The sequence below is a fragment of the Rhodococcus sp. PSi06 genome (assembly GCF_054960675.1).
In genome coordinates this window covers 1-53,783 of record NZ_JBHNYO010000007.1, presented here as the reverse complement: position 1 = coordinate 53,783, position 53,783 = coordinate 1, and the positions used below count along the sequence as shown (strand labels likewise).

At 64.8% G+C, this 53,783-nt stretch carries 64 protein-coding genes (1 of these 64 running past the window's edge); 31 read left to right on the top strand and 33 right to left on the bottom strand.

The genetic code is table 11. The features are described 5' to 3' along the window. On the top strand, positions 1–182 hold the 3' portion of the coding sequence (locus ACFI9K_RS10950; protein WP_462663516.1) for a pyridoxal phosphate-dependent aminotransferase. 1,039 nt of this gene lie to the left of the window's left edge; only the last 182 of its 1,221 coding nucleotides appear in the window; its start codon lies beyond the left edge, outside the window; it ends in the stop codon at positions 180–182. Positions 183–185: 3 nt separating this feature from the next. On the opposite strand, the gene ACFI9K_RS10945 is transcribed toward ACFI9K_RS10950, so the two are convergent. Next, positions 186–383, bottom strand: a complete 198-nt coding sequence (locus ACFI9K_RS10945) for a helix-turn-helix transcriptional regulator (RefSeq protein WP_462663515.1) — start codon at positions 381–383, stop codon at positions 186–188. Then, complete coding sequence (locus ACFI9K_RS10940; protein ID WP_462663514.1) at positions 380–787, bottom strand: hypothetical protein; 408 nt, start codon at positions 785–787, stop codon at positions 380–382. Before ACFI9K_RS10940 ends, ACFI9K_RS10945 begins: the two co-directional genes overlap by 4 nt. A gap of 177 nt (positions 788–964) precedes the next feature. On the opposite strand from ACFI9K_RS10940, the gene ACFI9K_RS10935 reads away from it, so the two are divergent. Both ACFI9K_RS10935 and ACFI9K_RS10930 read left to right on the top strand, forming a co-directional pair. After that, positions 965–1,906 (top strand): DUF808 domain-containing protein, encoded by a 942-nt coding sequence (locus ACFI9K_RS10935; protein ID WP_462663513.1) that lies wholly within the window; start codon positions 965–967, stop codon positions 1,904–1,906. Next, the gene (locus tag ACFI9K_RS10930; RefSeq protein ID WP_462663512.1) at positions 1,906–2,391 is read left to right on the top strand and encodes a GNAT family N-acetyltransferase; all 486 of its coding nucleotides are present in this window, start codon (positions 1,906–1,908) and stop codon (positions 2,389–2,391) included. Before ACFI9K_RS10935 ends, ACFI9K_RS10930 begins: the two co-directional genes overlap by 1 nt. A 10-nt stretch (positions 2,392–2,401) precedes the next feature. Here the strand turns inward: ACFI9K_RS10930 and ACFI9K_RS10925 are convergent, their stop codons facing one another. From ACFI9K_RS10925 to ACFI9K_RS10915, 3 genes are read right to left on the bottom strand one after another with little or no spacing between them, the layout of a single operon-like run. Further along, positions 2,402–2,581, bottom strand: coding sequence for a hypothetical protein (locus tag ACFI9K_RS10925; RefSeq protein ID WP_462663511.1), 180 nt, complete (start codon positions 2,579–2,581; stop codon positions 2,402–2,404). Between the two features lie 41 nt (positions 2,582–2,622). Beyond that, complete coding sequence (locus tag ACFI9K_RS10920) at positions 2,623–3,210, bottom strand: ArsR/SmtB family transcription factor (RefSeq protein WP_462663510.1); 588 nt, start codon at positions 3,208–3,210, stop codon at positions 2,623–2,625. A gap of 48 nt (positions 3,211–3,258) precedes the next feature. Next, positions 3,259–3,621, bottom strand: a complete 363-nt coding sequence (locus tag ACFI9K_RS10915; RefSeq protein WP_462663509.1) for a VOC family protein — start codon at positions 3,619–3,621, stop codon at positions 3,259–3,261. Between the two features lie 62 nt (positions 3,622–3,683). On the opposite strand from ACFI9K_RS10915, the gene ACFI9K_RS10910 reads away from it, so the two are divergent. After that, entirely contained in the window at positions 3,684–4,118 is a 435-nt protein-coding gene (locus ACFI9K_RS10910; RefSeq protein ID WP_462663508.1) for a MarR family winged helix-turn-helix transcriptional regulator, read from the top strand. 1 nt (position 4,119) lies between these two features. Here ACFI9K_RS10910 and ACFI9K_RS10905 read toward each other — a convergent pair whose 3' ends face one another. The 3 genes from ACFI9K_RS10905 to ACFI9K_RS10895 are packed head-to-tail and all read right to left on the bottom strand — an operon-like array spanning position 4,120 to position 6,115. Further along, positions 4,120–4,929 (bottom strand): alpha/beta fold hydrolase, encoded by an 810-nt coding sequence (locus tag ACFI9K_RS10905; RefSeq protein WP_462663507.1) that lies wholly within the window; start codon positions 4,927–4,929, stop codon positions 4,120–4,122. Positions 4,930–4,943: 14 nt separating this feature from the next. Then, positions 4,944–5,666: a pirin family protein gene (locus ACFI9K_RS10900; RefSeq protein ID WP_462663506.1), complete on the bottom strand. Its 723-nt coding sequence runs from the start codon at positions 5,664–5,666 to the stop codon at positions 4,944–4,946. Further along, a complete protein-coding gene (locus ACFI9K_RS10895; protein ID WP_462663505.1) occupies positions 5,663–6,115 on the bottom strand; it encodes a MarR family winged helix-turn-helix transcriptional regulator in 453 nt (150 codons plus the stop codon). The genes ACFI9K_RS10900 and ACFI9K_RS10895 overlap by 4 nt, the downstream gene beginning before the upstream one ends. 85 nt (positions 6,116–6,200) lie before the next feature. Here ACFI9K_RS10895 and ACFI9K_RS10890 point away from each other — a divergent pair, with 85 nt between their 5' ends. Further along, complete coding sequence (locus ACFI9K_RS10890; RefSeq protein WP_462663504.1) at positions 6,201–6,692, top strand: VOC family protein; 492 nt, start codon at positions 6,201–6,203, stop codon at positions 6,690–6,692. Between the two features lie 34 nt (positions 6,693–6,726). After that, on the top strand, positions 6,727–7,509 hold the full coding sequence (locus ACFI9K_RS10885) for a pirin family protein (protein ID WP_462663503.1): 783 nt from the start codon (positions 6,727–6,729) through the stop codon (positions 7,507–7,509). Here ACFI9K_RS10885 and ACFI9K_RS10880 read toward each other — a convergent pair. After that, entirely contained in the window at positions 7,506–9,086 is a 1,581-nt protein-coding gene (locus tag ACFI9K_RS10880) for a Na+/H+ antiporter (RefSeq protein ID WP_462663502.1), read from the bottom strand. The genes ACFI9K_RS10885 and ACFI9K_RS10880 overlap by 4 nt on opposite strands. A 17-nt stretch (positions 9,087–9,103) precedes the next feature. Continuing rightward, positions 9,104–9,907 (bottom strand): SDR family oxidoreductase, encoded by an 804-nt coding sequence (locus tag ACFI9K_RS10875; protein ID WP_462663501.1) that lies wholly within the window; start codon positions 9,905–9,907, stop codon positions 9,104–9,106. Between the two features lie 35 nt (positions 9,908–9,942). Here ACFI9K_RS10875 and ACFI9K_RS10870 point away from each other — a divergent pair, with 35 nt between their 5' ends. After that, positions 9,943–10,743 carry an ABC transporter ATP-binding protein gene (locus ACFI9K_RS10870; protein ID WP_462663500.1) on the top strand — a complete coding sequence of 267 codons (801 nt, stop codon included), beginning with the start codon at positions 9,943–9,945 and terminating at the stop codon, positions 10,741–10,743. A gap of 26 nt (positions 10,744–10,769) precedes the next feature. After that, positions 10,770–12,323 (top strand): ABC transporter permease, encoded by a 1,554-nt coding sequence (locus ACFI9K_RS10865; RefSeq protein WP_462663499.1) that lies wholly within the window; start codon positions 10,770–10,772, stop codon positions 12,321–12,323. Here the strand turns inward: ACFI9K_RS10865 and ACFI9K_RS10860 are convergent. Next, positions 12,315–12,833, bottom strand: coding sequence for a GNAT family N-acetyltransferase (locus tag ACFI9K_RS10860; protein WP_462663498.1), 519 nt, complete (start codon positions 12,831–12,833; stop codon positions 12,315–12,317). The two genes, ACFI9K_RS10865 and ACFI9K_RS10860, sit on opposite strands and share 9 nt — an antisense overlap. 27 nt (positions 12,834–12,860) lie before the next feature. Between ACFI9K_RS10860 and ACFI9K_RS10855 the strand changes: the two genes are divergently transcribed. From ACFI9K_RS10855 to ACFI9K_RS10840, 4 genes are read left to right on the top strand one after another with little or no spacing between them, the layout of a single operon-like run. After that, positions 12,861–13,814 (top strand): D-2-hydroxyacid dehydrogenase, encoded by a 954-nt coding sequence (locus ACFI9K_RS10855; protein ID WP_462663497.1) that lies wholly within the window; start codon positions 12,861–12,863, stop codon positions 13,812–13,814. Between the two features lie 53 nt (positions 13,815–13,867). Beyond that, positions 13,868–14,314: an SRPBCC family protein gene (locus ACFI9K_RS10850; protein ID WP_462663496.1), complete on the top strand. Its 447-nt coding sequence runs from the start codon at positions 13,868–13,870 to the stop codon at positions 14,312–14,314. Between the two features lie 49 nt (positions 14,315–14,363). Continuing rightward, positions 14,364–15,125 (top strand): class I SAM-dependent methyltransferase, encoded by a 762-nt coding sequence (locus ACFI9K_RS10845; RefSeq protein WP_462663495.1) that lies wholly within the window; start codon positions 14,364–14,366, stop codon positions 15,123–15,125. 2 nt (positions 15,126–15,127) lie between these two features. Further along, a complete protein-coding gene (locus ACFI9K_RS10840; RefSeq protein ID WP_462663494.1) occupies positions 15,128–16,006 on the top strand; it encodes a phosphotransferase family protein in 879 nt (292 codons plus the stop codon). 4 nt (positions 16,007–16,010) lie between these two features. On the opposite strand, the gene ACFI9K_RS10835 is transcribed toward ACFI9K_RS10840, so the two are convergent. The 3 genes from ACFI9K_RS10835 to ACFI9K_RS10825 all read right to left on the bottom strand — a co-directional run bounded on the left by ACFI9K_RS10835 (position 16,011) and on the right by ACFI9K_RS10825 (position 19,290). Further along, positions 16,011–17,243 (bottom strand): molybdopterin-dependent oxidoreductase, encoded by a 1,233-nt coding sequence (locus tag ACFI9K_RS10835; RefSeq protein ID WP_462663662.1) that lies wholly within the window; start codon positions 17,241–17,243, stop codon positions 16,011–16,013. 311 nt (positions 17,244–17,554) lie between these two features. After that, the gene (locus tag ACFI9K_RS10830; RefSeq protein ID WP_462663493.1) at positions 17,555–18,394 is read right to left on the bottom strand and encodes an MbnB/TglH/ChrH family RiPP precursor modification enzyme; all 840 of its coding nucleotides are present in this window, start codon (positions 18,392–18,394) and stop codon (positions 17,555–17,557) included. Continuing rightward, the gene (locus ACFI9K_RS10825) at positions 18,391–19,290 is read right to left on the bottom strand and encodes a TIGR04222 domain-containing membrane protein (protein ID WP_462663492.1); all 900 of its coding nucleotides are present in this window, start codon (positions 19,288–19,290) and stop codon (positions 18,391–18,393) included. The genes ACFI9K_RS10830 and ACFI9K_RS10825 overlap by 4 nt, the downstream gene beginning before the upstream one ends. Before the next feature lie 170 nt (positions 19,291–19,460). Here ACFI9K_RS10825 and ACFI9K_RS10820 point away from each other — a divergent pair, with 170 nt between their 5' ends. Genes ACFI9K_RS10820 through ACFI9K_RS10810 form a run of 3 tightly spaced genes read left to right on the top strand, consistent with a single transcriptional unit; the run spans position 19,461 to position 23,074 of the window. After that, a complete protein-coding gene (locus ACFI9K_RS10820) occupies positions 19,461–20,744 on the top strand; it encodes an HNH endonuclease signature motif containing protein (RefSeq protein ID WP_462663491.1) in 1,284 nt (427 codons plus the stop codon). A gap of 60 nt (positions 20,745–20,804) precedes the next feature. Then, positions 20,805–22,103 (top strand): lipase family protein, encoded by a 1,299-nt coding sequence (locus ACFI9K_RS10815; RefSeq protein ID WP_462663490.1) that lies wholly within the window; start codon positions 20,805–20,807, stop codon positions 22,101–22,103. A 14-nt stretch (positions 22,104–22,117) separates the two neighbouring features. Next, positions 22,118–23,074 carry an endonuclease/exonuclease/phosphatase family protein gene (locus ACFI9K_RS10810; RefSeq protein ID WP_462663489.1) on the top strand — a complete coding sequence of 319 codons (957 nt, stop codon included), beginning with the start codon at positions 22,118–22,120 and terminating at the stop codon, positions 23,072–23,074. Here the strand turns inward: ACFI9K_RS10810 and ACFI9K_RS10805 are convergent. The 7 genes from ACFI9K_RS10805 to ACFI9K_RS10775 are packed head-to-tail and all read right to left on the bottom strand — an operon-like array spanning position 23,071 to position 25,820. Further along, on the bottom strand, positions 23,071–23,649 hold the full coding sequence (locus ACFI9K_RS10805) for a hypothetical protein (protein WP_222091558.1): 579 nt from the start codon (positions 23,647–23,649) through the stop codon (positions 23,071–23,073). The genes ACFI9K_RS10810 and ACFI9K_RS10805 overlap by 4 nt on opposite strands. Next, complete coding sequence (locus ACFI9K_RS10800) at positions 23,646–24,188, bottom strand: DUF6286 domain-containing protein (RefSeq protein ID WP_462663488.1); 543 nt, start codon at positions 24,186–24,188, stop codon at positions 23,646–23,648. Before ACFI9K_RS10800 ends, ACFI9K_RS10805 begins: the two co-directional genes overlap by 4 nt. Next, a complete protein-coding gene (locus tag ACFI9K_RS10795) occupies positions 24,185–24,565 on the bottom strand; it encodes an Asp23/Gls24 family envelope stress response protein (RefSeq protein ID WP_222091560.1) in 381 nt (126 codons plus the stop codon). Before ACFI9K_RS10795 ends, ACFI9K_RS10800 begins: the two co-directional genes overlap by 4 nt. Then, positions 24,558–24,737, bottom strand: a complete 180-nt coding sequence (locus ACFI9K_RS10790) for a hypothetical protein (RefSeq protein WP_027495126.1) — start codon at positions 24,735–24,737, stop codon at positions 24,558–24,560. Before ACFI9K_RS10790 ends, ACFI9K_RS10795 begins: the two co-directional genes overlap by 8 nt. A gap of 15 nt (positions 24,738–24,752) precedes the next feature. Beyond that, on the bottom strand, positions 24,753–25,037 hold the full coding sequence (locus tag ACFI9K_RS10785) for a hypothetical protein (RefSeq protein WP_462663487.1): 285 nt from the start codon (positions 25,035–25,037) through the stop codon (positions 24,753–24,755). Positions 25,038–25,041: 4 nt separating this feature from the next. Next, positions 25,042–25,317, bottom strand: coding sequence for an Asp23/Gls24 family envelope stress response protein (locus tag ACFI9K_RS10780; RefSeq protein WP_222091561.1), 276 nt, complete (start codon positions 25,315–25,317; stop codon positions 25,042–25,044). 11 nt (positions 25,318–25,328) lie between these two features. Further along, on the bottom strand, positions 25,329–25,820 hold the full coding sequence (locus ACFI9K_RS10775; RefSeq protein WP_462663486.1) for an Asp23/Gls24 family envelope stress response protein: 492 nt from the start codon (positions 25,818–25,820) through the stop codon (positions 25,329–25,331). Positions 25,821–25,993: 173 nt separating this feature from the next. On the opposite strand from ACFI9K_RS10775, the gene ACFI9K_RS10770 reads away from it, so the two are divergent. From ACFI9K_RS10770 to ACFI9K_RS10735, 8 genes are all read left to right on the top strand, one after another. Next, positions 25,994–26,551: an RNA polymerase sigma factor gene (locus ACFI9K_RS10770; protein ID WP_269602036.1), complete on the top strand. Its 558-nt coding sequence runs from the start codon at positions 25,994–25,996 to the stop codon at positions 26,549–26,551. Beyond that, complete coding sequence (locus ACFI9K_RS10765; RefSeq protein ID WP_462663485.1) at positions 26,536–26,994, top strand: hypothetical protein; 459 nt, start codon at positions 26,536–26,538, stop codon at positions 26,992–26,994. The genes ACFI9K_RS10770 and ACFI9K_RS10765 overlap by 16 nt, the downstream gene beginning before the upstream one ends. Positions 26,995–27,096: 102 nt before the next feature. After that, positions 27,097–27,180, top strand: coding sequence for a potassium-transporting ATPase subunit F (locus ACFI9K_RS10760; protein WP_222093319.1), 84 nt, complete (start codon positions 27,097–27,099; stop codon positions 27,178–27,180). Between the two features lies 1 nt (position 27,181). After that, on the top strand, positions 27,182–28,834 hold the full coding sequence (gene kdpA / locus ACFI9K_RS10755; protein WP_462663484.1) for a potassium-transporting ATPase subunit KdpA: 1,653 nt from the start codon (positions 27,182–27,184) through the stop codon (positions 28,832–28,834). Further along, positions 28,831–30,831, top strand: a complete 2,001-nt coding sequence (gene kdpB / locus ACFI9K_RS10750) for a potassium-transporting ATPase subunit KdpB (protein WP_462663483.1) — start codon at positions 28,831–28,833, stop codon at positions 30,829–30,831. The genes kdpA and kdpB overlap by 4 nt, the downstream gene beginning before the upstream one ends. 2 nt (positions 30,832–30,833) lie before the next feature. After that, positions 30,834–31,490 (top strand): potassium-transporting ATPase subunit C, encoded by a 657-nt coding sequence (locus ACFI9K_RS10745; RefSeq protein WP_462663482.1) that lies wholly within the window; start codon positions 30,834–30,836, stop codon positions 31,488–31,490. Next, positions 31,474–33,942, top strand: coding sequence for a sensor histidine kinase (locus tag ACFI9K_RS10740; RefSeq protein ID WP_462663481.1), 2,469 nt, complete (start codon positions 31,474–31,476; stop codon positions 33,940–33,942). Before ACFI9K_RS10745 ends, ACFI9K_RS10740 begins: the two co-directional genes overlap by 17 nt. Further along, a complete protein-coding gene (locus ACFI9K_RS10735) occupies positions 33,939–34,616 on the top strand; it encodes a response regulator (RefSeq protein ID WP_222091569.1) in 678 nt (225 codons plus the stop codon). Before ACFI9K_RS10740 ends, ACFI9K_RS10735 begins: the two co-directional genes overlap by 4 nt. Before the next feature lie 19 nt (positions 34,617–34,635). Here the strand turns inward: ACFI9K_RS10735 and ggt are convergent, their stop codons facing one another. The 3 genes from ggt to ACFI9K_RS10720 all read right to left on the bottom strand — a co-directional run bounded on the left by ggt (position 34,636) and on the right by ACFI9K_RS10720 (position 39,971). Then, positions 34,636–36,558: a gamma-glutamyltransferase gene (gene ggt / locus ACFI9K_RS10730; protein ID WP_462663661.1), complete on the bottom strand. Its 1,923-nt coding sequence runs from the start codon at positions 36,556–36,558 to the stop codon at positions 34,636–34,638. Between the two features lie 36 nt (positions 36,559–36,594). Beyond that, on the bottom strand, positions 36,595–38,817 hold the full coding sequence (locus ACFI9K_RS10725; protein WP_462663480.1) for a putative bifunctional diguanylate cyclase/phosphodiesterase: 2,223 nt from the start codon (positions 38,815–38,817) through the stop codon (positions 36,595–36,597). Between the two features lie 179 nt (positions 38,818–38,996). Continuing rightward, positions 38,997–39,971 carry an NAD(P)/FAD-dependent oxidoreductase gene (locus ACFI9K_RS10720; protein WP_462663479.1) on the bottom strand — a complete coding sequence of 325 codons (975 nt, stop codon included), beginning with the start codon at positions 39,969–39,971 and terminating at the stop codon, positions 38,997–38,999. 239 nt (positions 39,972–40,210) lie between these two features. Here ACFI9K_RS10720 and ACFI9K_RS10715 point away from each other — a divergent pair, with 239 nt between their 5' ends. Continuing rightward, the gene (locus ACFI9K_RS10715; RefSeq protein ID WP_462663478.1) at positions 40,211–40,453 is read left to right on the top strand and encodes a hypothetical protein; all 243 of its coding nucleotides are present in this window, start codon (positions 40,211–40,213) and stop codon (positions 40,451–40,453) included. Here ACFI9K_RS10715 and ACFI9K_RS10710 read toward each other — a convergent pair. Then, positions 40,450–40,608, bottom strand: a complete 159-nt coding sequence (locus tag ACFI9K_RS10710) for a hypothetical protein (protein WP_462663477.1) — start codon at positions 40,606–40,608, stop codon at positions 40,450–40,452. The genes ACFI9K_RS10715 and ACFI9K_RS10710 overlap by 4 nt on opposite strands. Positions 40,609–40,861: 253 nt before the next feature. On the opposite strand from ACFI9K_RS10710, the gene ACFI9K_RS10705 reads away from it, so the two are divergent. Together ACFI9K_RS10705 and ACFI9K_RS10700 are read left to right on the top strand one after the other, a co-directional pair. Further along, positions 40,862–41,734, top strand: a complete 873-nt coding sequence (locus ACFI9K_RS10705) for an SGNH/GDSL hydrolase family protein (RefSeq protein ID WP_462663476.1) — start codon at positions 40,862–40,864, stop codon at positions 41,732–41,734. Between the two features lie 61 nt (positions 41,735–41,795). Continuing rightward, the gene (locus ACFI9K_RS10700; protein WP_462663475.1) at positions 41,796–42,437 is read left to right on the top strand and encodes a LysE family translocator; all 642 of its coding nucleotides are present in this window, start codon (positions 41,796–41,798) and stop codon (positions 42,435–42,437) included. Here the strand turns inward: ACFI9K_RS10700 and ACFI9K_RS10695 are convergent. From ACFI9K_RS10695 to ACFI9K_RS10665, 7 genes are read right to left on the bottom strand one after another with little or no spacing between them, the layout of a single operon-like run. After that, entirely contained in the window at positions 42,387–42,929 is a 543-nt protein-coding gene (locus ACFI9K_RS10695; RefSeq protein ID WP_462663474.1) for a winged helix-turn-helix transcriptional regulator, read from the bottom strand. The two genes, ACFI9K_RS10700 and ACFI9K_RS10695, sit on opposite strands and share 51 nt — an antisense overlap. A gap of 2 nt (positions 42,930–42,931) precedes the next feature. After that, positions 42,932–43,435 (bottom strand): PaaI family thioesterase, encoded by a 504-nt coding sequence (locus ACFI9K_RS10690; RefSeq protein WP_462663473.1) that lies wholly within the window; start codon positions 43,433–43,435, stop codon positions 42,932–42,934. A 46-nt stretch (positions 43,436–43,481) separates the two neighbouring features. Then, a complete protein-coding gene (atzF, locus tag ACFI9K_RS10685) occupies positions 43,482–45,185 on the bottom strand; it encodes an allophanate hydrolase (protein WP_462663472.1) in 1,704 nt (567 codons plus the stop codon). Next, entirely contained in the window at positions 45,175–47,184 is a 2,010-nt protein-coding gene (locus tag ACFI9K_RS10680; protein ID WP_462663471.1) for a 5-oxoprolinase/urea amidolyase family protein, read from the bottom strand. Before ACFI9K_RS10680 ends, atzF begins: the two co-directional genes overlap by 11 nt. After that, positions 47,181–47,822 (bottom strand): urea amidolyase associated protein UAAP2, encoded by a 642-nt coding sequence (locus ACFI9K_RS10675; protein WP_462663470.1) that lies wholly within the window; start codon positions 47,820–47,822, stop codon positions 47,181–47,183. Before ACFI9K_RS10675 ends, ACFI9K_RS10680 begins: the two co-directional genes overlap by 4 nt. After that, complete coding sequence (locus ACFI9K_RS10670) at positions 47,804–48,586, bottom strand: urea amidolyase associated protein UAAP1 (protein WP_462663469.1); 783 nt, start codon at positions 48,584–48,586, stop codon at positions 47,804–47,806. Before ACFI9K_RS10670 ends, ACFI9K_RS10675 begins: the two co-directional genes overlap by 19 nt. 6 nt (positions 48,587–48,592) lie before the next feature. Beyond that, a complete protein-coding gene (locus tag ACFI9K_RS10665; protein WP_462663468.1) occupies positions 48,593–50,140 on the bottom strand; it encodes an amino acid permease in 1,548 nt (515 codons plus the stop codon). A gap of 187 nt (positions 50,141–50,327) precedes the next feature. Between ACFI9K_RS10665 and ACFI9K_RS10660 the strand changes: the two genes are divergently transcribed. From ACFI9K_RS10660 to ACFI9K_RS10645, 4 genes are read left to right on the top strand one after another with little or no spacing between them, the layout of a single operon-like run. Continuing rightward, on the top strand, positions 50,328–51,029 hold the full coding sequence (locus ACFI9K_RS10660) for a TetR/AcrR family transcriptional regulator (protein WP_462663467.1): 702 nt from the start codon (positions 50,328–50,330) through the stop codon (positions 51,027–51,029). Then, a complete protein-coding gene (locus ACFI9K_RS10655; protein ID WP_462663466.1) occupies positions 51,026–51,691 on the top strand; it encodes an SDR family NAD(P)-dependent oxidoreductase in 666 nt (221 codons plus the stop codon). The genes ACFI9K_RS10660 and ACFI9K_RS10655 overlap by 4 nt, the downstream gene beginning before the upstream one ends. 14 nt (positions 51,692–51,705) lie before the next feature. After that, a complete protein-coding gene (locus tag ACFI9K_RS10650; protein ID WP_462663465.1) occupies positions 51,706–52,149 on the top strand; it encodes a cupin domain-containing protein in 444 nt (147 codons plus the stop codon). Next, positions 52,142–52,966, top strand: coding sequence for a spermidine synthase (locus ACFI9K_RS10645; RefSeq protein ID WP_462663464.1), 825 nt, complete (start codon positions 52,142–52,144; stop codon positions 52,964–52,966). Before ACFI9K_RS10650 ends, ACFI9K_RS10645 begins: the two co-directional genes overlap by 8 nt. On the opposite strand, the gene ACFI9K_RS10640 is transcribed toward ACFI9K_RS10645, so the two are convergent. Continuing rightward, positions 52,963–53,328, bottom strand: coding sequence for an IclR family transcriptional regulator domain-containing protein (locus tag ACFI9K_RS10640; RefSeq protein ID WP_462663463.1), 366 nt, complete (start codon positions 53,326–53,328; stop codon positions 52,963–52,965). The two genes, ACFI9K_RS10645 and ACFI9K_RS10640, sit on opposite strands and share 4 nt — an antisense overlap. Between ACFI9K_RS10640 and ACFI9K_RS10635 the strand changes: the two genes are divergently transcribed. Next, on the top strand, positions 53,243–53,783 hold a 541-nt coding region (locus ACFI9K_RS10635; RefSeq protein ID WP_462663462.1), incomplete at its 3' end, for a PucR family transcriptional regulator ligand-binding domain-containing protein. The two genes, ACFI9K_RS10640 and ACFI9K_RS10635, sit on opposite strands and share 86 nt — an antisense overlap.

The following is a 53,783-nucleotide window of genomic DNA, read 5'->3' as shown; positions in this document are numbered from 1 at the left end:
TCGTCGACGACGAGAAGTTCGTACTCGACCTACTCGAGTCGGAGAAGATTCTCGTCAGTCACGGCCGAGCCTTCAATTGGGATGTGCCCGATCACTTCCGACTCGTCACGTTGCCCAACGTCGACGACCTCGCAACGGCGCTCGAGCGTCTCGGCAACTTCATGAGCTCGTACTCGCAGTGAGGTTCAGGTCGGGTCCGGCTCGAACAGATCCTCGATGGTGCAGCCGAAAACCGAGGCCAGCCGAAAAGCGACGGGCAGGCTCGGGTCGAATCGCTCCTTCTCGATCGAGATGATGGTCAGGCGGGTGACGTCGATGCGTTCGGCCAGTTCGTTCTGAGACCAGCCCATCTCGTTGCGACGCCGTCGAACATCGTTCTTCACTCGGACAGGGCCCGGTAGCGCGCGAAAGCGTACCGCGCAGTGAACGATGCGAAGGCAGCGAGCAACAGCCCGGTCAACAGCAGCGTGGCCGGCGGATCGACGCGGGCAATGGACACCACCGCGAGAGTGAGCCCCAGTACGGTCACCAGATCGGTGGCCGTACCGCTCGACGCAGCTGTTGTCCAATGGCTTTCGATGCTGTCGCCCGAGGTGTAGGTCTGGTCGGCGGTGGCCGGCGCGACGAACAGTATCCAGCCCAGCATCGCGCCGAAGGGCAGCGCTGCCACCCCGAACACCAGCGCGGAGATCCCGGGAGCGACGGGTGAGACCAGCCAGGCGAGCAGTGCTGTTGCCGTGGCCGTGGCCAGGCCGATACCGACCACCGACATCCATCTGAGTGTCATCGAACGCCCCTTCGTGGATAGTTCACTATACGTATAGGAAACCATACATCGACGTCCGATGTGTGGTCCAGGGCGAGGTTCTGGCGGTATGGTTCGAGCACGTGGATTGCCGGATTTCGGCGTCGTACTCAGCCCTAGGAGCCTGACCGTGCATTCGTCTTCACTCGGAGGTCACTGATGGCCGGCGGACTGGTAGCCCTGCTCGACGACGTGGCCGCGCTGGCACGGTTGGCCGCAGCGTCGATCGACGACGTGGGAGCCGCTACCGGCAAAGCGACGGCCAAGGCCGCCGGTGTCGTGATCGACGACGCGGCGGTGACCCCGCAGTATGTCCGCGGCCTCGCGGCCGAGCGAGAACTGCCGATCATCAAGCGCATCGCCGTCGGCTCGCTTCGCAACAAGCTGCTGATCATTCTGCCGATCGCCCTGCTGCTCAGTCAGTTCCTGCCGTGGCTGCTGACGCCGATCCTGATGTTGGGTGGCTGCTACCTCAGCTACGAGGCGGCGCACAAGATCTGGGGAGCACTGTTCGGCCACGGCGATCATCACGCCGACGCGGAGGACGAGCCGCGGGACGAGGACAGCGTGGTGTCCGGTGCCGTTCGCACCGACCTGATCCTCTCGGCCGAGATCATGGTCATCGCCCTCGACACCATTGCGAGCGAGGGCTTCTGGAGTCGCCTGATCATTCTGGCGGTCGTGGCCGTGGTGATCACCTTCGTCGTCTACGGCGTGGTGGCACTGATCGTCAAGATGGACGATATCGGTCTGAAACTGGCGGAGGGCTCGTCCGGTTTCGTCGAGAAGTTCGGCCGCGGGCTGGTCAAGGGCATGCCGAAGGTGATGGCAGTGCTATCGGTCGTCGGCACCGCGGCAATGCTGTGGGTCGGCGGACACATTCTGCTGGTGGGCATCGACGAACTCGGTTTCCATCCCATCTACGAACTCGTGCACCACGGGGAGGATGCGGTGCGCGGGGTCGCCGGTATCGGCGGAGTGCTGGCATGGATCGTCAACACTCTCGCGTCGGCCGTCATCGGTGCGATCGTCGGTTTCGTCATCGTGGTTGCGCAGCTCGGAATCTCGAAGTTGCTGGCCAAGCGGTCCGTCGCGAAGTAGTGCCGGTACCGGCAACATTCGCCGTCGTTCATCCATCGTCCGAGCCGGCACTCGACATTCTGTATCGCTACAACGTCGATATCGTCGTACGCTTCTACGGCCGCGAGGCGTCGGAAGAGGAAGTGCGACAAGTCATGCTCGACGAGCCCAGTGACGACCTTGTCGGGGAATCGGGTCTGCTCGTCGTCGCGTATCTCGGCTCGGAACTAGTGGGTTGTGCAGGTGCACGTTTCGTGTCCGACGACGTCGCCGAGCTCACGCGGGTTTTCGTCGACGCCCGTGCCCGTGGGAACGGGGTGGGCGCGTCGATCGTGGAGTTCGTCGAGGGAGCAGTCCTGGACTCGCATCGAACGACGATACGACTGGATACCCGAGCCGATCTGATCGAGGCTCGCCGCTTGTATTCGCGGCTGGGCTACGTCGACGTCCCTGCCTTCAACGGCGAACCCTACGCCGAGGTGTGGCTCGAGAAGCATCTTTCCTGAACGACTTCCGTTATCGACGAGCCAGCTCCAGGACTCGTCGCTCGGACATGGAGACATCGGCGAGCGATGCCGTCAGCTCGTCCCACGCCTTCTGAACGCGCAGTTCGTCGCGCCGGAGACGCTTCTGCGCCGCAGCGAGCCTGCGCCGCTCGGCGAGAAGCACGTGCCGATCGCGATCCAGCTTTGTCATGAAGAGATATGTGTGCGGATCGAACGGATACATGCCAACTCCTATGGTGTGGTGGGGAATCCGTGCATCAGGACCATGACGTGTTCGCGTTCTTCCGAGGTCGCGTTCTCGCCGTGTCGACGCCACTTGTCGATCACCGCGCGCATCTCCGTGCCCATGGTCTTCGTCTCTTCCGCGGTGAGCCGCAGAACGTCGTCGCTACTGAATGCCGCCGCCACCCACTCCGGCCCCCAGGATTCCGAGGTTCGGTCGAAGTCGCGCAGCCGAGACCATTGATGCGCCAGCCAGGAATCCTTGGACGCCTTGGCAACCGACATCGATTCGGGCGAGTCCGAGAAGTCGTTCTCCGACCAGCTGAACCCACCTTCGTGGGCCTCGGCCCACCAGCGTTGACGTCTGTCCGATCCGTTCTCGACCTCCTTCACGAACCCGTGCTCGGCGAGCTTGCGGAGGTGGTAGCTCACCGATGCAGGTGACTCGTCCATCAGATCGCCTAGCTGGGTTGCCGTCATCGACTTGTTGGCTCGCAGTGCGTAGAGCAGGCGCAACCGGATGGGGTGCGTCAGTGCTTTGAGCTCGGACATGTCCGTCAGCTTGCGAGGTGTCCGGGGCGGTGGCGGTGGGCTCATGCACCAACCATAACCCGAAAGAAATATTTCGCAATAGTTCTTTCGGAACTAGCTGCTGTGCAGGGTGACGTCGTATCCGTCGGGGTCGCGCAACACGAAAGTTTTCCCGAACGGCCCGTCGAAGGGTGGAGTGACAATCGTGACTCCTGCGGCCGCGAGCGACTCGTGCAGAGCCGCGGCGTCGTTGCACGCGAGCCACAGTGCGACCCCGAGACCGGGCCGGCCACTGTCCAGATCGGTTCCGGCAGCTGGGCTTCGGACGGCGAACGGTATCGGCGACGTCGTGAACACCACCGCGCCGGGAGGTGCCTGGGGAGCGCGGACGAGGCCCAACTGCGATGCGTAGAAGTCTGCGCTGACGGTGAGGTCGCGTACTTGCAGGGAGAGGAAGCTCGGTCCGGAAACAGTCATGTCGGGTCCTTTCGATGGTTCGTCAAGTTCTTGACGAACGGAATCTATGTCAAGATGTTGACATGAGTCAAGTGGATGTCGATACCTCGATCGGTTACGCCCTCAAGCGAGCAACGTCTGCCCTGCGTGCGGCGATGGACGAATGCCTACGCGAGCTCGACATCACGGTCTCGCAGTATTCGAGCCTGGAACTGCTCGCGCACAGGCCCGGCCTGTCCAATGCCGAGCTCGCACGTGCTGTGTTCGTCAGCCGGCAGGCGACCCATCAGTTGTTGGCCGGTCTCACGCGCGAGGGTTTGGTGGAGATCGAGGGGGTCGGCCGAGATCAGCGACTGCACCTCACGTCGAAGGGCAGGGAGCGCTTGCGGCAGGCGTCGGCGGCAGTGGCTGCCGTGGAGCACACCATGATCGCCGCGCTCTCCGCACAGGAGCGAGAATCGCTGCACCGCAATCTCGTTGTGTGTTCGGAGTCGTTGGGCGAGCACCGGCAGTCGTGACTCACCGGATCGAGTCGAGAAACTCCAGCATCGCCGCGTCGAACTCTTTCGGCCGATCCAGGTTGGCGGCGTGACCGCAGTTCTGCAGGACTACCGAACGGCCGAGCGGATTGAGATCCACCGAATCCGAAGCGTGTGCAGCAGGCCAGAATTGGCTGTCGTGGCCGGCGATCATCAGGTACGGCTTGTCCACTGCCGCTATGGTTGCGCGCCAATCCTGCGCCGCGTGATCGATGAGCAGCGCCTTCATCGGAGCAGTATCGGGTGAGGCCATTTTCGGCATCGAGCGCAGTGCCACCACGAGTTTCAACAGCGATGGAATGGACTTCCATTGGGGGCGGCCATGGCCCGTATCGGGTATTCCGTTGTCGAAGAACGTCGTTCGATTCTCTTCGGTGAGCCCGTAGAAGCCGTTCGACCAGTCTGCGCTGTTCACCATCTTCGGCGTCTGATCCACCGAGACCACGGCGCGCACGCGGTCGGTGCCGAACTGCGAGACGTACGACCAGATGGTGTTGGCCCCCATGGATCCACCGATCAAGACGGCCTCGTCGACGTTCACCTCGGTGAGAAAGTTCGCGACGTCGCGCCCGTGCCTTGTCATGGATGCGCCGTGGGTCGGCGCTTGCGATGCCCCATGACCGCGTCGATCGAGAGCCAACACCCGGTACCCGGCCGCCACCAATGACTTCTGCTGCAGTGCCCACGTGGTGGCGGGAGCGCAGAAGCCGGCGATGAGAACCACGACGGGGCCGGTCCCCTCGTCGAGGTAGCTCAGAGTGACGGAGTCGTCGGTGACAACGGACGGCATGGCGGATCTTTCTGTCAGGCGAACTCAGCGTGCATTTCCCAGATCAGGACTTCGCTCACCGACGATGCTGTCACACGGTGGCCGCCGGTGGCCGTGAGTCGGACCACGTCCCCTTGGGCGAGGTTGCCGACATCCTCGAAGTCCGCGGAACCGTCGGCCATGAAGACATGACCGAACGGCGCGTCGGGAACGACGATCGATTGTCCCGGCGCGAGCCGCGCAACATGCAGTGCTGCATAACGGTTTCCGATGCGCACTCCGCTCTTGCCCGGCATACCGGAGGCCACGACGACGAGCTCACCGGATGACAATCGATCCTGCACGTCGAGCTCCTCGTAGGAGGGACTCGTTCCGTCGGTGTCCGGTGGAATCCACATCTGTACGACGCGTAACTTCTCCCGGCTGGTCAGACTCGACGCATTGCGTTCGGTGTGGCGGATGCCGGTACCGGCACTCATACGCTGAATCAATCCGGGACGAATCTGTCCGGTATTGCCCTGGGAATCGGTGTGCTCGAGCGTCCCTTCGAGGACCCACGTCAGAATCTCCATGTTCTGGTGCTGATGCGAGTCGAACCCCTCACCGGGAAATACCGTGTCCTCGTTGTGCACCATGAGCAGCCCATGGGCGTTGGCTGCGAGGTCGTAGTTGCCGGTGGCGGGAAAGGACTGTTTGGAGTCGAGCCACTCGTTCCACCAGTGATGTCGTTGTTCACCGGGTATGTGAGTGACGGTCACGACGCGTGGTTCCGCATCGCCGTGAACGTACGGGTGAGAGCCGCGAGATCCTTGGGGTCCACCAGATCGAACATATTCTCCCGCACCGACGCGACGTGTCCCGGGCTGGCGGCGGCGAGGGTGTTCATGCCGGCCTCGGTGAGCTCGGCGGACATCCCGCGCTTGTCGTCGTCGCACTTGACGCGGACCACCCACCCGTTGTCGACCAGTCGACTGATGGCCCTGGTGACGCCGCTGCGGGTGGTGGTGACGGCATCCGCCAGTTCGCTCATTCGTCGGCGACGGTCGGGCGCTTCCGACAGCACGACCAGCAGCTCGAAGTCGGTGAAGGAGATTCCGGAGTCGCGTGTGAGTTGATTGTCGAGGTCGCGAAACAGCAGCCGCGTTGCATCGAGGTACGCGCGCCACGCCTGTTGTTCGTCGGCATCGAGCCACCGTGTTGATCCCATGCCTCCATGCTAGTTGACAACGCAACTAACCGGTGTACTGTTCTTAGTAGTTGACGAAGCAACTACTTGACCGGAGGGTGGAGCGATGACCGAGACAGACCTACACACCACAGAGCGCGACCGCATTCGTGAGCAGTACATGAAGCCTGCAGGCGAGCGGCCCGCATCGTCGGCCCGCGGACTCCATCACACCGCTCTGGTCAGCAGCGACGTCGAGGCAACCGTGCGGTTCTACCAGGATCTGCTCGAGTTCCCGCTCACCGAGCTCATCGAGAATCGGGACTATCCGGGCTCCTCGCACTTCTTCTTCGACATCGGCAACAGCAACCTGCTGGCTTTCTTCGACTTCCCGGGCCTCGACGTCGGCCCTTACGCGGAGGTACTCGGCGGGCTGCACCACGTGGCCATCAGTGTCGAGCCCACACGCTGGGAGCACCTGCGTACCAAGCTGATCGACGCCGGAATCGAATTGATCGAGCACAGCGAGGTCTCGCTCTACTTTCGCGACCCCGACGGCGCGCGGCTCGAGCTCATCGCCGACCCGCTCGGTGAGATGTACGGCTCACACGTTCTCTGAGAACCCACCTACTTGCGAGATTCGAGGCAATGACATGACCTCTGCAGCAACCACACTCGACATCCGCCGGGCCGACGATCGATTCAAGACCAAGATCGGCTGGCTGGACTCCAAGCATTCCTTCTCGTTCGGTAACCACTTCGATCGCGGTAACACCCACCACGGCGTCCTCATGGTCAACAACGACGACATCGTCACCCCAGGAATGGGATTCGATACCCACCCGCACCGCGACATGGAGATCATCACCTGGGTTCTGCAGGGATCGCTGGTGCACCAGGACTCGATGGGCCACTCCGGCGTCATCTACCCCGGTCTGGCACAGCGGATGAGTGCGGGCACCGGAATTCTGCACTCCGAGAAGAACGATTCGTGGCGACTCGGCGATACCGCCGGCTCGTATTCCGGCAAGCACGGTGATCCGGTTCGCTTCGTTCAGATGTGGGTCGTGCCGGACGAGCAGGGCATCACCCCGGGCTACGAGCAGCTCGAGATCGACAACGAATTGCTCAGCGGCGGTTTGGTTCCCGTCGCCTCGGGCATGCCCGATCATGCCGATCACGCCGCCATTCGCATCAAGAACAAGTACGCCGCCATGCACGTGGCACGCCTACAGCCCGGGCAGGCTCCGGTGGAGATTCCCGACGCGCCGTTCGTGCACATCTTCGTCGCCGAGGGTGAGGCGATGCTCGAGGGCGTCGGACTGCTCGCCCAGGGTGACGCCGTGCGCGTCAGCGGCGGCGGCGGTCAGAAGCTGAGCTCCGCCGACGGCGCCGAAGTGATCGTCTGGGAGATGCACGCCGCGATCGCCGGCTAGTCGGTCTCCCGGTGTGGCCGGAACGAGTACTCCTCGTGATCGAGTTCGTGTTCGAGGCTGCGCATGCTGGTGTCCGGTAGCCGTCCGGCGTCGCGCCAGCACAGCAACTCTTCTCGCTCCACATCGAGTATTCGACGGCGCGTGCTCATCGCGGCAATCTGTTCCGGGGAGATGACTGCGTCGCCGACATCCGTCTCGTCGAGATGATCGAGTCGGCGGTGATATCTGTCGATGCGATGCTCGAGCTCGCGCCGCATAATTTCTCGGCCGTCGTCGTCGAGGTTCTCCTCGTCGGCGATGCGATCGAGCTGCGAGAGTGCAGCTTTGGTCGAGCCCTCACGCGCTTCGTTTCGCAGCCGTGCCTCGGCTGCGGGGTCCGCGCGGACATTCAGCCTTCGCACCAGCGGGGCGAACGTCAAGCCCTGCCCGATGACCGTCACCAGTACAACGAGAAATGCACAGAACAGCAACAGGTCTCGGCTCTCGAGCGGTTCACCGGAGTCGATCGTCAGGGGCAGGGTGAACACGGCCGCGACGGTGATGACGCCGCGAGTGCCGGCCCAGCTCATCACCACTGCCTCCCGGACGGGCAGCCCCGTGGTGAGCAGCCACAGTGGCCGCAGCAGGAGCACGCCGGCGAGGGTGACCGTGACCGCGAGAGCGATGGTCGTTCCCGAGTAGGCCGACAGGCCGCCCACCACGGTGGGCAGCTGTTCGCCGATCAGGAGGAAGACGAAGCCCTCGAGGAGCAGATCTATCAGCCGCCACACCGCGCTGGTCTGAAGGCGGCTGGCACCGGAGATGGCGTGGCGAGTGTGGTGCCCGATCGTCAACGCCGCGACGACCACGGCAAGTACTCCCGATGCATGAACCTCTTCCGCCGCCAGATAGGCAACGAACGGTGTCGCGAGAGACACGATGTTGAGCAGCAGAGAATCGTGAACGTAGCGCTGCACCAGCCGGATCAGTAGCGCGATCACCAAACCGACGACGATGCCGCCGACCGCCGCCAAGACGAACAAGCCGCCTGCGTCCACGAGCGTCATGTCCTGGCTGGAGATCGCGGCGATAGCCACGGTCAGCATCGTCAGCGCGGTCGCATCGTTCAGCAGCCCCTCCCCTTCGATGAGCGTCACCAGCCTGGGCGGAATGCCGGCGCGTCGACCGACTGCAAGGGCGGCCACCGGGTCCGGCGGTGCCACGGCGGCACCGAGCGCCATTCCGGCGGCCAGCGTGATTCCGGGAACGAGCAACCACAGGCCCACGCCCACGAGGGCGGCGGTCGCAACCACGAGGGCGACCGACAGACTCAAGATCGTCCACACGTTGCGGCGGATGGCGATCAGGGACGAGTTGAGGGCAGCGCTGTAGAGCAGTGGTGGGATCACCAGGGTGAGCACCACTTCGGGGTCGAGAACGATGTCCGGCAACGCCGATGCCGACACTGCCAATCCCGCCAGGGTCAACAGCGCCGCAGACGGCAACGTGGTCTTCTTCGAGATCACCTGCGCTGCGACGATCAGACCGGTTGCAGCCAGAACCAGGCCCAGAGTTTCTATCACCCGGATGTATTCCACCAGGTCAGAGGTTCAAACTATCTTTTCAGTCCGAACATCTTCGCAATCGTCTTCTCCATGAATGTGGCCGGCAACAACCGACGCGCCAGAAACACGACCGGTGCGTTGCTGCCCCTGGCGTACAAGGGTTTCGGCTTGTCGGCCTCGATGGCCTTCAGTACTACCTCGGCGACGTCCTCGGCCGAGATGCCGCTGCCCTCTTTGCGATCCAGGGCCGAAATCGCCGTATGGAAATCGTCTCGGTGGACCGAATCCGCAGCGATGTACTTGGTGCGGCGTTCGCTGATTCCGGTGTTGATCGATCCCGGTTCCACGGTTGTCATCCACACGCCGTAAGGAGAGAGTTCCAGACGCGCCGCGTCGGAGAAGCCCTTGATCGCCGCTTTCGTCGACGCGTAGGACGAGCGATAGGCAAGGGGAAAGCTGGCCAGCATCGAGCCGACCATCACGATGCGGCCGTATCCGCGCTCGCGCATACCGGGAATGACGTTCTGCGAGAGAGTCACTGCGCCGAACACGTTCAATTGGAAGAGTCGTTCGATGGCATCGGTCGGTAGTTCCTCGAAAGGCCCGGACTGGCTCTCCCCGGCGTTGTTGACGAGGATGTCGACGGTTCCGAGATCGGCCGCGAACGCGGTGATCGACGCGGAATCGGTGAGATCGAGAGCGCGGTACTCGACGCCTGCCGCCCTCTGGGCGTCGGTCATGGAATCCGGATTTCGAGACGTGCCGATGACCCGGTATCCGCGAGCGATCAGGGCCGACGCGACGGCCTTTCCAATACCCGACGAAGCTCCGGTGACCACTGCGGTGCGATTCATGCCCGAATGGTACCGGTGGGGCCGACGGATAGCGGATGACGAATCCGCCCATACCGATTAGTCTGTTACCTGTGCATACGAACTCCGCTGCCCTGCTGCTCGAGCACCTGTGCATGGCCTTCGGCCCGAAACCTGCGGTCGACGACCTGTCGCTGACCGTCCCGCCCGGCTCGATGTTCGGGCTGGTGGGACCCAACGGTGCCGGCAAGACGACATCGCTGTCCATGGCCGTGGGACTGCTCAGACCGCAGTACGGGCGGAGTCTGGTGTTCGGCCGGGACGTCTGGGCCGACCCGATTGCGGCCAAGGAACTGCTCGGAGTGCTGCCCGACGGACTGACATTGCCCTCCCAGTTCACCGGTCGCGAGCTTCTGACCTATATCGGTCGACTGCGCGCGATGCCGGAGGACGTCATTGCGCAGCGTCGAGACGAGTTGCTGGACGCCTTGGACCTGACCGACGCCGGAGGTACCGTCATCGCCGACTATTCCGCCGGAATGACGAAGAAGATCGGGCTGGCCTCGGCGTTGCTGCACGGCCCCCGGTTGCTGGTGCTGGACGAGCCCTTCGAGGCTGTCGACCCCATCTCCTCCACCACGATTCGTACCATCCTCGTGCAGTTCGTCCGCTCGGGCGGGTCGGTGATTCTGTCGAGCCACGTCATGGCGCTCGTCGAGCAACTGTGCACGCACGTCGGCGTCATCACCGGTGGACGAGTGGTGGCGGCGGGAACCGTCGACGAGGTCCGCGGCGGCGGCACACTGGACGATGCCTTCGTTCGCCTCGTCGGCACCCGCGATCAGAATCCGGACGGCCTGTCCTGGATGCGCTCGTGATGTCGGTCGGCCGGACCGTCCTGCAGATGCGAATCACGCTCTATCGCAGGCAGTTCAAGGGCGGGCAAGCGGTGATCAAGTCCGTGTTCGGACTGCTGGGGCTGGCCTTCGCCGTTCTCGTTTGCGTGATGTCGGCGCGAACGGGGGCCTCGCAGGTCTTGGTGGGCGGGACCGCAAGCCTCGCGCTGACCCTGACCGGCCTGGGTTGGGTGCTTTTTCCAGTGCTGTCGGGCATTTCCGACGACAACATCCAGCCCCGTCATTTTCAGCTGCTGTCCGTCGACCCCGCTCGACTGGCCCGTGCGCTACTGACCACGTCGGTGGTCGGCATCGTGGTTCCCCTGACGATCGTCGTCACCGCGTCCATTCCTATCTACGCTGTGTCTCGCTCGGTCGCAGCACTGCCGTTGGCTCTGGTGGCCTGGCCCGCAACGGTGGTGTTCTTCGTGACGCTGTCGAGGGTGGTGACGCTGGCGATGTCGCAGTTGCTCAAGAGTCGACGCAGTCGCGAGTTCGCACTGTTGGCGTTCGGAGCGATCTTCGGAGGCCTGTACTTCCTGCAGTTCCCTATCACCCAGAACCTCGATCGAGTGCTGTCGGGTGAGGTGACATGGCCGCTCACGCTGGCACATTCGATCCCGTTCAGCTGGGGTATCACCAGCGTCGACGCTGTGCTGGAGGGCAATTGGCTGTTGGCGGTCGGCGCACTCGTGGGCTTGGTGCTGGTCGACGTCGCCTTGGTGTGGGCGTGGCAACGGCTGGTGCTTCGGCACTTCGATGGCCGGATCTCCACGTCGTCGGGTTCATCGCGTAAGCAGACGATCTCCGATGGCCGCGACGACGCGACAGGGTGGCGGGCAACGAGGGTGGGTGCGGTGGTCGTGCGAGAGCTGTCCCTCTGGCGCGGCGACATGCGTCGCCGAAGTCAGCTGCTGTCGGTGCTGATCTTCGCGGTGTTGGCCGGGATCGGGCCGTTGGTGACCGACTCGATTCCGTTCAGTGCCGCCTGGGGTGCGTGGATCGTGATCTTCATGGCGATGGGCGCGGGATCGAACTTCTACGGTCTCGACGGTAGTTCGATGTGGCACCTGGTGATGATTCCGCAGGCCCTCCCCGACGACATCCGTGGTCGGCAGATCGCCTGGTTGCTCGTTGCGACCCCGTTCGCGGTGGTGCCGGTGCTCGTGGTTCGAGTATTCGGCGACCTCGGGCTCGAACGCGTGGAAGTTCCCATCGCCGTGACTGTTTCGATGCTGGGAGTGGGTGCAGGGCTGACCGCGGTCAATTCCGTTCGTGGCGCATACCCGGTGCCCGAACCTACGAAGTCGTTTTCGATGAACACACGAGGATCGTTCACCGGCAATGCATTCGGATTCCTCGTACTCGGGATAGTGGTTCTGGCGGTGTCGGTCGTGCCTGCGTTGCTGCTCGCGCTCCTCCTACCCGGAGCCTGGGCGTACCTGTCGATTCCAGTGGCCGTGGTGATCGGATTGATCGGAATGTGGTGGGGCGCGCGGATGGCTGTCACCGCGCTGGTTCGTGACTCCGACCGAATTCTGAATTCGGTGCTCTCACGGTAGAGCGCGAAGTCCGGTCGACATCTCGAACAGTGCGACGCTGAACCACGAACTGCCGTCCGCGAAATCGTGCCTACCGACGTAACGGAACCCGTGCCGCAGGTAGTAGCTGCGCAGGTCCGTGTTGGTCTCGGCGCAGTCAAGTCGGAGCAGCGCTCGCCCTTCCTGCCGGGTCCGCTGCAGTGCCCACTCGAGCAACGATGCACCCAGTCCTGTACCTGATTCACTTCTGTCGATCACCAACCCGTGTACGTAACCAGCACACGCATCCGGTTCGGGCCAGATACTCGGATCTGCCCAGATCAATCGAAACGCCCCGACGATCGGTCCGCCGGGGCTGCGTCGAGCTACGTAGAACTCCCCCGCGGCTACCTGCGCAACAACGGTCGACAGAGGTACCTCGCGCGGTGTCCATTGATCGATTCGACGTGCCGCCAACCAGTCCTCGGCGGCGTGCCTGAGGCCGAGTATCGTTGCGGCGTCGGCGGTCGATGCGAGTTCTACGGTGAGCACGGCTCCATCGTAGAAGAGGTGGTTGCTGTGGTGAACGTACTTGTGGTCGAAAGTGATTCGGATCGAATGTCGTTTCCCTCCCTCGATGGGGTTCTGTTCCGGAGCTGCTCCATCGCTGAGGTGGCCGATGTCGTGGAGTGGGCGGAGGTGCTGCTGTTTCGCACGTTCGAGGCCGTCGATCTGCAAGCCGTATGGCCGAATGCTGTGAACCTGAGGTGGATCCACGCGTCGAGTGCGGGAGTGGATCGACTGTTGGATCCTGGTCTTCGGGCGGGATCGTGGGTGCTGACCAACTCGGGAGGCGTCCTCGATCGCGCGATAGCCGAATACGTCGCAGCAGGAATTTTGGCGTCTGTGAAGAACTTTCCCCAGGCACTTCGCCGTCAACGTGAACGAGTCTGGGAGCACCGAGTCGGCAGCGGAGTCCACGGTAAGAGTGCCCTCGTCGTCGGACCGGGCTCGATCGGACGTGACATCGGCCGAGTACTCGGTGCACTCGGTATGCGCGTCGACGCGGCCGGGACATCGGAACGTCCGGGTGATGCGGAATTCACCCGCATCCGACGTGCACGTGAACTGCCGTCGTACGCAGGTGAGTACGACGTCATCGTGCTCGCTACCCCGTTGACCGACGGCACTCGCGGGTTGGTCGATGCCGAGGTCCTCACAGCGATGCGCCCCGACGCGGGTCTGGTCAACATCTCCCGCGGTCCGGTGGTCGACGAGCACGCCCTGTGTGTGGCTTTGGCTTCTCGGGCGATCGGCTGGGCCGTGCTGGATGTATTCGAGATCGAGCCGCTGCCGGCGTCGAGCCCGCTGTGGGACCTGGACAACGTGATCCTGACCGCGCATCAGTCAGGCGACACGGATGACTTCGCCAAGCGGTTGTGGCGATTGTTCGAGCAGAATCTCGAGCGATACATGATCGGTTCGCCGCTGCTCAACGTGGTGAACAAGCAGGCGGGTTATGTCGAGCGGTAACGCGAACGGCCAAAGTGTGTGTAACACTGCGTAGCGTGTACTAGGGTGCACGAGTGCGTGTAATCAATCATTCGGCTCTCGCGTCGACCAGTCGCGAGGCAGCGTTCGCCTACCTCGACGATTTCCGTAATGTGCCGCAGTGGATGTTCGGCATCACGCGGTTCGAGCCGACCAGCGCCATCACGTCCGGTCTCGGTGCCACGTACGACGCGACGATGCAGATCGGGCCCAAATCGCTGAAGTCCGTTGTGCACGTCACCGAATGGGTCCACAACGAGCGACTCACGCTCGAGTCGGTCGAGGGGCTCTCGAACTCGTCGACCTGGTCGTTCGAGGATGCCGGTGACGGTCGAACTCGACTGGTGGTCGTCTTCCGATACAGCCTGCCCGGTGGTATCGCCGGCAAGGTGCTCGGAGCAGTGGTGGAACCCGTTGTAGGACAGGCGATCAAGCACACCGAATCGACCCTGCGCGGTCGGTTGGAAGCGGCCGCTCGGTAAACCTGCATGTCCTCGGCGGACAAACGTCGAGGTCGGTACTCTGGCTAACATGCCAGAGCATGCGCAACCAGAACGTGGATTGACATTCGGTCGAGTCGCGGAGAAGTACGATCGCGCCCGACCCGGCTACCCCGCCGAGTTGTACGCGGACATCGTGACCGGAGGCAGGCTACGGGTACTCGAGGCCGGGGCCGGTACCGGTAAGGCCACTGTGGCACTGGCCGAACTGGGGGCATCCGTGGTTGCAGTGGAACCGGATTCGGGAATGGCAGAGGTCGTACGGCGTCGCACCGAGAACCTCGACGTCGAGGTGCAGGTCTGTCGTTTCGAGGACTGCGAAGTGGAGCCCGCGTCGTTCGATGTCGTCGTCGCCGCGCAGTCCTGGCATTGGGTGGACCGCGAGCTAGGAGCGGCGGTGGCGGCCCGCGCGTTGGTCCCGGGCGGATCTCTTCGGCTGTGGTGGAACATGCCGGACAACCTCGACGGTCCGACGTGGGACGCCGTCAGGGCTGCTTACGACGCGACCGAACCCGACGCGTCACCGTTGCTGGCTCGTTCTCTCGGTGCACAAGCGGAATCCGAACTGCCTCGCGCCGACGGCTTCGGTCCCTGGTCGTCCTCGACGTACGAGTGGGTCCAGCGCTATACTGCGGACGAGTTCTGCGCGATGGCTGCGACGTACTCCAGCCATCTGATACTCGACGACGTGCGACGCGACGAAGTGCTGAGCTCGGTGCACGCGGCGATAACCGAATACGGACACGTCGACTATCACTACGTCACTCAGATGGTGACAGCGCAGGTGCAGTGATCATGGTCGGAGACCGTGTTCAAGCTATGGCGCGCAATCAATTCGGGTCGACGGCGGTGGTCGACTCCGTCCGGACGCTGTCGGGTGGGGCGTACAACTCGACCTACGAGGTGCACCTTGCCGGGCGGCCTTCGGTAGTTCTGCGTATCGCGCCGAAACCGCAGCATCAGTATCGGAGCGAAACCGAGATGATGCGCAACGAGGCCGCGACGACTCCGCACCTGGCACCCATTGCCCATCTGTTGCCGAGGATTCTCGGTGTCGACTGGTCGCACGACATCGTCGATCGAGATTACATGTGGCAGAACAAGATCGCCGGTATACCTGCCTCCCGGGCATTCGCTGCTCACAGTCGAGAAGCGATGGTTCCTCTGTTTGCCGAGATCGGAACGGTCACGGCTGCAGTACATTCGGTGGTCGGTCCCCATTTCGGAACCGTTCGCGGCCCGCACTTCTCCACGTGGAGCGACGCGGTGACGCACCGATTGACCGAGATTGTCCGGGACACCCGAGATGCGGGACTCGACACGCGCGCCGCCGAGGAAGCATGCGCGTCGGCGCAACAGGCGAGCGACGCTCTCGACCGAGTCACCGAACCGCGCCTGCTGCACGGTGACCTGTTCATCCCCAACCTCGTTCTCGACGAGGAGTCACTGCGGATCGTCGGAGTGCTCGATCACGATCGCGCATTCTGGGGAGATCCGGCCGCCGACTGGGGCATTCACGCGATGGCAGGTAGAACCGAGGCCGAACGTCGAGCATTCGACGACGGCTACGGCGCTCGAGTAGGCGACGAGACCGTCGCGCACATCTACCGAGCGCTACACGCCGGGGCGATCACGCTCGAACGCCACCGCCTGGGGCGTGGCCGACAGGGCTAGGAGATCAGGAACGGAAGACGATGCGGGTAACCCACTTGGTGTTGTGCACCCCTGGCAGCGCAGGGACGATCACTCGCGCCGGAAAGCCGTGATCGAGCGATAGATCGACGCCGTTGACGCGCAAGGCCAACAGTGAATCCGGGTGTGTCGCTTGATTTCCCTGCAGTACTGCGCGAGTGAAGGCCCCGTTCTCTTCGAGCGAGGTGACCTCGGCCGAACGGGGAGTGGGAACCCCGGCCAGGGAAGCGAGCTCGGCCAACGGAACGCCGGTCCAGGTCTGAGTGGTCGACCATCCCTCGACGCACGCGATCGGTAGTGCGGCAGTGCGCTGCGGCATCGACAGCAGCCTTCCACGGGACAGCACAACCGGAACGGCGTCGTCGGAAGCGCTGCTGATCGTCAACTGCCAGTCGGCTCCGGTCTGTGCCTCGGTGATTCCCGCCGCCTCGGCGGTTCGATTGATCTGAAAGTCGTTGGGGCCGTCGCCGTAGGAGCGTCCGCGCGGCAGCAGAATCGCGGCCTTGCGGAGCACGCCTCCGACCGTCTGGCCGATTGTCAGTACAGCGACGAAACCCATTCCTGCTGCGACCAATCCGATTGCGCCGCGCCTGGTCATGGTCGATGCAGGGGCTCGGTCGGGAGCCTCGTTGCGCGCGCGCAGCACGTCCATCAACGACTCCGACCGCAGGGTTCGCCACATCAACGGAACCTTGAGGCCGAGGTGGACGAGGAACCCGGCGATGAAGACCCAGGCACCGAAGTAGTGGGCGGCGTAGAAGTCGAAGCCGAACACGTAGTCGTACTGGATGTTGAGAACACCGGTGACGATCTCGAACAACAGACCGCCGACGAGCGCCAGCAGAGACAGTCGTTCGAGTGCATGCGCCGGCGACCGAACCGGCGGCATTTCGACGAGCTTGGGCATCACCGACCACAGTTTCGCGATCACGAGCGGCACGATGATCAGACCCAACCCGACGTGTAGGCCTTGCGTGAGCTGGTACAGCCAGGCCGGATCGGTGGGCCAGTCGAAGAACGGCAACCGCAGCCAGCCGACGGCTCCTGGCCGGGCCTGGCCGAACTGGGGGCCATAGGCAATGTACGAGAGAAGGCCGGTCACGATGACGATCGGTAGGGCAACGAGCAGCACTGCGCCGAACAGTGACGTCAACCACGTGCCGCGCAGTGGACTGCGAAAGCGCGCGAGCGGGTTACGGTCGTCGGCCATGTAGGGCATTCGCTGCCCCTCCGATGTCGGATGTGTCGGGGTCAGCTCCCGGGCATCACGCATCGCCTCGTAGAACGCGCGGGTGTCGGCGCTGGTGGACACTTTGGGACGGGTAGCGGCCCATCGGTGGAAGAGCTCGTCGTACCGATCTCCCAGCGCCGACGGCAGAGCTGGGTACTGGGCCGCGATCTCGGCTGCCCGCTTGCGCAGGAGGGCAGTTCGAGCGGTGTCGATGGTGGCCGGATCGAACCCCGGGGGCAGCGGGTCACCTGCCACGAGCGCCCGGATGAGCTCTTTCTGGCGGCGGGCCAGCTCCTCGCTCACACCGCCGGGCCCAGCACGCGCTCCGGGGTGATTCGTGTCAGTCCTGCCGAATCGGCGATCGCGTCGAGTTCGTCCAGTAACTCGACCTCGGGTGGGTAGTGTCCGTCACGCTCGAGCGTGAGTGGGGCGCGGTGCCCGGCTGCGGTGAACGTTCGCAGTAGCTCGAGCACCTCCTCGGGAACCGCCGCGGTGTGCGAGTCATGGTAGACGCCCTCGATAACTGTGCCTCCCGCAATGTGGCAGTAGGCAATTCGGTCCAGAGGCAGCCGGGAAAGTTCGGTCCAGGGGTCACGGCCTCGGTTGCGTGCGTTGGCGTAGACATTGGCGATGTCCAAGACCAGGCGGACTCCGGTGCGTTCGACGAGTTCGGCGAGAAACTCGCTTTCGGTCAGCTCGTCCTCCGGCCAATCGAAGAGGGCCGCAATGTTTTCCACCGCCAGCGGAACGGTCAACCCGTCCTGTGTCCGCGCGATGTTGCCGATCAGCACCGTCAAGGCGTCGCGGGTCCGCGGCATCGGAAGCAGATGCCCGGCCTCGATTCCGTCGGCTCGAACGAAGGCGATGTGTTCGCTCACGATCGGGGACCCGAGCAGCGAGGCCACCCGCTGCAGATTTGCTATTCGATTGTGCTCCACCGGCTCGGCACCGCCCAGCGACAAACCGATTCCATGGGTGATGACAGGGACGCCCAACGCGGTGAGGCGCTCCGGGACGTGGTCTCCGATCGACTCGGCAATCACCTCGCAGAACGCAAGCCCCGTCAATTTCGAGATAATTCCCGAAACCTCGGAGCGCCAACCGATTCCGAGCCCGACCGGCACGGTCTCGGTACTCATCCGCCGCACCCGCCGCCGCCACAGCCGCCGCCTCCGCAACTACTGCCGCCGCCGTCGCCCCCGCTGCTACCACTTTCGCCGCCGAAGCCGAACGATGCCGCACCGCCGGCATGTGCGGTGCCGTAGCTGAGCGCGCCGGCCATGGCTGGATCGAGCACCATCAGTGCTCCTGCTCCGAAAAGAGCAGCCGACATGCCCGCACGCGACGGCCCGTATGCGGTGAACGACGGTCGCGAGCGCGGAGAGAGGTAGTCGTTCTCGACGCGTAGTCGGCGGAGCTCCGAATCCCCGAGGGCGGTACGCCGTGGTCTGCGGACGGCAACGGGGAGCAGCGCGAGCAGCACGAGAACGATTCCGACGAGGAACCACACCGGCTTATTGTGTGCACTGCCAACGACGATACGAACGATGCCGACACCGGCGACGAACAGGATGGGGAACGCTCGCGCAAGCATCGGACGCTCTGCCGAGCCATGCATCAAGCCTTCGTCGACGAGCGCACTGCGCAGCTGCGCGCACGACCCGGACATGTTCGTCACCAACCGGGATCGAACCAGAGGTGCCTTCCCGCTTCCGAGGCGTTCGAGGACGGTTCGGGTGAACCAGTCCAGATGCGTCCGCTCGGTGGCGGTCAGTGAGCGCCGCACTCTGCCCCTCGAGTCGATCACGTCCGCACCGCGCAGAATGGCCAGTGACGCCATCACCGCCTGGGTGTCGTTGGTCAGTGCCCCGACCTCGGGCGGCGTGAGCACCCGTCCGGTCGGAGAGGCGGGAACGGACCGGTGTGCGGCGATCCAGTTGCCGGCCACCGTGAGAACCACTGCGAGGAACGCGGCCAGCAGATACCACCGCAGGAACTCTGCGCTGGGAATGCCCCAGGTGTCGGTACTGTCCACGGCTGCACCACCCTTCGGTCGGATCCAGCATCTGGTGTCAGTATCGGGCCCCGCGGCGAGAAAGCAAGAGAAAAAACGTCCCCGCGGGGACGGGTCGGTCCACGGAAAGTGTTTCTGTCGGTACCCTGTCGTACCTTCATCGAACATGCATTCGATGAATGGGGGCGTTCATGATCGACATGTCCGAGCAGGCATCCGAGGCGGGGCGGATCGAGACGAAGGAAATCGAGACCGAAATCTGCGCTTTGGCAGGTCAGATCGCGGCAGCATCGGCTCAGTATCTGATCTTGGTGGGTGAGTTCGACGCAAGGTGCGGCTGGGCGGGATGGGAGGTCAGGTCGTGTGCGCATTGGTTGTCCTGGCGCGCTGGAGTCGATCTGCACACCGCTCGTGAGCAGGTACGGGTGGCCAAAGCGATGCGAGATTTGCCGTTGATCACCTCGGCTTATCTGAGCGGAACCGTCTCCTACTCGAAGGTGCGGGCGATGACGCGGGTGGCCACGGCCGAGAACGAGGCGTCGTTGCTGCAGAAAGCGCTCGATGCCCCCGCCGCGCACATCGAACGGCTCTGCCGTGGTCTGAAGAAAGCGATGCGCCCGACCAGGGGCAACGGTGTCGCCATGGATCCGTCCGTGGGGCGGTGGCGCTGGGACGAGGACGACGGGTCGCTGGTACTCACGGCGCGGTTCCGTCCGGAGGACGGCAAACGGCTTCTGGCCGCGTTGACCAGGGCCGAATACGAGCGGACCCGAACCGAAGACGAAGCGGACGCCGATCGGGCCGCCCCTGCGCCTCCCAATCCGGTCCCGGCAATGATCGCGATGGCGGAGATGGTGTGCGATGCGCTGGACTCGCCGGTTGTTTCGCCTGCCGCGGAGGTGCTGGTGCACATCGGCGGCATCGACGAAGCAGGTCATGATCATGCCCATTTCGACGACGGCCCAGGGCTGGACGACGAGACTTTGGCTCAGGTGCTGTGCTCTGCCGTCATGCGGACGATCGGGCACGGCCGCCTGGGCAAAACCGTGCGGTGGAGTCCGACTGCCAAAGTTCCGAGCCGAAGTCAGTTGCGCCAGTTGATTATTCGAGACCGCTGCTGCACGGCTCCCGGTTGCGGGCGCACTCGATTTCTGCATGCTCATCACGTCACCTACCGCTCACGGGGAGGCGCGACGTCACTGGACAACCTGGTCTTGCTGTGCGGCGAACATCATCGCGCACTGCACGACGGCTACTTCTTCGTAGATGCCCTGGGGGATCAACGTTTCTCGTTTCATCACCCTTCGGGAATCGCGATGATTCACGCGCCGGCGATGTCCGGTGACGCCGACGAACTTCGACGACGGTACGGCGATATCGCACCCGACGCCATCGATCCGAACTGGGGCGGAGAAGGCCTCGACCTGAGCTACGCGACCGATGTTCTGATCACCAACTGGCAGCAGGCTGCATGAAATGGGGCGATACAGGGCAAGTTAGTGTGACGGAGAGACTCGGACAAGAAGCGGTGGGATATGAGCGTCGACAGATCGATGGAGGACGAACAGTCCTGGCCGATGGAACGGTGGCCCAGCTGCGACGACGCGACCAGGCCCGAGGACGATCCGTTCTACGCCGCGCCCGAGGGATACGAAGCGGCTCTGCCCGGCACGGTTCTCAAGGTACGACCGGTCGAGGTGGCGATGTTCGGACGCGTGCACCAGCACGTCGATGCCTGGCAACTGCTCTACCGCACCGCTGATCTGGGCGGTCTACCGCAGGCCAGCGTCACGACGGTGCTGCGCCCGCAGAACGCCGAACCGGTACTGCTGTCGTATCAGTGCGCCATCGACGGGGTCGCGTCCTCGTGCTTTCCGTCGTACGCGCTCCGTCGTGGCTCGAAGGCTTTCGGCGCTGTTCCGCAGTTCGAGTTCCTGCTGGTACTCCACGCTCTGCGTCGCGGGTGGACCATCTCGATCCCGGACCACGAGGGCCCCGACGGTCACTGGGGTTCGCCGCAGGAACCTGGATTCTGCACGCTCGACGCCATCCGCGCGTCGCTCTCGTTCGAGCCGCTCGAGTTGAACAGCAGTACGCCGGTCGCGCTGTGGGGCTATTCCGGCGGTGGGCTGGCGACGTCCTGGACGGCGGAGATGTCTCCGGAGTACGCGCCGGAAATCGAACTGGTCGGTGCGGTACTCGGATCTCCCGTTGGGGATCCTGGCTCGGCGTTCACCAGACTCAATGCGACACTGCACGCAGCGTTGCCGACGTTGGTGGTGGCGGGGCTGCGACGGACCTACCCCGAGCTGGACCGGATCATCCGCCAGTATGTGAACGAAGACGGATTGCGCATTCTCGACTCCGTCGAGTCGATGACGACCGTCCGCGCGGTCACCAAACTTGCTCGGCACGATCTGGACCACTACATCGACATTCCGTTGGCCGATCTGTTGGCGCTTCCCGAGCTCGTGCAGGTGTTCGTGGACATCCAACCCGGCCGGACCGCTCCGACAGCCCCGCTGTTGGTGATCCAGGCAGTGCACGACCAGATCATTGCGATCGACGACGTGGACGGGCAGGTCGATCGGTACAACGAGGCGGGCGCTCGGGTGACGTACCTACGAGATCGGCTGAGCGATCACTTGTCGCTGCACCCGCTCAGCGCGCCTTTGACCTTGGACTGGCTGGCCGCTCGATTCGCCGGCGAGCCGGTTCCCGACCCCTCGACGCAGACGGTGTGGTCCACTGCGTTCTCGTTCGCGGCGGTTCGTGGTCTGATGTCCCTGACCTGGACGACGTTCCGAGCACTCACCATCGGCGTCCGGGCGTAGCTACTCTCGGAGCGATGCAGCGGACCTGGGTACGGCTACTCACTGGCACCATAGCGATATTGGGCATCCTCACCGGGCTGGTGGCGATGCTTGCCTATTACACCGACACCCAGGTCAACGTGCTGATCGCGCTGGCGTCGTTCGTTCCGCTGATGTTCGTCGCCGTCGTCTTCGGTGGTCTCGTCGCGCTCATCGGGCGACGATGGATTCTCGCGGCGATCTCGGCCCTCGTGTTGGTGGCTGGCGCAGCGTCGTACGCACCTCTCTACGTGGCCGACGCGGCACCGAGCTCCGACGGGGTCCGGCTACGCGTCATGCAGGCAAATCTGATGGTGGGACAGGCGGATCCGACGGCGGTGGTCGATCAGGCGCGCAAGAACTCGGTCGATGTCGTCACGATTCAGGAATTGACGGACGCGTCGGTGATCGGTCTTACCGATGCCGGTATGAACGATCTCTTTCCCTACAGCTATCTACGGCCGTACGCAACGGGCGGCGGCGGGGCCGGTATCTACAGTCGTCTGCCGTTGTCCGACAGTCGGGAACTGAACGGGTACGGGCCGATGAATCTCGAAACCCGGGTCGATGTCCCCGATTCCGAGCCGATCTTGCTGCTGGCCGTGCATCCCGGACCCGCATACATCACTCCGGCCGATGTCTGGACTGCCGAATTGGACACGCTTCGAAGCGATCTGGAGGCTGCGGCGAGTACCGGACCGGTGATCGTCAGTGGTGACTTCAACACGACATACTCGCACAAGAAGTTTCGCAATCTCCTCGATGCCGGATACTCCGACGCCGCAGCACAATTGGGGAAGGGCCTCGTCCCGACGTATCCCACGGACAAGGGCACGCCCGCTGTCGTCGGCATCGACCACATCCTGTCCAACAGCGGACACGCTCGATCCCTGGAGAGAATCGATCTCCCCGGATCGGATCATCACGGACTGATCGGGGAGATCGAGTTTTAGCTCACGCGAGCTGATTGCTTACGAGACTTGCCACACTGCAACAGGATTCGTACTGCTGCCGGAGTGCCGTCGAGTGATGTCACGATGTCGTTGCGGGTCTGCGCTGCCGCGGCGGACACCGCGTCGAGCGACGTCACGGCGGGGTCGAGGGTTGCGCTGATCTCGACGACTCGCTCCCCGCGATCGGACACCGACCGGCCGGATGCGGACACCACACCGGGGTGATCGGCCAACGATTTCGCTGCACTCTTGGCGGCGGTGGTCAGATCGACACTGAGCCTGCCGTCGACGTCGGAATCCGGCGTGGATGCAAAGGCCACTGTGCCTACCGAACGGCGCGGCAGGTGCGCGAGAAGCCACCACAGTCCGAGGAGAACGAGGACGATCGCCGCTGCTCCGAGGGCCCAGGGCCACCATCCTGCATCGACTGTGGTGTCGACGAACGCGGCGTCGATGCGCTCACGGCCGGGGAACTTGCCGCGCTGCCATGCGATGGCTCCGCCGCCGAGGGCGATCAGTGCGAGACCGACGACTGCAGTGCTGGTTCGGTCGAGGGACGCGGTAGCGCGCTTCATGAGGCTTGTCCTGTCGTTCGCACTCGGGTGCGTACTTTCGGTGCCGATACGAGTGGGCGGAGGGCGTCGTCCACGGAGGTGACGATCGAGGATTTCAGGGCCGAGGTGTCGGTACCCACCACGGTGGTCGCAGCAACGGTGACCTTCTTGTTGCCGGCCTTCGCCGTTGCGGAGTCGACCCCGACGTTGTCGAGAGCTGCGGCGCGGGCCACGGCGGCGACGTCGCCCTTGCGGAGCCAGATGTCCTGCTCGGTCAGTGCTCGATGCGTACGCCGACGCGGACGAATGGCGACGAACACCAGGATGAATCCGATGACGACGGCTGCGATTCCTGCCGGGAACATCCAGCCCTGTGCAGTCAGGCCGTCGAGATGAGTGGCGGCGGGGCCGACCCACTCCGGTCCGTCGAGGGCACCCAGCTTCAACAATGCTTCGCGACCGAGGACGATTCCGGCAGCGACGAGAACGAGTGCGAACAGAACAGCGGGGACGGCGGCGGTAGGGCTTGCAACCGGCTTCTTGCTTGCCTTGGCGTTCACTGCACTCTCCCTTCGTCGACGGTTGCTTCGGCCGGCACACATTGGACGGTCACGTCGACTCGGTCGACGGTGTAGATGCCCAGCTCGGACAGGTCCCGGGCCACCGCTGCCCGAACGTTCGCGGCGACTGTGGCCAGCGGGGACGGCCAGGTGACGGCTACCGCAACCTGTGCCCGCACGCGTGTTCCGTTGATCGTCACGTCGGCCTTGGGCAGGTCCCGGCCGCCGAGGACGCGCAGTCCGGGGTGGCGGTCGGTGACCGATTCGGTGCTGCGAGCTGCGAGAACGGCGAGACGCTCGACGGCCTTGTGCTTGATTTCCAGTGAGCCGCGCTCACCGGGATCGTTCGGTGTTTCGGCCACGGCTGTCTCAGTCACGACCGCGACCACGCATGATTGAGTTCAGGTCCAGTTCGCCGTCGATGTAGCGCCCGACGAAGAAGCCGAGGCCGCCGAGGACGATGGCGATGAGGAAGCCGGTGAAACCGCCGGCTGCTGCGGCGATGGCCAGCAGAAGTCCCACGAACAATCCGATGGTTGCAGTGGTCATGGTCTTGATCTCCAGTCAGAGTTCGAAGTAGTTGCGACGCGTGACGCGTTTGCGGATGCGAGCGATCCGCTTGGGCAGAGTGCGCAGTGGGGACGGGATAGGCGAGGCGCGGAACACTGTCGGCGCGCTGGCGGGATTGACCGGAGCCGCGGGGAGGACGGCGAATCTGCGGTCGACTTCGGCGAGTTCGGCCATGTAGCGAGCCGGGTCACCGCCGATGTCGGGGTGGTGTTCACGTGCCACAGCGCGCCGAGCCGCCTTGTACTCGGCGGCTCGGTTCTGCGCTGCGTCGTGATTCACCTGGTCAGACTCGCACAATGTCCTCGACGGTGACGTGCACGGGCCCGTCGACCATGGCTGCCACCGTGCGACGCACGGCTTCGGCGGTCTCGCGGACCGCGACACCGAACTCCAGCGTCACGTGAACCTCGGTTCCGTCCTCGTTGCTTCGGACGCCGGCGATGCGGCGTCCGGGCAGGTACGTCGCGGCCTCACCGAACATGCCGCCGTGCAGCCCGACGACACCGTCGATCGCCACTACGGCGTCGGCGATGTCCTCGGACTTGTCACGATCCGTCATGTGCGGCTCGGTCACTGCACTCGGGTGGTGGCGGGCTCGGTGGCGGTGTCGTCGTCGTCCGAGCCGTCGTCGAGGTAGATGTCGTGGACGACGATGTTGACCTCGGTGACCTCGAGACCGGTCATCCGCTCGACGGCGTTGATGACGTTGCGACGGATACCCGCCGCGAGATCTGCGATGGAGACGCCGTAATCGGCGACGATGTCGATGTCGACGGCTGCCTGACGCTCGCCGACCTCCACCGAGACACCCTGCGACTGGTTGACGCGGGCACCCGGGATGCGCTCACGGAGTGCGCCGATCGCGCGGCTGGCTCCGCCACCGACGGCGTGCACGCCCTGAACCTCACGGGTGGCGATACCGGCGATCTTGGAAACGACGGTGTCGGCAATGGTGGTGCGGCCCTGCGAGCTGACGAGTACGGAATCCGACTTCGTGGTGATGTCGGTCTTTCCTTCGCCTGCTGCGGATACGGTTGCCTTGGTGTCCGTCGTGGAGCTCATGAATGCCTCTCTTCGTTTCGATGTTGGTGCGTGAGTGTGTGACAGGAGTTGGTCGTAGCTCGATTGTCGAAACGCACGCTCACTTAAAGTGACCTACGTCATAGATTACGTCTACTGGTAAACCGGTATCGAAGCATCTGCGTACCGACCACGATGAAATGAACGGGGGCCCGATGGAGTGGGTAGACGCGTCGGACCGCGTTCTCGTCGGCGCTGCTGCGCTCGGCGAGACCGATGCGTTCGAGGAGATCGTCCGGCGCTACGGCCCGGAAATGTTCCGGTATGCGCGCAACATGCTGTCCGATCAAGGGGCTGCCGAAGAGGTGGTGCAGGACGCATTCGTGGCAGCGTGGAAGGGCCTGGACAACTTTCGGGGCGATTCGGCCTTGCGTACGTGGCTGTTTTCGTTGGTGTCGCACAAAGTGATCGATCATCGACGACGTCGCAGCGTTCCTCCCGCCGAAGACTGGGTATTCGAGCGCAAGAGCACCGGCGCGGGCAGCGATCCCGGGGCCGATGTCGAAGCCGACAGCTTCATGACGGAGCTGGGCACGGCACTTGCCGAGTTGCCCTACCGTCAGCGGGCCTGCTGGCTGCTACGCGAAGTGGAGGGCCTGACGCACCCGGAGATCGGCGCGATCATGACGCTTTCCGCCGGAGCAGTACGTGGTCAGTTGACCAGAGCACGAGCAACATTGAGCGAAAGGTTGGCAACATGGCGAACTCACTAGAGCCGGATTCGGTTCTTGCGCGTGCTGCCACCGAACTTCGGGACGCACCGCAGGAACCGAACTGGGTGGACATCAGTGCGTCCATCCTGACGAAGGTCCGCAACACGACCAGGCGGACGTGGCCGATCGACGGCGCATTTCCTGCCGGCTCTGCAGCCCGCCCGACGGACACCCTGCGGGTCAGCGACCACATCGTCAAGACGACCCTTCGTCGTGCACTTGCGGACGTTCACGGGGCACAGCCGACCGAGATCGACCTGGACCTCGACGACCACGCCTGCACGGGTCTGTTCGTCGCGGTGATCGGGGTGTACGGCGACGACCTGCAGGCCGCAGGAGACGAGCTGGCGACCATCGCGATCGATACTGTGTCGGATCTGCTGGGCGTCACCCTCGGGCGCGAGGTGGTCGAGATACGCGTCGACGATATCGAGGAGCGCTGACCGAAGGTCTCGGCGTAAAAACTTCGTCATAACCGCTGGTCGACGGCGTAAGAAAGCGTAAGGAACGCGGTTTCGCCGCACCGGGGGCTCCAGGATCGAGCAATGACCGAATTGCTCTGTCTCGTGGTGGCCGCGTTCGTCGCTGTCTACCTTTTCGTCGCTCTCCTCGACCCGGAGAGGTTCTGACGTGATCGGGTTCTTCCAGATCTGCGCTGTCATCGTCGTTCTGGCTGCGGCATACGTGCCGCTCGGCGACTACATGGCCCGGGTGTTCGACTCGAATCACGACACCCGGGTCGAGCGTGTGCTCTATCGGGTGGCCCGGGTGAATTCGTCGTCGGAACAAACCTGGGTCGGCTACTCCACCAGTCTGTTGGGCTTCTCGTTCGCCGGCGTCGTATTCCTGTTCGTGCTGCAGCGAATTCAGGGCGTGCTGCCGCTCAACGGAGGCCTGTCGGGGGTGAGTTCGGCGATGGCGTTCAACACTGCGGCGTCGTTCGTCACCAACACCAATTGGCAGTCGTACGTTCCCGAGACCACCCTGTCCAACCTGACGCAGCCGCTGGGGCTCGCGGTGCAGAACTTCGTCTCTGCCGCAGTCGGTCTCGCAGTCGCGATCGCCGTCATCCGCGGTTTCGTCAGGGTGTCCACGGGCGGTGAGCTCGGAAATTTCTGGGTCGACCTCACCCGCGGAACGCTGCGCATTCTGCTGCCGCTCTCGTTGTTGGTGGCGGTGATTCTGCTGACCCAGGGCACGATCATGTCGTTCTCGACCGGGTTCACCTCCACCGGACTCGACGGACAGACGGTCACCAATGCGCTTGCGCCCGTTGCTTCGCAGGAGGCCATCAAGGAGATCGGTACCAACGGTGGTGGCATTCTGGCGGCCAACTCGGCGCACCCATTCGAGAACCCGACCCCACTGACCAACATCGTGCAGATCATCTCGTTGCTGCTGATCCCGGTGGCCCTGACTCGTACTTTCGGCACGATGATCGGCAACCGCAAGCAGGGCCTGACGCTGCTGGCGGTGATGGCGACGCTGTGGGCCACGCTGTTGGCGGTGACGCTGTTCGCCGAATCCGGCACTCGCGGAGTCGCAGCGGCGGCTGCAGGCGCGATGATGGAAGGCAAGGAAGTTCGCTTCGGCATTCCGGCGTCGGCCTTGTTCGCCGTCTCGACCACCGGAACATCTACCGGCGCAGTCAATTCCGCACACGACAGTATGTCTGCGCTCGGTGGCGGCGCGGTGTTGCTGAACATGCTGTTCGGTGAGATCGCGCCAGGCGGTGTCGGAACAGGACTGTACGGATTGCTGGTGCTCGCGGTCATCGCGGTCTTCGTCGGTGGTCTGCTCGTCGGCCGCACGCCGGAGTTCCTCGGCAAGAAACTGGGTCGACGCGCCATCACGATGGCCGCGCTGTCGGTACTGGTGATGCCGATCCTCGTGCTCGTCGGAACGTCGATCACGGTGATTCTCGAATCGACGACGCGTTACCAGGGCAATCCAGGTATCCACGGCTTCACCGAGGTGCTCTACGCCTACGCCTCGGCGTCCAACAACAACGGCAGTGCGTTCGGCGGCTTGACGGTGACGAGCGATTGGTTCCAGATCTCTCTCGGAATCGCAATGCTGCTCGGCCGATTCCTGCCGATCGTCTTCGTGCTCGCGCTGGCCGGATCGTTGGCGACGACCAAGCGCAGCGCACCCAACGCCGGCACCCTGCCGACGGACGGACCGTTGTTCGGCACCTTGCTGATCGGCACGTCCATCCTGGTCGCGGCCCTCACCTTCTTCCCCGCACTTGCTCTCGGACCCATAGCAGAGGCCATGCAATGAACCTGTCACTGTCCACGGCCGTACCCGGCGCGTTCCGCAAACTCGATCCACGACATCTGGCACGTAACCCGGTCATGTTCGTCGTCTTCCTCGGCTCGATCGTGACGACCATCCTGTCGATCGCCCAACCGTCGGTGTTCGCCTGGTTCGTCACCGGTTGGCTCTGGTTCACGGTGCTGTTCGCCAACCTCGCCGAATCCGTTGCCGAAGGCCGCGGAAAAGCTCAGGCGGCAAGCCTGCGGAAGGTCAAGCAGGACACTGTTGCACGCCTGAGAACAACCTCGGGAGTCGAGGAGGTGGCGGGCGCGAAATTGGCCGTAGGCGACGAGGTGATCGTCTCGGCCGGCGAGGTCATTCCCGGCGACGGCGACGTCATCGAGGGCATCGCGACCGTCGACGAATCGGCGATCACCGGTGAATCCGCACCGGTGGTCCGTGAATCAGGCGGTGACCGATCTGCGGTGACCGGCGGAACCATCGTGCTCTCCGACGAGATCGTCGTGAAAATCACTGCAGCGCAGGGCGAGACGTTCGTGGACCGCATGATCGCTCTCGTCGAAGGCGCGGCGCGGCAGAAGACGCCGAACGAGATCGCCCTGAACATCCTGCTCGCCTCGCTGACCATCGTCTTCCTGTTCGCGGTCGTTGCCATCGGACCGATGTCGAATTACGCGGGGCGGCAGCAAGATCCCATCCAGCTGATCGCACTGCTGGTCTGCTTGATCCCCACCACCATCGGTGCCCTGCTCTCTGCCATCGGCATCGCGGGCATGGACCGACTGGTGCAGCGCAACGTATTGGCGATGTCCGGCCGTGCCGTCGAGGCGGCTGGCGATATCGACACCCTGCTGATGGACAAGACGGGCACGATCACCTTCGGTAATCGCCGCGCGACCGGACTGCACCCGGCGACGGGCATCGACGCCGCCGAACTGGCTCGCGCAGCTCGATTGTCGTCGCTGGCCGACGGTACGCCCGAGGGGCGCAGCATCGTAGAACTGGTCGAGCGTGACTTCGAAACCGATACGGCAGAGGGTGAATCCGAGCGCGGCGAGTTCGTGGCCTTCACGGCGCAGACCCGGATGAGTGGGTTGGATCTACCGGACATGGAGATCCGCAAGGGTGCAGCCGATTCGGTCTACGGCTGGATTCACGAGGGCGGCGGCAGTGTCGATCTCGACGCCACTGTGCACGACATCGCGCAAAACGGCGGCACTCCGCTGGTGGTGGCGGTCCGCGAGACCGGCTCTGCTGCTCGCGCTCTCGGCGTCATCGAACTTTCGGACGTGGTCAAGCCCGGAATTGCCGAACGGTTCGCACAGCTACGGGCCATGGGCATTCGCACCGTGATGGTGACCGGTGACAATCCGCTGACCGCCAAAGCCATTGCCGCCGAGGCGGGTGTCGACGACTACCTGGCCGAGGCGACCCCGGAGGACAAGCTCACGCTCATCCGGCAGGAGCAGGAGGGTGGGCGGCTGGTCGCGATGACCGGCGACGGCACCAACGACGCCCCGGCTCTCGCGCAGGCCGACGTCGGTGTGGCGATGAATACCGGCACCTCGGCCGCCAAGGAAGCCGGCAACATGGTGGACCTCGATTCCGATCCCACCAAGTTGATCGAGATCGTCGAGATCGGCAAGCAGTTGCTCATCACTCGCGGAGCTCTGACGACGTTCTCACTGGCCAACGACCTGGCGAAGTACTTCGCGATCCTGCCGGCTATGTTCTCCACCGTCTATCCGCAGCTGGGCGGGCTCAACATCATGCACCTGGCGACTCCGGAATCGGCGATCCTGTCCGCGGTGATCTTCAACGCGTTGGTGATCATCGCACTGATCCCGTTGGCACTCAAAGGTGTTCGATACACCCCGGCATCGGCGGCAGCGCTGTTGCGCCGAAATCTGCTGGTGTACGGCGTCGGCGGCGTCATCAGTCCGTTCGTCGGTATCTGGCTCATCGACCTGCTCGTTCGACACATTCCAGGGATTGGCTGATCATGCGTTTCGTACAGGGATTTCTCCGCCAGGTAGTGGCCGGCTTCGCAGTACTGCTGGCGCTGACCGTCATCCTCGGTATCGCGTACCCGGCCGTGGTGTGGGGTATCAGCCGCATCGGCACCGACTCCGCCGAGGGGTCGCCGCTGCGTGACGCACAGGGCTGCGTCGTCGGCAGCTCGCTGATCGGCGTCGATCCGCAGGTCGCTCCGGGTGAGCCCGACCCGTACTTCCACACCCGCGTGACGGGGTCGGTGTCCGACGACGACGCCTTCGCGCCGGGAGATCCCGCCGCAGCGCTACCGACCAACCAGGGCCCGTCGAGCGAGGTGTTGGCCTCGTTCGTCGAGCAGCGTCGAGCAGCCATCGCCGCCCGCGAGGACGTCGACCCCTCGGCAGTTCCACCCGACGCCGTCACCGGCTCCGGATCCGGCATCGATCCCGATATCAGTCCCGCCTACGCGGACATCCAGGTCGCGCGGGTAGCGCAGGTCAACGGAGCGTCGGTGTCCGACGTGCAGGCTCTGGTCGCCGACTACACCGACGGACCGCAGTACGGTGTACTCGGTGCCGAAGCGGTGAACGTTCCGGAGTTGAACCTGGCACTACGGAACGCGTACCGGCCGGGTGAGGAGACAGGTTGTGGCGGACAGGGGTGAGCTGCGGATCTACCTCGGCGCGGCTCCCGGCGTCGGCAAGACCTACGCCATGCTCGGTGAGGCGCACCGGCTGAGCGGTCGGGGCTGCGACGTCGTGGCAGCCGTCGTGGAGACCCACGGCCGATCCCGCACGATCGAGGCGCTCGACGGTATCGAAGTACTGCCGATGACGACCGTCGAGTACCGCGGGTCTTCCGCGCAGGAGCTCGATCTCGAGGCCGTCCTGGCGCGAAAGCCACAGGTGGTGCTCGTCGACGAACTCGCGCACACCAATACTCCCGGCAGTGTGCACGGCAAGCGCTGGCAGGACGTGGAGGTACTGCTCGACGCCGGCATCGACGTCATCTCGACACTCAATGTCCAGCACCTCGAATCGCTCAACGACGTGGTGCAGCAGATCACCGGGGTACCGCAGCGGGAGACGGTGCCCGACAGCGTGGTTCGCGCGGCCGACGAGGTGGAACTGGTCGACATCACCCCCGAGGCTCTGCGCAGCCGGCTTCGGCACGGCAACGTCTACGCCGCCGAGAAGGTCGATGCGGCGCTGAGCAACTACTTCCGCGGCGGCAACCTGACGGCGTTGAGAGAGCTCGCGCTGTTGTGGATAGCCGATCAGGTCGATGCGGCATTGGTGAAGTACCGCAAGGACAATCGCATCACCGAGACGTGGGAAGCCCGCGAGCGCGTGGTGGTGGCCGTGACCGGCGGACCGGAATCGGAGACGCTGCTGCGCCGCGCCAGCCGGATCGCCTCGAAATCCAGTGCGGAGTTGATGGTGCTGCACATCGTGCGCGGTGACGGACTGATGGGTGTGTCGGCGCCGCAGATGGGTTCGGTGCGCACGCTCGCGGCCGGGCTCGGTGCCACCGTGCACAGCGTCGTCGGCGACGACGTACCGACGACGTTGCTGGACTTCGCCCGCGGGGTGAACGCGACACAGCTGGTGATCGGTACCTCGAGGCGGTCGCGCGCGGCACGGATCCTGGACGAAGGTATCGGCGCGGCCGTGGTGCAGAACTCGGGAAAGATCGACGTGCACATGGTCACTCACGCCGAACAAGCCCGGCGCAGAGGCATGCAGCTCGATTCGGGGCGGCGACGCATCCTCGCGTGGGTGGCGGCCGTCGTCGTGCCCTGCCTGGCGGCCGCGGTGCTGAGCGCGGTGGGACCGGACTTCGATTCCAGCGGCGAGAGTGCCCTGTTCTTCATGGTGGTGCTCTGTGTCGCATTGCTGGGAGGGGTTGCGCCGGCGGCACTGTCGGCGTTGATCGCGGGATTCCTGCTCAACTACTTCTTCACCACGCCCCGGTACAGCCTGACCATCGCCGAGCCGGACAACTTCGTGGTCACCGTCGTCCTGCTGCTGATGGCCGTTGCCGTCGCCGCACTCGTCGACGCGGCAGCCCGGCGGACGCGTCAGGCACGCAGGGCGACGCAGGAAGCCGAACTGCTGACGTTGTTCGCCGGATCGGTACTGCGCGGAGCGGATCTGACAGCACTGCTCGAGCGTGCCCGCGAGACCTACCGGCAGACTGGCGTAGCGCTGTGGGACAACCAGTCTCGCTCGATCGTCGGTAGCGCGGGTACGCAGGCCCCGATCGATCGGACCGGCGCCGATACCGAGGTGGACGCGGGAGACTTCACGCTGTTGCTCGTCGGCGAACGTACCCGTGCCCACGATCGGCGCGTACTCGCGGCCGTGGCGAACCAGGCCGCGGGCATGGTTCGCCAAGCCCGTTTGGCCGAGGAAGCCAGCCGCGCCAACGCGCTGGCCGAGGCCGACGCATTGCGTCGAGCATTGCTCTCGGCCGTCAGTCACGATCTGCGGACTCCGTTGTCCGCAGTGAAGGCGGCATCGTCATCGCTGCGCAGCACCGACGTGCAATTCTCTCCCGAGGACACCGACGAATTGCTCGCCACCATCGATGAATCGGCCGACCAGCTGACTGCTCTGGTGAGCAATTTGCTCGACTCTTCGCGGCTGCAAGCCGGTGTGGTGCAACCGAGTCTGCGTCCCGTCTTCGTCGACGACGTGTTGAGCGGCGCACTCGTCCAGGCCGACGATCGGGTGCGGGTCGAGGTGGGTGACGTCGAAGTACTGGCGGACCCGGGTCTGCTCGAACGGGTGCTCGCGAACCTGGTGGACAACAGCGCCCGGTACGCCCCCACCGGCGACATCACGGTCCGGGCCGCGGTGCACGGCGAGAGGGCCAGTATCTCGGTAGTCGATCACGGCCCCGGCATCACCGTGGGAGCCGAGAAGACGATGTTCGACGCGTTCCAACGCCTCGGGGACCGCGACAATTCGGTGGGTGTCGGGCTGGGACTGTCGGTGGTCCGCGGATTCGTCCGGGCCATGGGCGGTACCGTCACGGCATCGGACACCGTCGGCGGCGGGCTGACGATGACGGTCGAGCTGAAGGCAGTCGAGTCGAAAGCGGGGAGCAGGTGAAGGTGCGAGTGCTCGTCGTCGACGACGAGCCGCAGATCGTGCGAGCGCTGCGCATCAACCTCAACGTGCGCGGGTTCGAGGTGGTCAGCGCTGCAACCGGCGGTGAGGCGCTGCGGGTGGCTGCGAACTTCCACCCGGACATCGTGATTCTCGATCTCGGACTGCCCGACATCGACGGTATCGACGTCATCGCCGGTCTGCGCGGCTGGACCGAGGTACCGATCCTGGTGCTCTCGGCGCGGACCGACTCGGCCGATACCGTCGAGGCGCTCGACGCGGGTGCCGACGACTTCGTCACCAAGCCCTTCGGCATGGACGAGCTGCTGGCGCGATTGCGTGCGGCGCTACGCCGCGGCCCGCAGACCGTGACCGATCCCGTCGTCGAGACCGCGGACTTCACCGTCGATCTGGCCGCGAAAACCGTTGTTCGAGCAGGAGAGAACGTCCACCTCACCCGCACCGAATGGGGCGTGCTCGAACTACTCGTGCGCAACGAGGGCAAGCTGGTATCGCAGAAGGACATACTGCGCACCGTCTGGGGCCCTGGACACGAGCGCGAAACCCATTATCTGCGCATCTATCTCGGCCAGTTACGGCAGAAACTCGAACGTGACCCGGCGGCTCCGGTGCATCTGATCACCGAAACCGGCATGGGCTACCGATTCGTGAGTTGAGCGTCAGCCGCACTCGGACCTATCCACCGAGTACCTCGCCCTCACGGCGCGGGTCGGCACCGCCGATCCAGCCGCCGTCGGTGCGCTGCAACGCGCTCAGCCCGCTGGACTGATCTGCGACCGAGACCTGATGGCCCATCTCTTTCAGCTTCACCACGACGGGATCGCTCTCACCCGTCACGTTCGGGTGCTCGCCGCCGTAATTGGTGGACGGAGTGTTGGCCGCACCGAAGTCGACCATCGACACCGCCTGTTGCGGATCCATCCCCCAATCGAGCAGTCCCACCAGCGTTTTGACGACGAACTGAATGATGACCGATCCGCCGGGTGAACCGGCGACGAGTACGAGATCGCCGCGCGTACCGTCGTCGCCGCGATCGAAGACCAAGGTGGGGGCCATCGAACTGCGCGGACGCTTCCCCGGTTCGACGCGATTGGCCGTCGGAGTTCCGTCCTCGGCCACGGGTGCCGCGGAGAAGTCGGTGAGCTGATTGTTGAGCAAGAAGCCGTCGACCATGTGGAACGAACCGAAGGCCGATTCGACGGTCGTCGTCATCGAGGCTGCGTTGCCTTTGCTGTCGACGATCGAAATATGGCTGGTGCCGTGCTCGGGATCGGTGGACGAGGCGAACTGTACCGGGCCGAAGTCGCCGGGCTGCGCCGTACCCATCGATTTCGCCTCGTCGATCAGTCGTGCTCTCTCGCTCAGGTATTCGGGGTCGAGCAAAGCATCGGGCGAACCGCCGGGCAGTGGAACGAAGTCCGGGTCGGCCACGTACTTGTCGCGATCGGCGTAGGCCAGTCGTTCGGCCTCGGAGATCAGGTGCACACCCTCAGCGGTAGGTGTTCCACCGTTGGCGTCCATTCCTGTCGGGGCGTACTGCGCGAGGTCGAAATTCGAGAGGATCCCCATCGTCGACGCCACCGCGATACCGCCCGACGACGGTCCCGGCATGCCGCAGATGTCGTGGTCGCGGTACTCGGTGCAGACAGCGGTGCGGGTCTTGGGCTCGTATCCGGCGAGGTCGTCGAGGGTGATCTGCCCGGGCGTGCGGCCGGCCGTGGTGTCGGCGGTCGCGTCGACGATGGCCTGCGCGATGTCGCCGGTGTAGAAGGCATCGGCACCGCCGGTTGCGATAGCGGACAGTGTCTTCGACATCGCCGGGTTGTTCAGAACCGTCCCGGCGGGCTTTCCGGTGCCGTCCGGCTGTAGGAAGTACTCCTTGGATGCGGGGTCGAGCGCGAGCTTGGGTGCCGAGTCGGCAATCGACGAGGCCATCCGCGGACTGATCTCGATTCCGTTGTCGGCCATGCCGATAGCGGGCTGGAAGAGATCTCCCCACTGCTTGTTACCGTGATCGTCGTGCGCCTGCTCGAGCATGCGCAGAACGCCCGGTACGCCGATCGATCGGCCGCTGGACCGCGCGTCGGGTTGCGGCACAGTGCGGTTCACGTCGTCGATGTATCGCAGGTAGTCGCCGGTGGCGCTCATCGGGGCGGTCTCACGGCCGTCGTAGCTCTGGACGTCCCCGGTCGCCGCGTCGTAGTACATCAGGAAGGCACCGCCGCCGATACCGGACGACTGCGGTTCGACGAGGCCGAGGACCGTCTGGGCGACGATCAGTGCGTCGGCGGCCGTGCCTCCGTCGCGTAGCACCTCGCAGGCTGCCTCGGTGGAGACCGGATTGGCGGTGGACACCGAATACGACGGCGTCTCCACCGGCGTCATGTCGGAGCGATAGCCGGTCGCCACTTCCGGGTTGGTGGAGATGTCGCCGGAGCCGGCACCCGGAGCCTCGCCTACCGGAGTGCCGCCACTGGCACCGAGGACGCAACTGTTCTCGGCACTCGAGTCGGGCTCGGCACTGTCGCTACTGCTGCACGCAGCAAGTGGCACCAGCAGCAGGGCACAGGCAAGGGCGGTGGAGCGAAGTGGGCGCATTCCGGTTGCAGACACCGCCCGACGCTAACACCGGGATCACCGTCGCTGCGCGGATTCGAGGAGCCAGTGTGCGATGGGTGCGGGCCTGCCGAACAGGAAGCCCTGCGCGAAACGGCATTCGAGCGACTCGATGATCGAGGCCTGCTCCTCGGTCTCGACACCCTCGGCCACCGTGTTCACCGGCAAGGCCGACGCCATGGCGACGATCGCGCGAATCAGCTGGGTATCGGATTCGGAGCGTCCGATTTCGTGCACGAAGGACTTGTCGATCTTGAGCAGCGCGATCGGCATCGCGCGCAATCGGGCCAACGAGGAGTAGCCGATCCCGAAGTCGTCGAGCACGATCAGCACACCCATGGCGGCGATCCGATCGAGCAGACTCTTCGCGGTACCCATGTCGTCGATCAGCACGCTTTCGGTGATCTCGAGCGCCAGATCTGCTCCGCTCAAGTCGTACTCGTCGAGCAGTCTTCCCACGATGGCCGGCAGTGAGTCGTCGCGCAGTTGCATGGGAGAGACGTTGACCGACATCGTCACGTTCTGGCCGTGAGCGCGCAGCGTGACCAGATCCGAGAGCGCCGACCGCAGCACCCATTCCCCGATTTCCTTGATCAGGCCGGTCGATTCGGCGATCGGGATGAACTCGTTGGGAGTGCACACCCTCCCGTCCCGGTTCCAGCGGACGAGGGCCTCGTAGACGACGGTGGCGCGCGTGGCGGTGTCGACGATCGGCTGGTAGTACACCTCGAGCTCGCCGCGTCTGATCGCACCACGCAGCGCGGTCGTGGTCTCCATCGCCGAAGTCGCACGTGCGCGCAAGGATTCGTCGAAGAACGCGTAGCGTGCCGCGCCGAGAGATTTGGCGTGATACATCGCGGTATCGGCCTCGCGGATGGCGTCGTGCAGACGGTCTGCGTCGGCGATACCGACCGATGCAGTGACGTAGGCCGTCGCAGCGCTGAGCGGGAACGGATCGTTCATTCGGTCGATGATGCGGCGGGCCAACGCTTCCGAGCCGAGTCGATCACGCCGGGCCAGGATGACGAATTCGTCGCCCGCGTAGCGAACGACGGAGTCGGCGGCACCGACGGCCGAGCGGATGCGCAGCGCTGCGGCGACGATCAGTTCGTCACCGACGCGGTGGCCGTACGAGTCGTTGACGATCTTGAAATTGTCCAGGTCGACGAACAGGACGCAGGTGCGGCCGGGAGTGTGCGAGCGCTCGTGCCGAGCGAATTCCTCGTCCAACATCGTGCGGTTCGGGAGGCCGGTCAGCAGGTCGTGGGCCGCGAGATACTTGGCGTGTTCCTTGCCGAACTGGACTCGGGTGAGCGCACGTTCGCCGCGCAGGAACGCCCCGACCAGAATCGACGCGAGCAGCAGCGAACGCACCACGAGGTCTCCTGTCGACACCGCCGAGCCCAGCAGCGGCACGGTGGCGCACACGACCAGCAACGTCACCACGAACACGACCCGGCGGTTGCTGTGTGCAGGTGCCGGAGCCTGCCGCTGCGAGACCGTACGCATCGAGGGGTCGAGCGCTGCCATCGCCAGGGAAAGGTATGCGAAGAGGTAGATCCCGTCGAGCAGTCCCGATGTAGGTGTTTCGGCGGTCGTAGCAGCGAATGCGTACGAGACGTCGCCGACGAGCGTCGCGATCAGAGCGGCCAGTGCCCACTGCAGCGCCGCTGTGCGGGGCTTGGATGCGAACAGCAAGTACGTGGTCAGCGTGATCAGCGCCGCGTCGATCGCCGGATACACCCCGTTCACCACCGTCGATGCCGACGAGTGCGAGGACTCGAGGGCCGGCGAGATGAACAGCAACCACGACAGGAACAACGTGCCGAGAAAGATCAGGCCCGCGTCCACCAGCGGTGTGATGTCGTCGATCGACTTTCGATCTCGAATCCACCGCGACAGTGCATAACCGACGAGGGCGTACCCGGTGAGTGTGAACAGATCGGGAAGCAAAGTGAAGGAGTGGGTCAGCGTGCTGGGATCGCTGCGCAGCGAGACGCCGAACATGAACAGCACCGAGGCTCCGAACAGTGCCCACCAGCAACGAGAGTCGTCGGGGCGGTACCGGCGGATGGCGGTGCTGATGGCGAGCACCGAGCCGATGGCGACGGTGGCCAGGAGGCCCGCCCGCACGTCGGCGTCACCGAGCACGAAGACGACGGTCGCTACGAGGACCACTGCGGCCAGGCCTACCGTTCGCTTGGACTGGGCGGCGAAGGGCGCAGCGACCTCCGTATTCATCGAAGGACCCACTTCCTTCTTGCTCGCGGCGTTCGAACCGCGCTTTCTCGACGGCCCCACCGGTGAATATACGTCTTCGGACCCTGAATCCGCGGACAGATCTGTGCTTTGGCGGCAAAGCCGTCCTGTCCCGTTACATGTTGGTGCCGAGTGCATTCTCTCCTGGTTCTACCCCGTGCTCAGTGGGCCGCGGCCTTGGTTCTCGCGACGGCTGTGCGGACCTCCTCCTCGATCAGGTCTGCGTTGATCGCGGCTCCGGTCCGTACACCGGCGGCCGCGGCAGCGACCACCGTGTCCATCGGCGCACAGACGTTGCCGGCCACCCAGAGGCCGGGCATGGACGTGGCTCCGACGGGGTCCGCCTCGATGTAGGTGCCGAGAACGTTGTCGCCCATCACCATCTCGGTGCTGCCGATCCCGAGCGAGGCCAGGACGTCGGCCCGAGTGGTGAAGTTGGGTCCCACGACCAGCGCGTCCAGTCGAACCTGTCGCCCGTCCGTCAGGGTGACGCCCACGATCGCGTCGTCGGCCACGTCCACCCGAGCGATTTCCTCGTCGACGATCTCGATACCGCGGGCGTCGAGCCGCTGCAGCTCCTCGGCGCTCAATTCCGTTGCGGTGTGGGCGAATACGGTGACGAACTCGGAAAGCTGTCGCCACATCTGAGCCTGGTGTCCGGACATGGCGCTGCCGATGATTCCGATTGCCCGACCCCGTACTTCCCAGCCATGACAGTACGGGCAGTGCAGCACGTCGCGGCCCCACCGCTCGGCCAGGCCGGGAATGTCCGGCAGAACGTCGGTGAGTCCGGTGCTGACCAGCAGGCGCCTGCCGTGAACGACGGAACCGTCGGCCAGGGTGACCTCGAAGCCGGATTCGGTGCGGGTCGCAGACTCGGCCAGGCCCTCGACGATGCGCGCTCCGTAGTGGCGTGCCTCGTCTCGGCCCAGCCGAACCAGCTCGAGAGGCGATTCGCCGTCGCGGGTGAGGTAGTTGTGCGAATGTGCGGCCGGCGCGTTGCGAGGGTCCCCCGCGTCCACGATCACGACCGAGCGCTGGGATCGTCCGAGAGCAACGGCTGCGCTGAGACCGGCGACGCCGCCGCCGACGACGATCACGTCGGCCGAAGTGGGATGAACAGTGTCTGATGTCATGGCCACAGTGTGCGACGCAGAGCAAGAAAGTGGCAAGGATATTTGCCGTTACAGCAAGAACTTGAAGCAGAAAATACTACTTGTCGCGGTTCGGAGGGCCGTACGGGGGAATGGACCGGTTGTGGTCACAGTGCCCATCCATCGATCTGTCATTGCTGCCGGTAAGCGCGGATGCACCGCTTGAACAGGTAGTTCGTTCGAGGTGTACTGGTCGGTAAGAATCGAGCCGGGGGAAGCACATGGGGCACTTCGAAATCGGCGAGACCGTGGTGACGGTCCGCAATCTGGGGCACGTGCGGTGGCGCAGCGGGATACCGAAAGGAACCGTCGGGATGGTCGTCGGCGTGGATTGGCTCGGCGACGCCCGAGTGAACTTCACCGTCGACGAATCGATGCGCGCTCGAGGCGAAACCGTAGAGCACATCGTCGCCGACGGTGATGTTCGGACGGTGCGCGCCGCGCCCCGTCGAATGACGGGCTAGTTGCTGTTGGTTCGTTCGTCGTCGGTGGCCGGTCCGGTTTCGACGGCTCCGCCCTCGCTGGACCAGTCGTTGTCCTCGGAGGAAGCGGCCGGGTCGGACTGAACGTCCTCTTCTGCGTCGGGGGCCGAGGTGTTGTTCTTGTTCTCAGAAGTCATGCCCACGGAGTACCCGCACGGCGGCCGAACGAACCGTGCCCGTCGGGCGGGTACTCGGTCGGGCGCTCCTACAGGCCGAAGGGCAGAGTGCCCGGTGCCAGCTCGAAGCCGCTGCTGCCTGCGGAGATGGAGCCGAAGCCGCCGAGAATCGCGTTGATGAAATTGGTGATCATGAAATGTTCCTGCCTTCGTGGAGTCGATTTTTCCTGCGGACAACCCGGTCGAGGGTACCGGCAGCGGTAGCGTCGTAGCTGTGAGAAGCCAGGGAATCGTCGCCGGTCTTGCTGCGGTTGCCTGTGTACTTACGGCGTGCACGTCGGAATCTCCCGCGCCCACGAGCGCTCCGGCCACGCTCGACTACGTCGCCCTCGGAGATTCGGCGGCGTCGGGACCGCGCATTCCCAACCAGGTCGGCGCACCGGGATGCCAGCAGTCCGATTCCAACTATCCACACGTTCTCGCGGCGCAACTCGATGTCGCGTCGTTCGTCGACGTCACGTGCTCCGGCGCAGTCACCGAGAACATCGTGTCCACCCCACAGAGCACGTCCAGCGGCGATGTGCCCGTGCAGCTCGACGCGCTGTCCGGCGACACCGATCTGGTGACGATCACGATCGGGGGAAACGACATCGGACTGGTGTCGACCGCCGTGGGGTGTCTGAGCTTCGCTGCGTCGTCGGCAACCAACGTCTGCAAGGACCGGCTCACCGCGGGCGGCGTCGATACCGTCGCCGCTGCCATCGCGGAGAAAGCCCCGAACTGGGGAGCGATGCTCGACGCGGTGGCCGAACGTGCGCCCGATGCCCGGGTCCTGGTCGTCGGCTACGGAACGTACCTGCCCGACGGCGGGTGCTTCCCTACCCAGCCGATGCTGCCGGCGGACGCCGACTACATCCAGGGCAGCATCACGGCGATGAACGTCGCATTGAAGGCCCAGGCCGACGAGCACGGTGCCGAGTTCGTGGACACCGAGCCGTTGAGCGTCGGTCATGACGTCTGCGTGGCCCCCGATCAGCGTTATTTCGAGGGTGTCTTTCCGCAGAACCCCGCTGCACCTCTGCATCCGACGGCGGCCGGAATGTCTGCGATCGGTGACGAGGTCGCAGCCGTCGTCCGAGCCGAATAAGTATCCATCGGTAGGTAATTGGCTCTGTCCGGGGCGGCTCGTTGTCGGAAGTATCGACTGCATGCTCTCGTGGTCCGCAATATTCGGTGTGTTCGCGCTCGCCCTCGTGTTGGTGCTGACGCCCGGTCCCAACATGATCTACCTTGTCTCGCGCAGCATCTCGCAAGGCAGACGCGCGGGAATGGTGTCGCTCGCCGGTGTAGCGGTCGGCTTCCTCGTCTACCTGGCGGCCACCAATCTCGGCCTGGCGGTAGTGTTCACGGCCGTGCCCGCGTTGTACACAGTGGTCAAGCTCGCCGGAGCCGCCTACCTTGCCTGGTTGGCGGTGCAGGCGCTGAGGGGATCCGTGTCGGCCTTCGAACCGTCCGAGCTGCAACAGGATTCGAATCGGAAGCTGTTCGGCATGGGTCTGATGACCAACCTGCTGAACCCCAAGATCGCGATCATGTATCTCTCGGTGATTCCGCAGTTCGTCGATCCTGGTGCCGGACACGTTCTGCTGCAGGGTTTTGCACTCGGCAGCGTGCAGATCGCGGTGGCGGTGGCGGTCAATCTGGCCATCGTGGTGCTGGCCGGATCGATCGCCCGATTCCTCGCCGTTCGGCCCACCTGGCTGAAGATGCAGCGCTACCTCATGGGAACCGTGCTCGGACTACTGGCCGTCCGCGTCGCCACCGACGGAGGGCGACCGGTTCCCGCGTGAGCGACGCTGGGCACGCAGATCCGGATCCAGCCGCCGCCGAACGGCTTCGGATGCAGCCGGCCCCGGAAGGAACTGCACGCGGCTCTCGCGCAGAGTCCTTCCCGTCTCACGGTCGACGAGCACTGGATCGACAGATCGGCCCTCTCCGTCCACCAATACCACCCGCCGATCCGGTTGCGGCACATGCTTGTTTCCCCATGCGTACAGGGCGACGATGACCGTGCCGAGTTCACGGGCGCGCGGCGTCGGTACGTACTCGTAGCGCGGGGGTCGCTCGCTGTACTGCACCTTGGTCAGCATCCCACCGTCGACGAGGCTTGTAAGCCTGCGCGCCAGCATGTTCGGAGCAATTCCGAGATTGGACTCCAGCTCGTCGAAGCGCGAGAAGCCGTCGAGCACATCCCGCAGGATCAGCAACGTCCACCATTCGCCGACCTGCTCGAGTGCACCGGCGATGGGGCACTCCATGTCCGCGAAACTCCGACGGTGCATTGCTATTTACCCGCGATGACCAGCAGCGAGCTCGTTCCGGTTGCGACGACCCTGCCGGTGTTGTCGACCACCGAACCCTCGGTGAAAATCACCCGCGAGCCGTTCTTGACCACAGTCCCCGTGGCCGTGAGAGGCCCGCTGTGGGAGTGCACCGGACGTTGGTAGCTGACGTTGATGTCGATGGAGGTGTACCCGGTGCCTGCCGGGAGCGTGGTGTGGGCCGCGCATCCGAGCACAGTGTCGAGGAGCGTGCACACCAGCCCGCCGTGCACCATGCCGATCGGGTTGTAGTGCGCCTCGGACGGTTGGCACTCGAATACGACCTTGCCGGTCTCGACCACGACCGGGGAGAACTGCATGAGCGCGGCGATGGGCGGAGGCGGCAACTCGCCGTTCGTCAACGCACGCATGGCGTCCAGGCCGCTCATCGTCGACGTGGTCTTCAGCACCTCGGCGGGGTCGACCCACGAGAAGGTCTGCGATCGTCGATGCTCGTCAGTGATCATGCGTCATGCCCGTCGTCGAGTAACTATCACGATGATAGTCAGCTGCTCATGATGGTAACCCCTGATCGCGATATGCGCGCCAACCGCCGTACTCGGTGATGTCGGTGCCCTTCTCGACGGCGTCGTGAGCACAGCAGAATCCGGTGACCCAGCGCCCGTCCGACAGTTCGACCGGACCGAGCCCCATCGGTGACGGCAAACCGGCGAGGAAAGTGCCCAGGGCAGCAGCGGACATTAGGTACAGCTCTGCCGCAATGGGTGCGCCGTCGCCTTCCTTGCGCACCAGACCGGGCTTCGGCGGTGTGGTGTGCAGGTCCACCAACCTGTAGTCCGCGGACGTCGTCACCTCGCCGCAGAACCGCGCGCCTCGGTCGGTCAGTTGACTGTGTACGGGAAATCCGCGCAGATGCGCTCCCACCACCAATACCTCGATGCCGTCGTCGATCAGCGAGGGCGACGACGTGTCGCTGAGCCGAGCAGCCAGATCGATCGCGACCTGATCCTCGAATGCGGGGACGACGAACATGACGCCGAACGGAGTGCCGTCCGGCGTCGGAGCGCCGGGAACGGCAACCGCAGCCATGTCGAGCAGGTTGCAGAAGTTGGTGAACGTGCCGAGGCGGCGATTGATGCTCATCGGATCTGCCTGCACTGCAGCGATACTCGGATGCTCGGTGGTGGTGGGCAGTAGTAGGCCGTCGACGCCCTGCAGCAATTCGCGGGCCTCGGCCTTCGCGGCGGCCAGGGTGCCGAGATCGTCTACGTACCGATGCGCCGACGGCTCTGCCGCGGCACCGACGATCGCCGCGACCGTGGGATCGGCCCCGGCCGGTGCGGTGTCCAGGAATGCGCCGACCGCCGAATAGCGTTGCGCGACTATCGCTCCGTCGTACAACAGCGTCGCCGCATCGAGCAGCACCGAGATGTCGACCTCGACGTAACCGAGGCCCTTGGCGCTCAGGCCTGCGACCGTCTCCTCGAATGCCCGACGGTACGGCGGGCTCAGCGACACCAGATCTGCCGCTCGCGGAACGGCGACCCGGGGTTCCGGCGATGCGGCAAGCCGTACGTCTGCCGGCCACGGGCGACTGCGCGGGTCGGTGGACGTCGGACCGGCCATGACGTTCATTGCTGCGGTAGCGGTATCGAGGTCACGTGCGAGGACGGTGACGCAGTCGTAGTCGGCACAGGCGGGCACGACGCCGGTGTTCGGGACTATTCCCAATGACGCCTTGATCCCGACCAGGTTGTGAAACGCAGCCGGAACTCGGCCCGATCCGGCTGTGTCGGTGCCGATTCCGATGTCTGCGATTCCCAAAGCCACTGCGACCGCGGAGCCGGAACTGGATCCGCCCGAGACGAGCGTCGGGTCCCAGGCGCAGCGCACCGCGCCGTACGGGCTTCGGGTGCCGACGAGACCGGTGGCGAATTGATCCAGGTTGGTCTTACCGAGGATCAGCGCGCCCTGGCTCGTCAGCCGCTCGACTGCGACAGCGGATACTGCTGGTGTGTAGGCGAAGTCGGGGCACGCCGCGGTGGTAGGAAGCCCCGCCACGTCGATGTTGTCCTTGACGGCGATGAGCATGCCGGCCAGGGGCAGTTCCGCGCCCGACTCGAGCGCGTGTTCGAGCACCGCCGCCTCGGCCAGCACGTCGTCCTCGCTGCGCAGAGTGATCCACACCTCGGGACGGTCGACTTCCGCGATCCTTTTGTAGGCCTGCAGAACTCGTTCTCGGATGTCAGGCAGCATCGATCTTGTCTCTCTTGTCGAATTCTCCGGCTGCCGACCACGCGTCCCGCTCGGCCCCGAAGGCGACGGCCTGCGTCGCACGGAACTCGGCGATGGAGTCGGCATTGGTTTCGAGGAAGCTCTGGTGCTCGGCGAGTGAGAACTCACCGTCGGTGATCTGGACTCCTCCGCCGCGGCCTGCGGCCAGATCGGCGCGCAGATCCATCAGTTCCTCGGGTTCCACCGGGTACCAGGAGATGCGGTCGAAGAAGCGAAGCAGCCACGGGGTGCCTTCCTCGAACGGACCTCCGGCGTACGCGGCACTGTGGTTCCACACCTGCGTGGTTCGGCCGACGAACTGGTACCCGCCGGGACCTTCCATGCCGTAGATGCACAGGTACGCGCCGCCGATGCCGACGGCGTTCTCCGGCGTCCACGTCCGTGCCGGGTTGTACTTCGTCGTCACCAAGCGGTGTCGCGGGTCCAACGGCGTTGCCACCGGAGCACCCAGATAGACGTCACCGAGCCCGAGAACCATGTAGTCCGCCGCGAAGACGGTATCGAAAACGTCTGCGACGGTGTCGAGTCCGTTCATGCGCCGGATGAACTCGATGTTCCAGGGGCACCACGGAGCGTCGGCTCGCACACCGTGCATGTAGCGCTGGATCGCTTCCCTCGTCGACGGGTCGTCCCACGAGAGCGGCAGCCGGACCTGACGGCTGGGTACCACGAGCTCCGAGGCTGCGGGCAGATCGTCCTCGACCTCGGCCAGCAGACCCATCAACGAATCGATCGACAGCACATCGGGATTCACCTTGACCTGCAGCGAGCGGATACCGGGGGTCAGATCCAGCAGGCCGCGGGGCGCTATGGCCTCTACCCGCTGATGCAGCGCGTGCACCCGTGCCCGCAGGGTGAGGTCGAGCTTCATGTCCCCGTACTCGACGAGCACGTTGTCGTCACCCGACCGCCGGTACGTGACGCACGTATCGGCGTCGCGCCGAGCGATGACCCCGTCGTCACCGTCGCCGCCGGCGGAGAACACTGCGGGCAGAGACGCGCGGCGAGCGAGACCGAGCGATCCCAGCGGTGCGGTGGACGCGGCCTTCACCGGAACGAAGCGGATGGTGTTTCCGGGCCGCAGCTGGCCCAGCTTCCAGCGTTCGGCAGCGACAACGGTGACGGGACAGACGAATCCGCCGAGACTCGGGCCGTCGGGCCCCAGGAGGATCGGGGTGTCACCGGTGAAGTCCAACGCGCCGACGCTGTAGGCGTTGTCGTGGATGTTGGAGGGATGTAGGCCGGCTTCCCCGCCGTCGGTCCGAGCCCACTGCGGCTTGGGCCCGATCAGCCGAACTCCGGTGCGATCGGAATTGAAGTGCACCTCGTAGCGGGTGGCGTAGAGGGTGTCGATGTCCTCGCGGGTGAAGAACTCGGGCGCGCCGTGGGGTCCCTCGGTGACGGCGATGTCCCAGACGGACGTCAGCACCGGCAGGCTTTCCATCGGAATCGGCCCGAGGGGGGCGGAGTTGTCCGATCGACCGGCCAACCCGATGACGTCGCCCTCGCCCAGGATGCCGCCGCGATGCCCGCCGAACTTGCCGAGCGTGAATGTTGCTGCGCTGCCCAGGTAGTCGTCGACGTCGAGGCCGCTCTGGATCAGGACGTACACCCGAAGGCCGTGGCCGGTGGTGGTGCCCACGTCCAGTGCTGCTCCGGCCGGCACCAATACCGGTCGCCACTGCGGTACCGCCCGACCGTCGATGCGTACCGGCACCGCAGCTCCGGTGACGCAGACGTAGGTATCGGAGTCGAACGTCAAGGCCGGACCGGCCATGGTGGATTCGAGACCCGGTGCACCCTCGGGGTTGCCGAGCGCGGTGTTGCCGAGTCGGAAAGAGAGGTCGTCCATCGGCCCCGACGGCGGCACGCCCACCTTCCAGTAGCCGACGCGTCCCGGCCAGTCCTGCACCGTGGTGAGCATCCCGGGTCGCTGCACGGTCATCTTGGTCGCGGTCATGATCGCGTCACGATCATGCGGACTGCAGTGGGGTCGAATCCGTTGCAGGGGTTGTTGATCTGCGGACAGTTCGAGACCAACACGAGCGTGTCGATCTCGGCACGCAGCGACAGCGACTTGCCGGGGGCCGACAAACCGTCGACGATCCCGAGGGTGCCGTCGGCGTCGACGGGGACGTTCATGAAGAAGTTGATGTTGGGGGCCAGGTCTCGCTTGCCGAGACCCCACTTGGAACCTTCGATGAGAAAGTTCTCGACGCACGCGTGCTGATGCGCGGTGTGGTGACCGTAGCGCAGCGTGTTCGACTCCTTCGAGCACGCACCGCCGACGGTGTCGTGGTTGCCGACCTCGTCCTCGATGATCGTCATCAGGGCCGTCGAATCATCGCTGCGTAGCACGGTTCCGGTGGTGAGGAACAGGTTCTGTTGCGCGGTGACGGTGGCGGCGGCGGAGTATCGAAGCGAGTGATCGCGCGCGCCGTAGAGCAGGGTGTCGACGGCTTGATTGCCGTAGAGGTCGACGATCGTCAGGATGTGGCCGGCCTCGACGATTGCGGACCAGGGCCCGAACGCGGGGGCGATCTCGTCCCGCACGATCGTGGTCTCGAGGGTGCTGGTAGTCACTGCGCTGCCTTCCATGCGGTCTCGGTGTTCATCACTGCGCGTTGATATTCCGGCTCGGTGTTGTCGAGCGTGAGCAGTTCTCCCGGCGCGCGCCAGGCCAATACGTCGAGGGTCGTCGTGGGGTACTCGGGACTGGGGTCGAGGGGATGCGCGGTGTTGGCCAGCAACACGATCACCGGCAGATGAATGAGTAGATCCACCGACCGGCCCGATCCCGCGGAGCCGGTGCTCACCAGGCTCCCGTCAGCGGCGACGGTGATGCCGTGGAAGAACGACAGCGACGGTGCGACGTCGCGCGGCTCGAGTCCGTGCTTGGCTGCGGCGAGGGTGAACAACTCCCGGCCTGCCGGTGCAGGCGAATGCGGCCCGCTCACTCCGTATTTGGCGACGTTGGTCGCCGTGGACGTGGTGCCGCACAGCGCGTCGTGGTGACCGGAGGTGTCGGCGACGATGGTTGCCAGCACGCGGCCCTGGTCCGAGAGCAGGGGGTGTCCTGCGCTCAGGTACGCCTGCCACGGAACCTTGACGGTGTCGGCGGTGTTGAGTCGTTCCCACGGTGCGTCGACGCGGTAGAGCAGCAGATTGGCGCAGGCGGCACCGTCCACATCCATCAGCCGCAGACGGGTTCCGCGGGCGAGGACCTTGGTGGTGTAGCTGCCGCCCGGTACCGATTCTGCCCACGTGAGCTCCGAAACCCCCTCCGGTGCAGTGGGGGCCGGTGCGACTGTCGCCTGGGACCGTGCGTGTTCCTTGGCCGAATGGGTGGTTGCTGTGCTCATGAGAAATCAGGCTCCGATCGTGACGGGCTTGGGGTGGGTCTTGCCGCGGGGAAGGCAGGCGACTCCTACGACGATCACGGCGAGGACGGTCAGCGGTGCGGCCCAGCGCAGTAGTGGGTATTCGCCGGTGGGGTCGAAGATTTCGGCGCGCGGCCACGACAGGTTGATCACCATCAGCCCGCCGTAGAGAACTGCGGCGATGTTGACCGGCAGGCCGAGACGGCCGAGGGTGAAGAGCTTCTGGCCGTCGCTGTCCAGCATGATGCCGCCATGCGGCCAGCCTTTGAGTCGCTGGATCAGCAGTGGGACGGTCACCATCATGTAGGCGAGGTAGATGAGCACGATGCATACGCTCGACAGCGTCGTGAAGATCGCGGAGTTCCCGACGTTGACGGCCAGGATTGCCACGCACGCCAGGCCGATGAGCACGGAGGGTGCGATCGGAGTTCCCGTGCGCGAGTTTACTTTCGCCAGTGCAGCCGAGGCGGGGAGTCGTCCGTCGCGAGCCATGGAGAACATCAAGCGCGACGCCGCGGTCTGGATGGCGAGGGTGCAGATGAACACGGCGATGGCGACGTCGACCAGGAGCACCTTGCCCCACGGGGAGGTGAGGATCGAGTCGATGACGTACGGAAGTCCCTGCGTTGCCAGCTGACCGTCGGTGAGGCTCGGTGCGGCCATCAGGGCTCCGACGATCATCAGTCCGCCGCCGAGTGCCGATGCCGAGAGAGCGAGGCGGATGGTGCGCGGTGCGACGCGTCGGGGATTGCGGGTTTCCTCGGCCAGCTCGCCCGCCGAACCGAAGCCGACCATGACGTAGGCGGCCATCAGGCCGGAGACGATCCAGGCACCGATGTATCCGGGATCTGCTCCGGCACTTCCGGTATCGAAGACCACCGCAGGTCCGCGCTCGGCGTGGGTGAAGAACACGAGCACGAGCGCGATGACGCCGACGATCTCGCAGGTGACGCCGATCGTGTTGATGCGCGCCATCCAGTTCACGCCGATGCAGTTGATCGTGGTGGTCAGAACCAACAGAATCGAGCCCAGTACAACGGCATTGGCGGCTCCGCTCGGGGAGGTCAGCGCGGTCTCCTCGCCGATGAGCTGGAAGCCGCCCCAGACACTGGGAAGTACCACCTGCAATGCGATCGCCGCGGCGGAGGCGGTGACGATCTGCGCGATGATCATGAACCATCCGGCGAACCACCCGACCAGTTCGCCGCCCATGCGCCGCGACCAGTGATAGATCGCGCCCGAGATGGGATAGCGGGCAGCGAGTTCGGCGAAATTGAGAGCCACCATGAACTGGCCGAGGAACACCAGGGGCCAGGTGAGGAAGAAGGCCGGTCCGCCGAAGCTGAAGCCGAGCCCGAAGAGTTGGAAGATGGTGGTCAGGATCGACACGAACGAGAAGCCGGCGGCGAACGAGGCGTACTTACCGAGGCTGCGGTGCAGTTGCTGGTCGTACCCGAGGGCAGCAAGATCCGAATGATCCGTCGTACGAGCCGGTTCGGAACCTGCGCCGGGGGCCGGCAGTGTTGTCGAGCTCATGGTCTCTCCTACAGGCGAGGTGGGTGGTGAGTGACCGCCCGCTGCATCGCCGAGGCGGGTTTCTGTCAGTTGATAGTTTTCGGCACCGCCGTTCCCTGGCGGTGACCGTCGTGCAACAAGCTCGTTTCGTCTATTTCGATCAGATGACAGAAATCTCACCGTCATCTCGGGCTGACAAGATGACGACATGACCGGCGCAGGCAGACCCAGGCTGAGCACGAAGAAGCGGGCAGGAGACACCGCTCGTGAGGAAATACTCGACGCCGCGGCCGAGCTGTTCACCACTCGCGGCTTCACCAATACCTCGACACGGGCCATCGCCGACGCCGTCGGGCTGCGGCAGGCATCGCTGTATCACCACTTCGCCACCAAAGACGACATCCTCGACGCGCTGCTCAGCGGAACCGTCGACGCGCCGCTGGCCGTCGCGCAACGCATCCGTGACTCGGGTGCCGAGGCCACGACGCAGATGTACGCGCTCGCCTACTTCGACGCCGGCCAGCTCGCGGCGTCCACCTGGAATCTGGGCGGGCTCTACTTACTGCCCGAACTCCGCAGCGAGCGCTTCGAGGCCTTCCGCGACCATCGGTACACGCTGATGAACCTGTATGCGGCCATCGCGTCGGACACCCTGGCGCACCTGGGGTTAGAGCGTCGGCAGGGCACGGAGGATCTGCCGTTCCGCCTGGTGGAGACCGTCGTCAACGCACGAGCCGATCGTGAGAACGGGCGCCGCGACCCCACCGTGGATGCGGCCGGTATCGCCACGGCTGCACTGCGGGTGCTCGGCTGGACCGGGGACGTTGCGTCCATGCACCGCGATGCCGAGACCCTGCTCGAGGCGATCGTCGGAATAGTCGAGCATCCTCGGTCCTTGCATTCGACATGACGTCCATAGCAATAGTCGGAGCAGGTGCAGGTCTCGGAGCAGCAGTGGCGCGCAAGTTCGGCGCGCAGGGTTTCTCCGTCGGCCTCATCTCCCGCAACCAGGCCCGTGTCGATGCCCTTGCCGATCGACTGGCCGCCGACGGTATCTCTGCCAAGGGCTTCGTCGCCGACGTGCGTGATCCGGCCTCGATCGCCGCGGCCTTGGAGCAGGTCACCGAAACGCTCGGACCCATCGAGGTGCTGCAGTACAGCCCGCTTCCGCAGAAGGACTTCATGCGGCCCGTCCTCGAGACCACTCCGGCCGATATGGTCGGCCCGGTCGAATTCTCCATCTACGGATCGATTGCTGCAGTCCATCAGGTGTTGCCGGGCATGCGATTCCTCGGCGAGAACAAGGGCACGATCCTGTTCGTCAACGGCGGCTCTGCGGTCAAGCCCGGTCGTAAAGTCACCGGCACATCCATCGCGTTCGCAGGCCAAGCCGCCTATGCGCAGCTGCTCAACGAGGAATTGGCCGACGAGGGAATTCAGGTGTCTCAGTTGATCATCGGCGGTGCCATCGACGGCGAGGATCCGCGCAAGAGCCCCGAGGCTCTCGCCGAGCAGCTGTGGAGCCTGCACACCGGACGGGACCGCTTCCGGGTTCAGGTCGCCACGGACTGACTAGAGTCGTCGGCATGACATCGTTGCCCGACTGGGCTCAGAGCCTGGACCTCGCACCCCACCCCGAGGGTGGTTGGTTTCGGGAGACCTGGCGTAGCGAGGTCACGATCCCGCAGGCATCTCTGCCCGACGGTTATCCGGGGCCGCGCGCGGCTGGGACGGCAATTCTGTTCCTGCTCATGCCCGGTCAGCAGTCCGCGTGGCACACCGTGCGCGGCACCGAGATGTGGCTGTACCACCGGGGCAGTCCGGTGCAGCTGGACCTCGGCGGCGCAGGAGACGTGCCGGGTGAGGTGACGTCGCTGTTGGTAGGGCCCGAATCTCCGCAGCAGATCGTCCCACCGTCGGTGTGGCAGCGCGCTCGGCCGGTGGGCGACGAATCGAGTCTGGTCAGCTGCACCGTCACGCCCGGGTTCGATTTCGAGGACTTTCGGCTCGAAGGGCCTGGGCATGGGTAGGAAGCGGGCCACGGCGTCGGCCGGTTCGTTGGAGCCCGGAGTGTTCGAGATCGACTCGGGCACCTGTGAATTGGTACGCGACACCTTCTCCGACGACGGGTGGGTCGTCAACGTCAACGACGTTCCGAGTTCGCACATCGACATGAACGACCCCACTGTGCTCGAGTTCGAGTACATGCGGTGGATCTCGGGACTGGTTCGAGCGCAATGGGACTCGACGTTCGCTTTGCGCGCACTCCATCTCGGAGGTGGGGCGTGCACGCTGGCGCGCTCGTTCACCGCCGAATTTCCCGGTGCCCGTCAGGTGGTCGTGGAGCTCGACGGGAAGCTCTCGGAGCTGGTGCGAGAATGGTTCGATCTTCCGCGGGCCCCGCTGCTGCGCATCCGCGTCGGTGAAGCGCGGGCCGTCACCGAGACGCTGAGCGAGAACAGTCGGGACCTGATCGTGCGAGACGTGTTCGCCGGAGCCACAACTCCGGCCCCGTTGCTCACCGTCGAGTTCACCGAGCATGTTCGACGCGTCCTCTCGCCCGGCGGCATGTACGTCGTCAACTGCGGTGACCGCCGAGATCTCTCGCTCGCGAAGCAGGAAGCGTCGACCATCGGAAGCGTGTTCGAGCACACCGCGATCGTCGCCGATCCGGCAATGCTCAAGGGTAGGCGCTACGGCAACATCATCATCGCCGGCAGTGACGTCCCGATCGGGGACTCGCCGGCCCTGGCACGCGAACTTCTCGGCGGGGCAGTTCCGGCGCACGTGTGGCTGACCGAGCAGGTGCAGTCCTTCGCCCGCGACGCAAAAATCTCGAGAGATTAAGGCGCTGGAATGTTGCTCGCAAGATCCTTCGCCAAGCGCTCCGCGGCCGAGACGAGCAGTGGTACGAACTGTTCTGCCGATTCGAGAGTGACGCGAGCGGTGGGGCCGGCGATGGACATCGCGGTGAGGGTCGGGGCTCCGATCACCGGAACGGCGAAGCAGCGCACACCCACTTCTTGTTCGCCGTCGTCCACGGCGTAACCGCGTTCGCGGATGAGCGCGAGATCGGCGAGCAACGCGTCCAGCGTGGTGATCGTGTTGACGGTCCTGGGGGCCATGCCGAGGCGGCCGACGATGGCGCGGACGGCGTCGACCCCCGAGCATTTCGACCCGACGATCAGGTGGGTCGTTACCACCGACATGCTCGATCCGAGTCGGTACCTCAGCGGCGGCGAACTGGTGTTGACCGGTTTGATGTGGCGGTCCGGCCCGGAGGATTCGCGAACCTTCGTCCGGGCGGTGTCGAAAGCCGGAATCGCGGCACTGGCGGCCTCCGACGGCGGCGTCGTGCCGGACGACCTGGTGGACGCCTGCCGCGAACACGGTCTGCCGCTGTTCAGGGTGCCGGCCGACATCGCCTTCGCGACGGTCACCGAGAGCGTAGTTAGACAGCTCTCGACGGCACGGGCGTCGGATCTGAGCCTGGTACTCGATCGGCATCGGCGCCTCGTGGCGAGCACTGGACCCGGCGGCGGTCTGGGTCCGCTACTCGAGATGGTGGGTTCGGACCTGGGCATGAAGTGCTGGGTCGTCACCTCGTCGGGGGGGGGGGGGGGGGGGGGGGGGGGGCCCCCCCCCCCCCCCCCCCCCGCCCCCG

Bases quoted from the DNA above. Each gene is read 5' to 3' on its own strand.
- ACFI9K_RS10940 (WP_462663514.1), bottom strand. From the start codon at position 787: ATGACACTCAGATGGATGTCGGTGGTCGGTATCGGCCTGGCCACGGCC.
- ACFI9K_RS10935 (WP_462663513.1), top strand. From the start codon at position 965: ATGGCCGGCGGACTGGTAGCCCTGCTCGACGACGTGGCCGCGCTGGCA.
- ACFI9K_RS10925 (WP_462663511.1), bottom strand. From the start codon at position 2,581: ATGACAAAGCTGGATCGCGATCGGCACGTGCTTCTCGCCGAGCGGCGC.
- ACFI9K_RS10920 (WP_462663510.1), bottom strand. From the start codon at position 3,210: ATGAGCCCACCGCCACCGCCCCGGACACCTCGCAAGCTGACGGACATG.
- ACFI9K_RS10915 (WP_462663509.1), bottom strand. From the start codon at position 3,621: ATGACTGTTTCCGGACCGAGCTTCCTCTCCCTGCAAGTACGCGACCTC.
- ACFI9K_RS10910 (WP_462663508.1), top strand. From the start codon at position 3,684: ATGAGTCAAGTGGATGTCGATACCTCGATCGGTTACGCCCTCAAGCGA.
- ACFI9K_RS10905 (WP_462663507.1), bottom strand. From the start codon at position 4,929: ATGCCGTCCGTTGTCACCGACGACTCCGTCACTCTGAGCTACCTCGAC.
- ACFI9K_RS10895 (WP_462663505.1), bottom strand. From the start codon at position 6,115: ATGGGATCAACACGGTGGCTCGATGCCGACGAACAACAGGCGTGGCGC.
- ACFI9K_RS10890 (WP_462663504.1), top strand. From the start codon at position 6,201: ATGACCGAGACAGACCTACACACCACAGAGCGCGACCGCATTCGTGAG.
- ACFI9K_RS10885 (WP_462663503.1), top strand. From the start codon at position 6,727: ATGACCTCTGCAGCAACCACACTCGACATCCGCCGGGCCGACGATCGA.
- ACFI9K_RS10875 (WP_462663501.1), bottom strand. From the start codon at position 9,907: ATGAATCGCACCGCAGTGGTCACCGGAGCTTCGTCGGGTATTGGAAAG.
- ACFI9K_RS10870 (WP_462663500.1), top strand. From the start codon at position 9,943: ATGACGAATCCGCCCATACCGATTAGTCTGTTACCTGTGCATACGAAC.
- ACFI9K_RS10865 (WP_462663499.1), top strand. From the start codon at position 10,770: ATGCGAATCACGCTCTATCGCAGGCAGTTCAAGGGCGGGCAAGCGGTG.
- ACFI9K_RS10845 (WP_462663495.1), top strand. From the start codon at position 14,364: ATGCCAGAGCATGCGCAACCAGAACGTGGATTGACATTCGGTCGAGTC.
- ACFI9K_RS10840 (WP_462663494.1), top strand. From the start codon at position 15,128: ATGGTCGGAGACCGTGTTCAAGCTATGGCGCGCAATCAATTCGGGTCG.
- ACFI9K_RS10835 (WP_462663662.1), bottom strand. From the start codon at position 17,243: ATGCCCTACATGGCCGACGACCGTAACCCGCTCGCGCGCTTTCGCAGT.
- ACFI9K_RS10830 (WP_462663493.1), bottom strand. From the start codon at position 18,394: ATGAGTACCGAGACCGTGCCGGTCGGGCTCGGAATCGGTTGGCGCTCC.
- ACFI9K_RS10820 (WP_462663491.1), top strand. From the start codon at position 19,461: ATGATCGACATGTCCGAGCAGGCATCCGAGGCGGGGCGGATCGAGACG.
- ACFI9K_RS10815 (WP_462663490.1), top strand. From the start codon at position 20,805: ATGAGCGTCGACAGATCGATGGAGGACGAACAGTCCTGGCCGATGGAA.
- ACFI9K_RS10810 (WP_462663489.1), top strand. From the start codon at position 22,118: ATGCAGCGGACCTGGGTACGGCTACTCACTGGCACCATAGCGATATTG.
- ACFI9K_RS10805 (WP_222091558.1), bottom strand. From the start codon at position 23,649: ATGAAGCGCGCTACCGCGTCCCTCGACCGAACCAGCACTGCAGTCGTC.
- ACFI9K_RS10790 (WP_027495126.1), bottom strand. From the start codon at position 24,737: ATGACCACTGCAACCATCGGATTGTTCGTGGGACTTCTGCTGGCCATC.
- ACFI9K_RS10780 (WP_222091561.1), bottom strand. From the start codon at position 25,317: ATGACGGATCGTGACAAGTCCGAGGACATCGCCGACGCCGTAGTGGCG.
- ACFI9K_RS10775 (WP_462663486.1), bottom strand. From the start codon at position 25,820: ATGAGCTCCACGACGGACACCAAGGCAACCGTATCCGCAGCAGGCGAA.
- ACFI9K_RS10770 (WP_269602036.1), top strand. From the start codon at position 25,994: ATGGAGTGGGTAGACGCGTCGGACCGCGTTCTCGTCGGCGCTGCTGCG.
- ACFI9K_RS10765 (WP_462663485.1), top strand. From the start codon at position 26,536: ATGGCGAACTCACTAGAGCCGGATTCGGTTCTTGCGCGTGCTGCCACC.
- ACFI9K_RS10760 (WP_222093319.1), top strand. From the start codon at position 27,097: ATGACCGAATTGCTCTGTCTCGTGGTGGCCGCGTTCGTCGCTGTCTAC.
- kdpB (WP_462663483.1), top strand. From the start codon at position 28,831: ATGAACCTGTCACTGTCCACGGCCGTACCCGGCGCGTTCCGCAAACTC.
- ACFI9K_RS10745 (WP_462663482.1), top strand. From the start codon at position 30,834: ATGCGTTTCGTACAGGGATTTCTCCGCCAGGTAGTGGCCGGCTTCGCA.
- ggt (WP_462663661.1), bottom strand. From the start codon at position 36,558: ATGCGCCCACTTCGCTCCACCGCCCTTGCCTGTGCCCTGCTGCTGGTG.
- ACFI9K_RS10725 (WP_462663480.1), bottom strand. From the start codon at position 38,817: ATGAATACGGAGGTCGCTGCGCCCTTCGCCGCCCAGTCCAAGCGAACG.
- ACFI9K_RS10720 (WP_462663479.1), bottom strand. From the start codon at position 39,971: ATGACATCAGACACTGTTCATCCCACTTCGGCCGACGTGATCGTCGTC.
- ACFI9K_RS10715 (WP_462663478.1), top strand. From the start codon at position 40,211: ATGGGGCACTTCGAAATCGGCGAGACCGTGGTGACGGTCCGCAATCTG.
- ACFI9K_RS10710 (WP_462663477.1), bottom strand. From the start codon at position 40,608: ATGACTTCTGAGAACAAGAACAACACCTCGGCCCCCGACGCAGAAGAG.
- ACFI9K_RS10700 (WP_462663475.1), top strand. From the start codon at position 41,796: ATGCTCTCGTGGTCCGCAATATTCGGTGTGTTCGCGCTCGCCCTCGTG.
- ACFI9K_RS10695 (WP_462663474.1), bottom strand. From the start codon at position 42,929: ATGCACCGTCGGAGTTTCGCGGACATGGAGTGCCCCATCGCCGGTGCA.
- ACFI9K_RS10690 (WP_462663473.1), bottom strand. From the start codon at position 43,435: ATGATCACTGACGAGCATCGACGATCGCAGACCTTCTCGTGGGTCGAC.
- atzF (WP_462663472.1), bottom strand. From the start codon at position 45,185: ATGCTGCCTGACATCCGAGAACGAGTTCTGCAGGCCTACAAAAGGATC.
- ACFI9K_RS10680 (WP_462663471.1), bottom strand. From the start codon at position 47,184: ATGACCGCGACCAAGATGACCGTGCAGCGACCCGGGATGCTCACCACG.
- ACFI9K_RS10675 (WP_462663470.1), bottom strand. From the start codon at position 47,822: ATGGAAGGCAGCGCAGTGACTACCAGCACCCTCGAGACCACGATCGTG.
- ACFI9K_RS10670 (WP_462663469.1), bottom strand. From the start codon at position 48,586: ATGAGCACAGCAACCACCCATTCGGCCAAGGAACACGCACGGTCCCAG.
- ACFI9K_RS10665 (WP_462663468.1), bottom strand. From the start codon at position 50,140: ATGAGCTCGACAACACTGCCGGCCCCCGGCGCAGGTTCCGAACCGGCT.
- ACFI9K_RS10660 (WP_462663467.1), top strand. From the start codon at position 50,328: ATGACCGGCGCAGGCAGACCCAGGCTGAGCACGAAGAAGCGGGCAGGA.
- ACFI9K_RS10655 (WP_462663466.1), top strand. From the start codon at position 51,026: ATGACGTCCATAGCAATAGTCGGAGCAGGTGCAGGTCTCGGAGCAGCA.
- ACFI9K_RS10650 (WP_462663465.1), top strand. From the start codon at position 51,706: ATGACATCGTTGCCCGACTGGGCTCAGAGCCTGGACCTCGCACCCCAC.
- ACFI9K_RS10645 (WP_462663464.1), top strand. From the start codon at position 52,142: ATGGGTAGGAAGCGGGCCACGGCGTCGGCCGGTTCGTTGGAGCCCGGA.
- ACFI9K_RS10640 (WP_462663463.1), bottom strand. From the start codon at position 53,328: ATGTCGGTGGTAACGACCCACCTGATCGTCGGGTCGAAATGCTCGGGG.